Annotated in this window: 63 protein-coding genes (2 of these 63 running past the window's edge); 29 read left to right on the top strand and 34 right to left on the bottom strand. The window is 67.4% G+C overall.

Annotated elements, in window-relative coordinates; translation table 11 throughout:
* The 3 genes in view from nuoL to nuoN are tightly spaced (at most 11 nt apart) and all read left to right on the top strand, a layout consistent with a single transcriptional unit that may run on beyond the window.
* Window positions 1-731, top strand: partial view of an NADH-quinone oxidoreductase subunit L gene (nuoL, locus tag HYG95_RS07380; RefSeq protein ID WP_181697239.1) — the end only. Its footprint begins 1,156 nt before the window's first position; the window shows 731 of its 1,887 coding nt (coding positions 1,157-1,887); the start codon falls outside the window, past its left edge; its stop codon occupies window positions 729-731.
* Complete coding sequence (locus tag HYG95_RS07375; RefSeq protein ID WP_181697238.1) at window positions 728-2,332, top strand: NADH-quinone oxidoreductase subunit M; 1,605 nt, start codon at window positions 728-730, stop codon at window positions 2,330-2,332. Before nuoL ends, HYG95_RS07375 begins: the two co-directional genes overlap by 4 nt.
* A gap of 11 nt (window positions 2,333-2,343) precedes the next feature.
* On the top strand, window positions 2,344-3,951 hold the full coding sequence (gene nuoN / locus HYG95_RS07370) for an NADH-quinone oxidoreductase subunit NuoN (protein WP_370465711.1): 1,608 nt from the start codon (window positions 2,344-2,346) through the stop codon (window positions 3,949-3,951).
* A gap of 41 nt (window positions 3,952-3,992) precedes the next feature.
* Here nuoN and sigJ read toward each other — a convergent pair whose 3' ends face one another.
* Complete coding sequence (gene sigJ, locus HYG95_RS07365; RefSeq protein WP_181697236.1) at window positions 3,993-4,892, bottom strand: RNA polymerase sigma factor SigJ; 900 nt, start codon at window positions 4,890-4,892, stop codon at window positions 3,993-3,995.
* A 175-nt stretch (window positions 4,893-5,067) separates the two neighbouring features.
* On the opposite strand from sigJ, the gene HYG95_RS07360 reads away from it, so the two are divergent.
* From HYG95_RS07360 to HYG95_RS07350, 3 genes are read left to right on the top strand one after another with little or no spacing between them, the layout of a single operon-like run.
* Window positions 5,068-6,189: an amidohydrolase family protein gene (locus HYG95_RS07360; RefSeq protein WP_181697235.1), complete on the top strand. Its 1,122-nt coding sequence runs from the start codon at window positions 5,068-5,070 to the stop codon at window positions 6,187-6,189.
* Window positions 6,186-6,569, top strand: a complete 384-nt coding sequence (locus HYG95_RS07355) for a hypothetical protein (protein WP_181697234.1) — start codon at window positions 6,186-6,188, stop codon at window positions 6,567-6,569. Before HYG95_RS07360 ends, HYG95_RS07355 begins: the two co-directional genes overlap by 4 nt.
* A 33-nt stretch (window positions 6,570-6,602) precedes the next feature.
* Window positions 6,603-7,997: a multicopper oxidase domain-containing protein gene (locus tag HYG95_RS07350; protein WP_181697275.1), complete on the top strand. Its 1,395-nt coding sequence runs from the start codon at window positions 6,603-6,605 to the stop codon at window positions 7,995-7,997.
* Here the strand turns inward: HYG95_RS07350 and HYG95_RS07345 are convergent.
* From HYG95_RS07345 to HYG95_RS07335, 3 genes are all read right to left on the bottom strand, one after another.
* Window positions 7,990-8,325: a YnfA family protein gene (locus HYG95_RS07345; protein WP_181697233.1), complete on the bottom strand. Its 336-nt coding sequence runs from the start codon at window positions 8,323-8,325 to the stop codon at window positions 7,990-7,992. The two genes, HYG95_RS07350 and HYG95_RS07345, sit on opposite strands and share 8 nt — an antisense overlap.
* Before the next feature lie 76 nt (window positions 8,326-8,401).
* Complete coding sequence (locus HYG95_RS07340; RefSeq protein ID WP_181697232.1) at window positions 8,402-8,746, bottom strand: hypothetical protein; 345 nt, start codon at window positions 8,744-8,746, stop codon at window positions 8,402-8,404.
* 61 nt (window positions 8,747-8,807) lie between these two features.
* Window positions 8,808-9,926, bottom strand: a complete 1,119-nt coding sequence (locus tag HYG95_RS07335) for a serine hydrolase (RefSeq protein WP_181697231.1) — start codon at window positions 9,924-9,926, stop codon at window positions 8,808-8,810.
* A 181-nt stretch (window positions 9,927-10,107) separates the two neighbouring features.
* Here HYG95_RS07335 and HYG95_RS07330 point away from each other — a divergent pair, with 181 nt between their 5' ends.
* Window positions 10,108-13,362: a hypothetical protein gene (locus HYG95_RS07330; protein WP_181697230.1), complete on the top strand. Its 3,255-nt coding sequence runs from the start codon at window positions 10,108-10,110 to the stop codon at window positions 13,360-13,362.
* Between the two features lie 36 nt (window positions 13,363-13,398).
* Here the strand turns inward: HYG95_RS07330 and HYG95_RS07325 are convergent, their stop codons facing one another.
* The 6 genes from HYG95_RS07325 to HYG95_RS07300 all read right to left on the bottom strand — a co-directional run bounded on the left by HYG95_RS07325 (window position 13,399) and on the right by HYG95_RS07300 (window position 18,477).
* Window positions 13,399-14,226 carry an alpha/beta fold hydrolase gene (locus HYG95_RS07325; RefSeq protein ID WP_181697229.1) on the bottom strand — a complete coding sequence of 276 codons (828 nt, stop codon included), beginning with the start codon at window positions 14,224-14,226 and terminating at the stop codon, window positions 13,399-13,401.
* A gap of 93 nt (window positions 14,227-14,319) precedes the next feature.
* Window positions 14,320-15,741, bottom strand: coding sequence for a three-helix bundle dimerization domain-containing protein (locus HYG95_RS07320; RefSeq protein ID WP_370465710.1), 1,422 nt, complete (start codon window positions 15,739-15,741; stop codon window positions 14,320-14,322).
* 212 nt (window positions 15,742-15,953) lie between these two features.
* A complete protein-coding gene (locus HYG95_RS07315) occupies window positions 15,954-16,547 on the bottom strand; it encodes a DUF308 domain-containing protein (RefSeq protein WP_181697228.1) in 594 nt (197 codons plus the stop codon).
* A gap of 135 nt (window positions 16,548-16,682) precedes the next feature.
* Complete coding sequence (locus tag HYG95_RS07310; protein ID WP_220139157.1) at window positions 16,683-17,171, bottom strand: hotdog fold domain-containing protein; 489 nt, start codon at window positions 17,169-17,171, stop codon at window positions 16,683-16,685.
* Window positions 17,172-17,185: 14 nt separating this feature from the next.
* Entirely contained in the window at window positions 17,186-17,833 is a 648-nt protein-coding gene (locus HYG95_RS07305; protein ID WP_181697226.1) for an enoyl-CoA hydratase-related protein, read from the bottom strand.
* A gap of 11 nt (window positions 17,834-17,844) precedes the next feature.
* Complete coding sequence (locus tag HYG95_RS07300; RefSeq protein ID WP_181697225.1) at window positions 17,845-18,477, bottom strand: TetR/AcrR family transcriptional regulator; 633 nt, start codon at window positions 18,475-18,477, stop codon at window positions 17,845-17,847.
* Window positions 18,478-18,669: 192 nt separating this feature from the next.
* On the opposite strand from HYG95_RS07300, the gene HYG95_RS07295 reads away from it, so the two are divergent.
* Together HYG95_RS07295 and HYG95_RS07290 are read left to right on the top strand one after the other, a co-directional pair.
* The gene (locus HYG95_RS07295; protein WP_181697224.1) at window positions 18,670-19,263 is read left to right on the top strand and encodes a TetR/AcrR family transcriptional regulator; all 594 of its coding nucleotides are present in this window, start codon (window positions 18,670-18,672) and stop codon (window positions 19,261-19,263) included.
* Window positions 19,260-19,748, top strand: coding sequence for a DUF6640 family protein (locus HYG95_RS07290; RefSeq protein ID WP_181697223.1), 489 nt, complete (start codon window positions 19,260-19,262; stop codon window positions 19,746-19,748). Before HYG95_RS07295 ends, HYG95_RS07290 begins: the two co-directional genes overlap by 4 nt.
* Window positions 19,749-19,752: 4 nt before the next feature.
* On the opposite strand, the gene HYG95_RS07285 is transcribed toward HYG95_RS07290, so the two are convergent.
* The 7 genes from HYG95_RS07285 to HYG95_RS07255 all read right to left on the bottom strand — a co-directional run bounded on the left by HYG95_RS07285 (window position 19,753) and on the right by HYG95_RS07255 (window position 26,106).
* Window positions 19,753-20,958, bottom strand: coding sequence for a GNAT family N-acetyltransferase (locus HYG95_RS07285; protein ID WP_181697222.1), 1,206 nt, complete (start codon window positions 20,956-20,958; stop codon window positions 19,753-19,755).
* A 30-nt stretch (window positions 20,959-20,988) separates the two neighbouring features.
* Entirely contained in the window at window positions 20,989-21,633 is a 645-nt protein-coding gene (locus HYG95_RS07280) for a 1,4-alpha-glucan branching protein (protein ID WP_181697221.1), read from the bottom strand.
* Between the two features lie 8 nt (window positions 21,634-21,641).
* Complete coding sequence (locus HYG95_RS07275) at window positions 21,642-23,084, bottom strand: S8 family peptidase (RefSeq protein WP_181697220.1); 1,443 nt, start codon at window positions 23,082-23,084, stop codon at window positions 21,642-21,644.
* 70 nt (window positions 23,085-23,154) lie between these two features.
* On the bottom strand, window positions 23,155-23,430 hold the full coding sequence (locus tag HYG95_RS07270; protein ID WP_370465709.1) for a hypothetical protein: 276 nt from the start codon (window positions 23,428-23,430) through the stop codon (window positions 23,155-23,157).
* Complete coding sequence (locus HYG95_RS07265) at window positions 23,427-24,968, bottom strand: radical SAM protein (protein ID WP_181697272.1); 1,542 nt, start codon at window positions 24,966-24,968, stop codon at window positions 23,427-23,429. Before HYG95_RS07265 ends, HYG95_RS07270 begins: the two co-directional genes overlap by 4 nt.
* Window positions 24,969-24,973: 5 nt before the next feature.
* Window positions 24,974-25,354 carry a hypothetical protein gene (locus HYG95_RS07260; protein ID WP_181697219.1) on the bottom strand — a complete coding sequence of 127 codons (381 nt, stop codon included), beginning with the start codon at window positions 25,352-25,354 and terminating at the stop codon, window positions 24,974-24,976.
* Window positions 25,351-26,106, bottom strand: coding sequence for a prolipoprotein diacylglyceryl transferase (locus tag HYG95_RS07255; protein WP_181697218.1), 756 nt, complete (start codon window positions 26,104-26,106; stop codon window positions 25,351-25,353). The genes HYG95_RS07260 and HYG95_RS07255 overlap by 4 nt, the downstream gene beginning before the upstream one ends.
* Before the next feature lie 248 nt (window positions 26,107-26,354).
* Between HYG95_RS07255 and HYG95_RS07245 the strand changes: the two genes are divergently transcribed.
* The gene (locus HYG95_RS07245; protein WP_255495037.1) at window positions 26,355-28,064 is read left to right on the top strand and encodes a glycoside hydrolase domain-containing protein; all 1,710 of its coding nucleotides are present in this window, start codon (window positions 26,355-26,357) and stop codon (window positions 28,062-28,064) included.
* 23 nt (window positions 28,065-28,087) lie between these two features.
* Here the strand turns inward: HYG95_RS07245 and HYG95_RS07240 are convergent, their stop codons facing one another.
* Window positions 28,088-28,273: a hypothetical protein gene (locus HYG95_RS07240; RefSeq protein ID WP_067489870.1), complete on the bottom strand. Its 186-nt coding sequence runs from the start codon at window positions 28,271-28,273 to the stop codon at window positions 28,088-28,090.
* A gap of 11 nt (window positions 28,274-28,284) precedes the next feature.
* Window positions 28,285-29,268, bottom strand: coding sequence for a hypothetical protein (locus tag HYG95_RS07235; protein ID WP_370465708.1), 984 nt, complete (start codon window positions 29,266-29,268; stop codon window positions 28,285-28,287).
* Between the two features lie 562 nt (window positions 29,269-29,830).
* On the opposite strand from HYG95_RS07235, the gene HYG95_RS07230 reads away from it, so the two are divergent.
* The 3 genes from HYG95_RS07230 to HYG95_RS07220 are packed head-to-tail and all read left to right on the top strand — an operon-like array spanning window position 29,831 to window position 31,469.
* Entirely contained in the window at window positions 29,831-30,433 is a 603-nt protein-coding gene (locus tag HYG95_RS07230) for a TetR/AcrR family transcriptional regulator (RefSeq protein WP_181697216.1), read from the top strand.
* Complete coding sequence (locus tag HYG95_RS07225) at window positions 30,430-30,786, top strand: DoxX family protein (RefSeq protein WP_181697215.1); 357 nt, start codon at window positions 30,430-30,432, stop codon at window positions 30,784-30,786. The genes HYG95_RS07230 and HYG95_RS07225 overlap by 4 nt, the downstream gene beginning before the upstream one ends.
* 14 nt (window positions 30,787-30,800) lie before the next feature.
* A complete protein-coding gene (locus tag HYG95_RS07220) occupies window positions 30,801-31,469 on the top strand; it encodes a pyridoxamine 5'-phosphate oxidase family protein (protein WP_181697214.1) in 669 nt (222 codons plus the stop codon).
* 88 nt (window positions 31,470-31,557) lie between these two features.
* On the opposite strand, the gene HYG95_RS07215 is transcribed toward HYG95_RS07220, so the two are convergent.
* The gene (locus HYG95_RS07215; RefSeq protein WP_181697213.1) at window positions 31,558-31,701 is read right to left on the bottom strand and encodes a hypothetical protein; all 144 of its coding nucleotides are present in this window, start codon (window positions 31,699-31,701) and stop codon (window positions 31,558-31,560) included.
* 202 nt (window positions 31,702-31,903) lie between these two features.
* Here HYG95_RS07215 and HYG95_RS25115 point away from each other — a divergent pair, with 202 nt between their 5' ends.
* From HYG95_RS25115 to HYG95_RS07200, 3 genes are all read left to right on the top strand, one after another.
* Window positions 31,904-33,202, top strand: coding sequence for an HNH endonuclease (locus HYG95_RS25115; protein ID WP_181697212.1), 1,299 nt, complete (start codon window positions 31,904-31,906; stop codon window positions 33,200-33,202).
* 127 nt (window positions 33,203-33,329) lie between these two features.
* Complete coding sequence (locus tag HYG95_RS07205) at window positions 33,330-34,079, top strand: ferritin-like domain-containing protein (protein WP_181697211.1); 750 nt, start codon at window positions 33,330-33,332, stop codon at window positions 34,077-34,079.
* A 45-nt stretch (window positions 34,080-34,124) separates the two neighbouring features.
* Complete coding sequence (locus HYG95_RS07200; RefSeq protein ID WP_181697210.1) at window positions 34,125-34,994, top strand: alpha/beta fold hydrolase; 870 nt, start codon at window positions 34,125-34,127, stop codon at window positions 34,992-34,994.
* A gap of 13 nt (window positions 34,995-35,007) precedes the next feature.
* Here the strand turns inward: HYG95_RS07200 and HYG95_RS07195 are convergent, their stop codons facing one another.
* The gene (locus HYG95_RS07195) at window positions 35,008-35,571 is read right to left on the bottom strand and encodes a hemerythrin domain-containing protein (protein ID WP_181697209.1); all 564 of its coding nucleotides are present in this window, start codon (window positions 35,569-35,571) and stop codon (window positions 35,008-35,010) included.
* Between the two features lie 174 nt (window positions 35,572-35,745).
* Here HYG95_RS07195 and HYG95_RS07190 point away from each other — a divergent pair, with 174 nt between their 5' ends.
* From HYG95_RS07190 to HYG95_RS07180, 3 genes are read left to right on the top strand one after another with little or no spacing between them, the layout of a single operon-like run.
* Complete coding sequence (locus HYG95_RS07190; RefSeq protein ID WP_181697208.1) at window positions 35,746-36,411, top strand: hypothetical protein; 666 nt, start codon at window positions 35,746-35,748, stop codon at window positions 36,409-36,411.
* Between the two features lies 1 nt (window position 36,412).
* Complete coding sequence (locus tag HYG95_RS07185) at window positions 36,413-37,363, top strand: RNA-binding protein (RefSeq protein ID WP_181697207.1); 951 nt, start codon at window positions 36,413-36,415, stop codon at window positions 37,361-37,363.
* A 9-nt stretch (window positions 37,364-37,372) separates the two neighbouring features.
* A complete protein-coding gene (locus HYG95_RS07180) occupies window positions 37,373-37,939 on the top strand; it encodes a GNAT family N-acetyltransferase (RefSeq protein WP_181697206.1) in 567 nt (188 codons plus the stop codon).
* A 72-nt stretch (window positions 37,940-38,011) separates the two neighbouring features.
* Here the strand turns inward: HYG95_RS07180 and HYG95_RS07175 are convergent, their stop codons facing one another.
* Window positions 38,012-38,626, bottom strand: coding sequence for a transglutaminase family protein (locus HYG95_RS07175; RefSeq protein ID WP_181697204.1), 615 nt, complete (start codon window positions 38,624-38,626; stop codon window positions 38,012-38,014).
* 83 nt (window positions 38,627-38,709) lie between these two features.
* Window positions 38,710-39,729 (bottom strand): aldo/keto reductase, encoded by a 1,020-nt coding sequence (locus HYG95_RS07170; RefSeq protein WP_181697202.1) that lies wholly within the window; start codon window positions 39,727-39,729, stop codon window positions 38,710-38,712.
* 108 nt (window positions 39,730-39,837) lie between these two features.
* Here HYG95_RS07170 and HYG95_RS07165 point away from each other — a divergent pair, with 108 nt between their 5' ends.
* Window positions 39,838-40,422 carry a TetR/AcrR family transcriptional regulator gene (locus tag HYG95_RS07165; RefSeq protein WP_181697201.1) on the top strand — a complete coding sequence of 195 codons (585 nt, stop codon included), beginning with the start codon at window positions 39,838-39,840 and terminating at the stop codon, window positions 40,420-40,422.
* A gap of 70 nt (window positions 40,423-40,492) precedes the next feature.
* Here the strand turns inward: HYG95_RS07165 and HYG95_RS07160 are convergent, their stop codons facing one another.
* Window positions 40,493-41,224: a hypothetical protein gene (locus tag HYG95_RS07160; protein WP_181697200.1), complete on the bottom strand. Its 732-nt coding sequence runs from the start codon at window positions 41,222-41,224 to the stop codon at window positions 40,493-40,495.
* A 141-nt stretch (window positions 41,225-41,365) separates the two neighbouring features.
* Here HYG95_RS07160 and HYG95_RS07155 point away from each other — a divergent pair, with 141 nt between their 5' ends.
* The 5 genes from HYG95_RS07155 (at window position 41,366) to HYG95_RS07135 (ending at window position 44,313) form a co-directional block, all read left to right on the top strand.
* Window positions 41,366-41,944 (top strand): dihydrofolate reductase family protein, encoded by a 579-nt coding sequence (locus HYG95_RS07155; RefSeq protein ID WP_181697199.1) that lies wholly within the window; start codon window positions 41,366-41,368, stop codon window positions 41,942-41,944.
* Between the two features lie 234 nt (window positions 41,945-42,178).
* Window positions 42,179-42,439 carry a hypothetical protein gene (locus HYG95_RS07150; protein WP_370465707.1) on the top strand — a complete coding sequence of 87 codons (261 nt, stop codon included), beginning with the start codon at window positions 42,179-42,181 and terminating at the stop codon, window positions 42,437-42,439.
* Window positions 42,436-43,110 (top strand): HemK2/MTQ2 family protein methyltransferase, encoded by a 675-nt coding sequence (locus HYG95_RS07145; RefSeq protein WP_181697197.1) that lies wholly within the window; start codon window positions 42,436-42,438, stop codon window positions 43,108-43,110. Before HYG95_RS07150 ends, HYG95_RS07145 begins: the two co-directional genes overlap by 4 nt.
* Window positions 43,067-43,306 (top strand): CDGSH iron-sulfur domain-containing protein, encoded by a 240-nt coding sequence (locus HYG95_RS07140; protein ID WP_370465706.1) that lies wholly within the window; start codon window positions 43,067-43,069, stop codon window positions 43,304-43,306. Before HYG95_RS07145 ends, HYG95_RS07140 begins: the two co-directional genes overlap by 44 nt.
* Window positions 43,306-44,313 (top strand): iron-containing redox enzyme family protein, encoded by a 1,008-nt coding sequence (locus HYG95_RS07135; protein ID WP_181697196.1) that lies wholly within the window; start codon window positions 43,306-43,308, stop codon window positions 44,311-44,313. Before HYG95_RS07140 ends, HYG95_RS07135 begins: the two co-directional genes overlap by 1 nt.
* On the opposite strand, the gene HYG95_RS07130 is transcribed toward HYG95_RS07135, so the two are convergent.
* From HYG95_RS07130 to HYG95_RS07105, 6 genes are all read right to left on the bottom strand, one after another.
* The gene (locus HYG95_RS07130; RefSeq protein ID WP_181697195.1) at window positions 44,279-44,716 is read right to left on the bottom strand and encodes an ATP-binding protein; all 438 of its coding nucleotides are present in this window, start codon (window positions 44,714-44,716) and stop codon (window positions 44,279-44,281) included. The two genes, HYG95_RS07135 and HYG95_RS07130, sit on opposite strands and share 35 nt — an antisense overlap.
* A 74-nt stretch (window positions 44,717-44,790) precedes the next feature.
* Window positions 44,791-45,207 carry an STAS domain-containing protein gene (locus HYG95_RS07125; RefSeq protein ID WP_181697194.1) on the bottom strand — a complete coding sequence of 139 codons (417 nt, stop codon included), beginning with the start codon at window positions 45,205-45,207 and terminating at the stop codon, window positions 44,791-44,793.
* Between the two features lie 134 nt (window positions 45,208-45,341).
* On the bottom strand, window positions 45,342-46,178 hold the full coding sequence (locus HYG95_RS07120) for an RNA polymerase sigma factor SigF (protein WP_181697193.1): 837 nt from the start codon (window positions 46,176-46,178) through the stop codon (window positions 45,342-45,344).
* A 92-nt stretch (window positions 46,179-46,270) separates the two neighbouring features.
* Window positions 46,271-46,708, bottom strand: a complete 438-nt coding sequence (locus tag HYG95_RS07115) for an anti-sigma factor (RefSeq protein WP_181697192.1) — start codon at window positions 46,706-46,708, stop codon at window positions 46,271-46,273.
* Between the two features lie 54 nt (window positions 46,709-46,762).
* A complete protein-coding gene (locus HYG95_RS07110; protein ID WP_181697191.1) occupies window positions 46,763-47,461 on the bottom strand; it encodes a PAS and ANTAR domain-containing protein in 699 nt (232 codons plus the stop codon).
* A gap of 74 nt (window positions 47,462-47,535) precedes the next feature.
* Entirely contained in the window at window positions 47,536-47,790 is a 255-nt protein-coding gene (locus HYG95_RS07105; RefSeq protein ID WP_181697190.1) for a hypothetical protein, read from the bottom strand.
* Window positions 47,791-47,897: 107 nt separating this feature from the next.
* Here HYG95_RS07105 and HYG95_RS07100 point away from each other — a divergent pair, with 107 nt between their 5' ends.
* Complete coding sequence (locus HYG95_RS07100) at window positions 47,898-49,361, top strand: aminotransferase class I/II-fold pyridoxal phosphate-dependent enzyme (protein WP_181697189.1); 1,464 nt, start codon at window positions 47,898-47,900, stop codon at window positions 49,359-49,361.
* A 25-nt stretch (window positions 49,362-49,386) separates the two neighbouring features.
* A complete protein-coding gene (locus HYG95_RS07095; RefSeq protein ID WP_356982830.1) occupies window positions 49,387-50,004 on the top strand; it encodes an NAD(P)H-dependent oxidoreductase in 618 nt (205 codons plus the stop codon).
* Window positions 50,005-50,028: 24 nt separating this feature from the next.
* On the opposite strand, the gene HYG95_RS07090 is transcribed toward HYG95_RS07095, so the two are convergent.
* Both HYG95_RS07090 and HYG95_RS07085 read right to left on the bottom strand, forming a co-directional pair.
* Window positions 50,029-50,868 carry an SDR family oxidoreductase gene (locus tag HYG95_RS07090; RefSeq protein ID WP_181697187.1) on the bottom strand — a complete coding sequence of 280 codons (840 nt, stop codon included), beginning with the start codon at window positions 50,866-50,868 and terminating at the stop codon, window positions 50,029-50,031.
* Between the two features lie 69 nt (window positions 50,869-50,937).
* The gene (locus tag HYG95_RS07085; RefSeq protein ID WP_181697186.1) at window positions 50,938-51,240 is read right to left on the bottom strand and encodes a hypothetical protein; all 303 of its coding nucleotides are present in this window, start codon (window positions 51,238-51,240) and stop codon (window positions 50,938-50,940) included.
* Between the two features lie 155 nt (window positions 51,241-51,395).
* On the opposite strand from HYG95_RS07085, the gene HYG95_RS07080 reads away from it, so the two are divergent.
* On the top strand, window positions 51,396-53,546 hold the full coding sequence (locus HYG95_RS07080) for a catalase (RefSeq protein ID WP_181697185.1): 2,151 nt from the start codon (window positions 51,396-51,398) through the stop codon (window positions 53,544-53,546).
* Window positions 53,547-53,589: 43 nt separating this feature from the next.
* Here the strand turns inward: HYG95_RS07080 and HYG95_RS07075 are convergent, their stop codons facing one another.
* Entirely contained in the window at window positions 53,590-53,937 is a 348-nt protein-coding gene (locus tag HYG95_RS07075; RefSeq protein WP_067638546.1) for a DUF6766 family protein, read from the bottom strand.
* 107 nt (window positions 53,938-54,044) lie between these two features.
* Between HYG95_RS07075 and HYG95_RS07070 the strand changes: the two genes are divergently transcribed.
* A complete protein-coding gene (locus HYG95_RS07070; RefSeq protein ID WP_181697269.1) occupies window positions 54,045-54,662 on the top strand; it encodes a LysE family translocator in 618 nt (205 codons plus the stop codon).
* Between the two features lie 9 nt (window positions 54,663-54,671).
* On the opposite strand, the gene HYG95_RS07065 is transcribed toward HYG95_RS07070, so the two are convergent.
* On the bottom strand, window positions 54,672-54,804 hold the 3' end of the coding sequence (locus tag HYG95_RS07065; RefSeq protein WP_181697184.1) for a DUF4334 domain-containing protein. Its footprint extends 401 nt past the window's final position; 133 of the gene's 534 nt are visible here — the last part of the coding sequence; the start codon falls outside the window, past its right edge; its stop codon occupies window positions 54,672-54,674.

The raw sequence follows: 54,804 nt of genomic DNA, 5'->3' as shown, positions 1-54,804 counted from the left end.
TGGCGATCATCGGCGTGCCACCACTGTCGGGCTTCTTCTCCAAGGACAAGATCATCGAGGCCGCCTTCGACCACGGCGGCACCACCGGTGTCCTGCTCGGGGTGGTCACCCTGCTCGGCGCCGGGCTCACCGCGTTCTACATGACCCGCGTCATGCTGATGACGTTCTTCGGTGAACGCCGTTGGAAACCCGACACCCACCCGCACGAATCCCCCGCGGTGATGACCGGGCCGATGATCCTGCTCGCCCTCGGATCCGTGTTCGCCGGTGGACTGTTCGTGTGGGGTTCGTCGCTGGTGCACTGGCTCGAACCCGTCGTCGGCTCGCACCACGCCGAACCCGTCGTCCCGCCCATCGTCGTCACCGGACTCGCGTTGACGGTGGTCGCGATCGGTGTCGCCGTGGCCTACCGCAAGTACGCCGAGTCGGCGGTACCCGAGGTCGCGCCGGAGCCGGTCACCGTGCTCACCCGCGCCGCGCGCAAGGATCTCTACGGTGATGCCGTCAACGAAGCGGCGTTCGAACGTCCCGGCCGCTACCTCACCCGGGCGCTGGTATTCGTCGATGCCAAGGGTGTCGACGGAATCGTCAACGGCACGGCTGCCGCCATCGGCGGGCTGTCGGCCCGAACCCGGTGCGTGCAAACAGGTTTCGTCCGCTCGTATGCCCTGTCCATGTTCACCGGCGCGGCCCTGGTGGCCGCTGCCCTGCTCGCGGTGAGGTTCTGGTGAACTCGTTTCCCTGGCTGACGACGCTCTGGCTCGCCCCCGCGATCGGTGCCGTCGCGGTGCTCGCGGTCCCCGCCGCCCAGCGCACCCTGGCCCGCGCACTCGCCTTCGCGGTGTCGTTCGGTGTGTTCGTGCTCGCCGTCGTACTGACCGCGAAGTTCCAGCCCGGCGGTGAGCAGTACCAATTCGTCGAATCCCACGAGTGGATCCCGGCGTTCGGCGTGGGTTACACCCTCGGCCTCGACGGCATCGCCACCGCCCTGGTACTGCTCACCGCGCTGCTCGTGCCGCTGCTGATCCTGGCGGGCTGGAACGACGACAGCGGCGACGGCCGCAAGAACGCCCACCTGTACATGGCGTTGATGCTGCTGGTCGAGTCGATGGTGCTGATCTCGTTCCTCGCCCTCGACATCCTGCTGTTCTACATCTTCTTCGAAGCCATGCTGATCCCGATGTACTTCCTCATCGGCGGCTTCGGCGCCCGGACCACCGACGCCGCCGTACGCGCGCAACGCTCGCGCGCGGCGGTGAAGTTCCTGCTGTACAACCTGTTCGGTGGGTTGATCATGCTGGCCGCGGTGATCGGGTTGTACGTGCTTACCGCCCGCGCCGGTCTCGGTGAGGGCTCGGCGGGCACCTTCGATCTGCGGGTGGTGGTCGAAGCGGCCAACAACGGCGAGCTCGGCGGTAGTACGGCGGTCTTGAACGCCCTGTTCCTCGGGTTCATGTTCGCCTTCGCGGTGAAGGCTCCCCTGTGGCCGCTGCACACCTGGCTGCCCGATGCCGCCGTGTCGGCCACCCCGTCGAGCGCGGTGCTGATGATGGCGGTGGTCGACAAGGTCGGCACCTTCGGCATGCTGCGCTACTGCCTGCTGCTGTTCCCCCTCGCCTCCGACACCTTCGCCCCGCTCGTCATCACCCTCGCGGTGATCGGTGTGCTCTACGGTGCGCTGCTCGCGATCGGGCAGACCGACGTGATGCGCCTCATCGCCTACACCTCCATCTCGCACTTCGGGTTCATCATCCTCGGCATCTTCGCCATGACCTCCCAGGCCCAGTCCGGTGCCACGCTGTACATGGTGAACCACGGACTGTCCACGGCCGCACTGTTCCTCATCGCCGGATTCCTCGTCAGCAGGCGCGGCAGCCGGATGATCGCCGATTTCGGCGGCGTGCAGAAGGTCGCCCCCGTGCTGGCGGGCACGTTCTTCATCGCCGGACTCGCGACGCTGTCGCTGCCCGGACTCGCTCCGTTCGTCAGCGAATTCCTGGTGCTGGTCGGCACATTCAGCCGATACGAAGTGGCCGCGGTCGTGGCGACCGGTGCGCTTGTCCTTGCCGCGATCTACGTGCTGTGGCTCTACCAGCGACTGATGACCGGCCCGCTGCGGGAGGGCAACGAGAACCTGCGCGATTTGGTGCCACGCGAACTCGCCGTGGTCGTCCCACTGCTCGTTGCCCTGCTGGTGCTCGGCCTGTACCCGAAGCCGATGCTCGATCTGGTGAATCCCGCTGTGGGACAGACCTTGTCGACCATCGGTAAGCAGGATCCGGCGCCGAAGGTCCCCGCTCCCGAAGCAGCACCCACCGGCGGACACAAATGAGGACGGACTCCGTGACCATCAACGAGCTCGCGGCCCCGCTGACCGCGCCGAGCATCGAATACCACCTGCTCGCACCGATGCTGATCGTGTTCGCCGTCGGCGTCGTCGGTGTGCTGGTCGAGGCGTTCGCGCCCCGCGCCTACCGGTACGGCACCCATGTGGTGCTCGGCATCGCCGGTGTGCTCGCCGCACTGGTCGCTGTGGTACTGCTCGCCGGCACCGAGGCCACCGCCGTGGTCGGCGCCGTCGCGATCGACGGCGTCACCTTGTTCCTACAGGGCACCATTCTCGTGATCGGTCTGCTCGGACTGCTGCTGATCGCCGAGCGCGGTGCGGTACGGCGCGTGCGCAGCGGACCGGGCACCTGGAGCCGGGCCGCCGCCGTCCTCGAACGCGGCGTCGACGCCTTCACCCCCCAGGCATCGTCGGTGCCGGGCAGCGCCAACGAACTCGCCGCCGTGCGGGCGGGCGTCTCGACCACCGAGGTCTTCCCGCTGACCATGCTCGCCCTCGGCGGGTTGCTGCTGTTTCCCGCGTCCAACGATCTGCTCACCATGTTCGTCGCGCTCGAGGTGCTGTCGCTGCCGCTGTATCTGCTGTGCGGACTCGCCCGGCGCAGGCGGTTGCTGTCGCAGGAAGCGGCGCTGAAGTACTTCCTGCTCGGCGCCTTCTCCTCCGCGTTCTTCCTCTACGGTGTCGCCCTGCTCTACGGGCAGACCGGCACCGTCTCGCTGCCGGAAATCGGTGCGGCACTGGACAAGCAGGGCGACGATGCCACTCTCGCCCTGCTCGGGATCGCGATGCTGGCCGTTGGTCTGCTGTTCAAGATCGGTGCCGTGCCGTTCCAGGCGTGGGTGCCCGACGTGTATCAGGGCGCGCCGACCCCGATCACCGCGTTCATGGCGGCGGCGACCAAGATCGCCGCGGTCGGGGCGACCATGCGGGTGCTGATGGTGGGAACCGGTGCGCTCAGCGATGATTGGCGGCCCGTGCTCGCCGCCGTCGCGGTGGCGACGATGGTGGTCGGCGCGGTCATGGCGGTCACCCAGACCGATGTGAAGCGGATGCTCGCCTACTCCTCCATCGCGCACGCCGGGTTCCTGCTCGTCGGCATGACCGCCGCCGATTCCGCGGGCCTGGCGGCGGTGATGTTCTATCTGCTGGCCTACGGTCTCGGCACCGTCGGTGCGTTCGCGGTGGTCAGTCTGGTGCGCGACGGTTCCGGCGACGAGGCGACCGCCATGTCGCAGTGGGCCGGTCTCGGTAAGCGGTCCCCCTGGCTGGCCTCGGTTTTCGCGCTGCTGCTGCTGTCGTTCGCCGGTCTTCCGTTGACCAGCGGATTCGTCAGCAAGTTCGCGGTATTCGCCGCCGCTTCCGGTGCCGGTTACATCTTCCTGGTCGTCATCGGTGTCGTGTGCAGCGCCATCGCGGCGTTCTTCTACGTCCGCGTCATCGTGCTGATGTTCTTCACCGATCCGCCCGCCGACGCCCCGACCGCGACGTCGCCGTTCGCGACCGTCCTCGTCGTCGCCTTCACCGCGGGCGCGACCGTGCTGCTCGGCCTGTTCCCCCAGCCCGTTCTCGACCTGGCAGAACGGGCAGCCCACTTCATCCGCTGAGTAGCGGATCGAAGCGTGCTTCACTCGGGAGTGCCGACCTCTCAGCGGGTGAGTTTGTGCAAGTGGGTGAGCTTTTCGGGGTTGGTGACCGAATAGATCCCGATCACGGTGTCGTCGGTGGCGACATCCAGTACCACCACCGCCAGGGGCGCGTCACCGTCGAAGACGACGGCGCACGGGTCACCACTGACCGTGCGCCAACCCACGCGATAGCCGTCGAGCCCGGCCGCGGCGACGGCCATGAAGACCGCGGCGACGGCGGTCTGGCCGTGCACCGGCCGCAAGCTCGTCGCCGGTCCGGTGCCGCCGCCGTCGGTCCACAAGGTGACCTCCGGTGAGAGGATCGCCAGGAGCTCTTCGAGGTCACCGCCCATGGCCGCGGCAACGAAACGTTCGGTGACCGCCCGGCAGACGCGCGGGTCGACCTGGGTTCGGGGACGCCGCGCCCGAACGTGCGCGCGAGCGCGATGAGCGATCTGCCGGACGGCGGCGGGTGAACGGTCGACCATCTCGGCGATCTCGGTGTGCGGATAGGCGAACACCTCGTTGAGGACGAAGACGGCCCGCTCGAGCGGAGTCAGCGATTCCAGGACGACAAGCATCGCCATCGAGAACGCTTCGGTGCGTTCCACGGTTGTCGCCCCGTCGGGCTCACCGTCGAGCAACGGTTCCGGAAGCCATTGCCCCACATAGTCTTCGCGGCGCCGGCTCAGCGTGGCGCGGCGGGCGAGGGCCTGGTTCACCGCCATCCGGGTGAGGTAGGCGCGGGGGTTGTCGACGGGTTCGCTGCTGCCGACCGACCGGGACTGCCAGGCCAACCACACTTCCTGCAGCACGTCCTCGGTGTCGGCGACACTGCCGAGCATGTTGTAGACCACCGAGAACAGCAGTTCGCGGTAGCCGACGAACAGCTCGGTGGCGTTGTCGATGTCAGCGGTCATGGTGTCCTCCGGTCCAACGGAAACAGGTCTTCCCACGAAGAGGTGGCCGGACCGCCGAAGTGTGACAGCCGCCTCGGAATCTGTGATCCATCGCACAGAAATCTGGCGTGCTCGTCACATTCGGCGGCACGGCTGCCTCTTCGTCGGCGAATCCGTTTTCCACCAAGGAGGTTCCATGCGTACTCGAATCAGTGATGTCCGGGTTTTCGACGGCGAGCGGAGCGTCGAGCACACCAGCGTGCTCATCGAGGACGACCGCATCGTGGTCGACGATCACGCCCCGGCCGAGGTGGAGGTCGACGGCACAGGTCGCACCTTGCTTCCGGGTTTGATCGACTGCCACACCCACATCTTCGACGGAGACCTGGCCCGCGCGCTCACCTTCGGAGTGACGACCGAACTCGACATGTTCTGCCTGCCCGAGGTGCTGCTCGCCCAACGCGCGCTGGCCACCACCCGTGACGATGTGGCCGACTTCCTCAGCGCAGGCACACTGGCCACCGCGCCGGGCGGTCACCCCAGTCAGCTGCTCGCCGCGCCCGGTGTCGCCGAACTCGGACTCGCACCGTTCGACACCATCTCCGGCCCCGAACAGGCCGCGGACTTCGTGCGGGCCAGGCTGGCGGAAGGCGCGGACTACCTGAAGATCGTCGTCGACGACGGCGCCGTGCACGGGGCCGAGCTGCCGGTGCTGTCCGCCGCGACCGCGACCGCCCTGACCGAGCAGGCGCATCGGGCGGGTTTGCGGGTCATCGCGCACGCGATCACCGAGGGTGAGGTGCGCATCGCGCTGGACGCGGGCGTCGACGGGCTGGCTCACGTCTGGACCGACATCTCGCCGCACACCGCCGACCTGGTCGAGCGGGTGGCCGCCGAGAACGTCTTCGTGGTGAGCACACTGGTCTACTTCGAAGCCCTCGGCGACCACCACGAGAACGCGGCGGATTGTGCGCGCCCGGGTTCTTTCGAGGACGCTCTGCGGGTGGCCCGGGCGCTGTTTCGCGCAGGTGCGCCGCTTCTCGCGGGCACTGATGCCAATCCGTTCGCGCCCACTCATGGTGCGAGCTTGCATCGGGAACTGGTCTTGCTGAGCGAGATCGGGTTGTCTCCGCTGGAGGTGCTGGCGGCGGCGACCAGCGGACCGGCGGATCGGTTCGGGTTGGCCGATCGTGGTCGGATCGTGCCCGGTTCGCGGGCCGACCTGCTGCTCGTCGAGGGCGACCCGACCACCGATATCACCGCCACCGGCGCCATCGCCGACGTGTGGCGCCGTGGTGTGCGGCAGGTCCGCCGGTGACCGCGGCGATCGCGCACCCCCGGTGGCCGGTGGCGGTGTTTCGGGCGACGGTGACCGTCGCCGCCGCGCTGGTGTTCGCTCAGGCGGCACTGGCCGGCGGGTTTCTGGCCGGGCATTTCGAGGCCTTGGCGATGCACAGCCGCAACGGTGGGCTGGTCGGGGTGGTGTTCCTGGTGCAGGTGGTCGCATCGGTGTTGTTGTGGCGCAAGGGCAGTGGCCCGGCGTGGCCGGTGCGCACCGCGGTGATCCAGTTGCTGATCGCGGCGGCGCTGATCCCGCTCGGTGAGGAACGGGTGCTCGCCGTGCACATTCCCCTCGCCGTCGCCTTGTCGATCGGCACCGCGCTGCAGGTGAGCTGGGCGTGGCGGTGGCGGCGATGAGCATCAGCAGACGCGTTCCGGGCGCGGCTCCCGATTCCCCCGGAACTGGCGCCGATCCGGTCCGACGCGAACACCGACTACTACGAGATCACCCAGCGCACAGCGCAACTCGACATCCTGCCCGGCGTACGCACCGAGGCGTGGACCTATCACGGCAGTTTCCCCGGACCGACGATCCGGGCACGGTCGGGTCGGGCGACCTCGGTGCGGCACCGCAATGAACTGCCGCACCCGACGGTGGTGCACCTGCACGGCGGACACACCCCCGCCGACAGCGACGGGTACCCGATGGATGCGATCCTGCCGGTCGGGGCAACGGCGGCGCCGCGGCACAGCGCCCACGGCCACGGTGCCGCGGCGACCACCGGCAACCTCGCCTACGGGGAACGCACCTACCTGTATCCGAACCGGCAACGCGCCGCGTCGCTGTGGTATCACGATCACCGGCACAGTTTCACCGGTCCCGCCGTGTGGCGGGGCTTGGCCGGTTTCCACCTCGTCGGCGACGAGATAGAGGATTCCTTGCCGCTGCCCCGCGGCGACCGTGACATTCCGCTGTTCATCTGCGACCGTTCCTTCGCCGAAGACGGTTCGTTCGCCTATCCGCTGATCGACCCCGACCTGCACACCCCCGGGGTCACCGATCGCTACATGAACGGTGTGCTCGGCGATGTGGTCCTGGTCAACGGTGCACCGTGGCCACGGCTCGAGGTGTCACCGGTGCGATACCGGTTCCGGCTGCTCAACGGATCGAACGCGCGCCGCTACCGGCTGACACTCGAACCCGGTTCCAGCGCAGAGCCTTTCGTGCAGATCGGCAGCGACGGTGGCCTTCTGGATCGTCCACTGCCGCACGACCACATCGACATCTCCCCCGGCGAACGTTTCGATGTGGTCATCGATTTCGCCGCGTACCCGCCCGGCACGTCGGTGCGTCTCCGCAACACTTTCGGCACCGGCCCGGCCGCCGACATCCTCCGCTTCGACATCACCGGCCCCACGCTGCACGACGACACCGCCGTCCCGGACCGCCTGGCCCCGATCGAACACCTCGACCCGGCGACCGCAGTCGCCGAGCGCACCTTCCTGTTCCAGCTCGGCCCGGGCGGCTGGTCCGTCAACGGCAGGCCGTACGAACCCGGCCGCGCACTGGCGGATCCGCGTCTCGACACCGTCGAGATCTGGCGTTTCATCACCGATGTCCACCATCCCGTCCATGTCCATCTCGACCCGTTCCAGGTCGTCTCCCGTAACAACCGCCCGCCTGGGCCCTTCGATGCGGGCTGGAAGGACACCGTCGACGTCCGTCCCGCCGAAGCCGTGGAAGTCGCGGTCCGCTTCACCGACTATCCGGGCCCGTTCATGCTGCACTGCCACAACCTCGAGCACGAGGACATGGCGATGATGGGAGATTTCGTGGTCAGGTAGGACGCGGGGCGTACATGATGATCGCGACGCCGAGCAGGCAGATTGTCGCCCCGATCATGTCCCAGCGGTCGGGGCGGAAGCCGTCCAATGCCATGCCCCAGAGCAGGGATCCGGCGACGAACACCCCGCCGTAGGCGGCCAGGATCCGCCCGAAATCGGCGTCGGGTTGCAGTGTGGCGACGAAACCGTAGAGGCCGAGGGCGATGACTCCGGCGCCGATCCAGGCCACACCCTTGTGTTCGCGCACGCCCTGCCAGACCAGCCAGGCGCCGCCGATCTCGGCAACGGCGGCCAGGGCGAACAGCAGGATGGAACGCAACACGGTCATGGGCGCACATCCCGAATACCGATCCGCGACGGTGACGAGGTTGCAGCGAATGCGAGTAAGCCGGTCCGCGCAGAGCTCACCCGGCCGCCCCGATCGCGGCCGAGGCGCGTGAGGCGAAGGCGTCGAGTACATCGACGTGGTTCGCCGGAACACCGACTCCCATCATCAAACCCTCCTCCTCGGCAGCGAAGTCGAAGGTGAAGAACGAGCAGCAGCGGCTCTCACGCCCGGCCAGCTCGCGCGCCACCGCCTCGGCACCCGGATCGAGGACCACGTCGAGCCGCGTCCGATCGCGACGTCGGATTGTGCGTGCAGAGCTGCGGAAAAGCTGGTCGAACTCGGCGACCCGGATCGGTTGCTCCGCCGTGGGCAGGGTGCACGCCGGAGACACCCACTCGCCCTGATCTGGTTGAAGCTGCATTCTTCGACGGTAACCCGGTACCGCGGTACCGGAAACAACCTTCGCCGAGCGTTGCGAGTGGTCAGCCGCAGAGCCCGCTGGTGAGCCAGGCGCCCATGCCCGTGGCGGCCGGGGTGCCGGTGTAGGAGTAGGTGAAGGCGCGGCCCGCGGTGGTGGCGCCTGCGAGGGCGCTGAAGCCGCGGACGTTGCCGTTATGGCCGACGAAGCGGGTGCCGCAAGGGAGCTGGGCGTAGCCGATGCCGAGTCCGTAGGACATTCCGTTGCCTTCGCCCATGTCGACGCCGTCGAGCATGTCGCGCAACTGGGCGGGCGGAACCACCTGGCCCGACACCAGTGCGAGGTAGAAGCGGTTCAGGTCGGCGCCGGTACTGACCAGGGCGCCCGAGGCCCACGGCAGGGACGGTTCCATGAGGGTTTCGTCGGTGACGTTTCCGTCGACCGTGGTGTAGCCGGACAGGTGGGGTCGGCGCAGACCGGTTTCGCCGGTGGCGGGCAGGTAGGTGTGCGTCAGGCCGAGCGGGGTGATGATGCGGTCGGCGAGCTCGGTGGCGTACGAGCGACCGGTGACGGCCTCGATCAGCATCCCCGCTACCAGGTAGTTGGTGTTGTTGTACTGGAAGCGGGTGCCGGGGGCCGACTCGGCGGGCGACTGCAGGATGATCGCCATCTCCTCCTCCGGTGTGAAGGTGCGGCCGACGACGGCCGCCTGGTGCTCCGTCAGTTCGAACGAACGCGGAACCGGCAATCCGCTGCGGTGACCGAGGAGCTGACGAACCGTGATCGCCTGCCCGTCCACGCCGTCACCACGAAGCAAACCCGGCAGGTACTTCTCCACCGGCGCATCCAGCACCACCCACCCCTCGGCGACCAACTGCAAGACCACCGCCGCCGTGAACGTCTTGGTGATGCTGCCGACCCGCACGTAATGCGGTCGATCATCAGGAATCGGTGCGCCCTCGACGAGATCGGCGACCCCGGCGCTCATCACCGCCGTCGCACCGTTGTCGGTCAGGGTCGCGACGGCGCCGACGGCTCCGGACTGCACCAATCCGGCAAGGTCTGCCCGCACCGAGTCCAGCCGTGCGGGCGCGACGGCGGGCGCCTCCGCGGAGCTCGTAGTACAGCTCGTCAGCAACAAGGCGATGGTGCAGATCGGCAGGATCAACGTACGTGTCAGCATGAGCAGACAGTAGAAAGCCGTGGCACACAGGCACATTGGACTGCGGTACTACCCTGCTGTCAGACTGCCGTACCCCCGGGGAGGTGTCAGCAGGCGGTATAGACGAAGACCCGTGTTCCCGGCGGATACGGTGGGCGGCATGAAGGGTAAGGGGAGAATCTTGGCGGACGAAGTTGCGGGGATGTCCGTGCGGCAGCGGATGCGGACGTTGGCGGTCGAAGCTCGACGCTCGGCCGGGACCGCCGAGTCGACGAGGCTGCTCGACGAGATGGCGGCGCGGGGTCGTGCCGGGGCGCGGACGGCGAGTCTTCTGGCGGTCGTCGGTGAGCAGCGCGATTATCTTCTGGCACAGCTTGATTCGGCGGATCAGGAGATCGCGTCCCGCGCTCTGACGGGATTGATCCGCCTCGGGGTCGATCCCGCGGTGGTCGTCGACAGATTGCCGGACGCCGCACAACGAACCCGCAAGAGCATCCGCCGGGCGCTCGCGCGCGGTGACCGCCGGGAAATCGCGGATGCGCTGATTCCCACGCTACGGACGTTGTACGGGGACGCGGAGGCGGCACGGGTCCTGCCTTCGTGTTCGCCCGATGTGGTCACCGAATGGCTGCCGACGCTCGCGTATGCGGTAGCGAACCGGACTACCTTGTCCAGCAAGCACATCGGTGTCGTCTTCGATTTCGTCGAGGCACGGTCAGGGCAAGCGGACCGCGCCGAGTGGCGAGAACTGTGGGCATGGGTCACCGCGAGCCCGGTCGCCGCGGCGGATTACGCACCCGACCGATTGCTCGCCCTGGCCGCGGCAGCCATCGATTTCGTCCCGGTGACAACACTGAACCCGGTCGTCGGAAAACTCGCACGCCACGACCCGCGCGCAGTTCATCGACTGATGCTGCATCCGAGCGGGAACGGCCGCGCGCTGGCCGGCCCCGCGTTGTGGCGGGCAATGCGATCGCTGTCCGACGACGAACTGCGCCAGGCATATCTCGGCACCCGGTCGAAGCGCGAATTCCTGCGCGCACTTCCACCGTCGCGACGCGCCGCGATCGCCGGAGCCGACCTCGCGCGGCCGGGCTCGGCGCCCGCAACGGTGGATCTCGCCCTGCTCGACATGATTCCCGGTCCAGCTCGGGCAGCGATCGCCCGCGAACTCCTGTCCCGGCCCGGCGGCACCGACATACCGGATGTCACCGACAGGCTCACCGCACGACTCACCTGGGCGGAAGCCGAACCGCCGCTGACCGCAGCCATCCGGCGCCCGACCGCCGACGAGCGTGCCACCGCCTACCCGCAACTCGTCACGGCGGCGGTGGGAAGTCGCGATCCATCGGTCATCACCGAACTGCTGTCCCTGTTGACGCGGTTGCGCAACGAACAGGATCCGGTCCGAACCAGCGCACTCGGCGCGGTCGCCGACATCCCGATGTCGCTGTTCACCACCGACCACCTGCCAGGCATCGAGCGACTCGCCACCGACGCACTGCAAGCACGCGACCGATCGTGGAATACCTCGAACGCGGTCGGCACCCTCGCGCGCACACTGCTGCTGCACGGCGGTATCACCTCCGAACCGGCGTTCACCGAGGCCGCGCTCCGCATCATGGGCAGGCTCGCCGACCTGTCGATCCACCCGAATCTGTCCGGATTGCACCGCAATCTGCCCCGCGGGGCCGAACAGCGGATTCTCACGACGCTGCTCCCCCGGCTCGAATCCGCTGCGGAGCGGGAACGCTGGGGACTGTGCCTGAGTTTGGCCGACGGGCTCGAACACCGCGCCTTCGACCTGCCCGAACTCCAACGGCTGATCCTGCGCGCCTGTTCCGCGTCCTCGGACACGACTGTCCGCCAGGCTGTTCGGCTCGCACTCGCCGCACCGGCCACCCGCGACACCCACCTCGACGAACTGCTCGCCCGCGATCGTTCCCTGATCACACTGCCGCTGGTCCAGTCGCTGATCGGCGAGCGCCGCACCGATCTGCTCGACACCCTGCTCAACACCAGGACACCTGGCCGGTTCCTGTCGGGGAAAGTGGTGTTCGTGCCGATGTTCGTCACCGGGTTCCACCGGTGGTCACCGCACCACATCGACCGCTACGCCCGACTGCTCTACGACTACGCACGCGGCCGCAAGACCACGCCGTACGAGCGAGCCTCGGCGATCCGCCAACTCGGCCGTCTGCCCGGCAGTCTCGCTCGGGTGACGTGGTTCGTCGACAACGGCGAACTCGTCGATGCCGAGGCCGCGCTCACCGCACTCGGCACCAGCGACGAGCCGGCAGCCGCCATCAGCGTCCTGGCCCGGCATGTGGGCGACGATCGCGCCCGCGTCGCGGTGAGCAGTATCGCCACCTGCGCGAAGTGGATAGCACCGGCTCGGTTGTCGAGAACCGTCGCACCGCTGCTCGAGTCGCCGAAGATCACCGCGCGCAAGGAAGCGATCCGGCTCCTCGCCGAATTGCGGGCCCCTGACGCGTTGCCGATCATCGCCGGGCTCGTTACCCGTCCCGATGCGCACCGCGACGTGCGACGCGCGGCCGTGTTCGCCACCCGTTTCCTCCTCGACCACGACCAGACGTGGGCACTGCTCGACGACGCCGCAGCCGATCTCGAGGTAGCAGGCGCCGTCCTCGACATCGGCCCCGCCTTGCTACCGGTCCCGCAGCGGCAACGGTTCGCGGCGCTCGTACGCGACCTGGCCGCCGCTGACGACCCACGCGTGGCCGCCGCCGCGCTCAACGCACTGGGTTCGTGGCAGCGTTGGTGGGCGCCGGGCACCCGCGAGGTGATCGTCGACCGGCTCACCGACCTCGAATCGATCGGCACCTGGGTAGCCGCGATGCGCGCCCTGTTGGCGGGTGTCCGAACCGACGGCGACCCGGCGGCGGTGATCGAGGCCGTCCGCAGATTGCGCAGCTCCGATTTCAGCGCCGTCGACCGGGATATCGCCGCGCACCAACGTCTTACGAAGTTGCTGCACTGGTTCATGACGGTCGTCCGCAACCACCCCACGAGCCCGCGTGCGTTCTCCGCGCCGGTCGTCGCCGCATTGGCCGACGACCCGATCTGGCACGACCAGGTCATCGAACTGACCGTGGTGGCAATCCGCTGGACCGACCCCGCCGGTGTCCTCACGACCCTCGACGAGGTCGCCCGCTATGCCACCGGAGCCCTGATCACCCGACCGGCCCATCACCTCGGCCAACGGCTCAACTCCGAACTCGACACCACTCCACCGACGACGTTTCTCACGATCAGCACCGAACTCGCCCGCAGCCAAGCACCTTCCACCGCATTGGCCGCACTCGCCATCGTCGACCGCTACGCAGGAAAGTTCGGCTGGTCACCGGAGTGGGCTCGATTGCTGACAGCATTGCGCGCCCACCCCGACCCCGATGTCCGTCGTACCGCCCACACTGTCTTCATGGCTCCGGAGTAGCCACGAAACGAGGCTCATTCGGGTGAGCAACCGTGCTCACGGCTCGTCGAGCACTTCTTGCAGGCGGGCGGCGAAAGTGGCTGGTTCGTTGACGAATCCGGTGTGGTCGCCGGGGAACAGGACCGGGTCGACGCCGAGCGCCGAGGCCAGTTGGCGGGCGGTGCGGTCGCAGAGCTGGCCGGTGGAGTCGGTGCCGATACCGACGATGACGCGGGTGGGGATCGTGCGGAGCAGGGGCGGATCGGGCACCCATGCGGTGGTGTGGCGCAGTTCGTGGATGAGCCAGTAGCGTTCGCTCGCCACCTGGCGCGGGTCGCGCTCGGCGCCGAACATCTGCTCGAGGACCGGGTCGGGAATCGGAATGTCGGCTTGGGCGAAGAACTTCCGCCACGCGCCGAGCACATCGCCGTCGGTGTAGGTGGCGATGATGTCGTCGGTACGGGCCCGCTGAGCGTCGGCGTCGGGGAGCAGTTCGCGCAGCGGGGGTTCGTGGGCGACGACCGTGGTGACCAGGTCGGGGTGATTCTGGGCCAGGGCGAGCGCGGACACGGCGCCGCCGCTGGAACCGAACACCACCGCCGGGCCCGCGTCGAGATGGGTGACGAGCCGGGCCAGGTCGTCGGCGCGGGCCGCGACGGTGGAGTCCTGATCCGGGTCGTTCAGGGAGCTGGCGTTGTGGCCGCGCGGGTCGGTGGTGAGGACCGTGTTGGTGGTGGCGAGCTGCTCGGCCAGCGGGGCGAACGCGGCGGCGTTCATCGGTGCGCCGACGAGCACCATCAGCGGTCCCGACCCCCTGACCTCGTAGTACAAACGGGCATCAGGCACCACGAGGGTGCCGGTGGTGACGGCGGAACTGGCGGTCATGAGCCTCTCCCGGATCTCGGCCTACAGGTAGCACCCATAAAGACGGTGCCCGCCGCCAGAACTCATCGCTGCCCGCGAAAAACTTTTGTGAACTCAGTTGTAGGACTTCGCCACCCCGTCGAGCAGGTTCTCGAGCGTCTCGTACGCGGGCACGTCGACCACGTCGATCAGGTCGGCGGGAACCGGCACCTTGCGCTCGGCGGCCACGGCGGTGAACTGCGCGTTGTCGCCCGTGCGGAAACCGTGTTCGGCGGCGAGACGGCGCAGTTCGGCGTTCTCGGTGAGCAGCTTGCCGATACGGTCGCCGGTATCGGTGAACGGGACCAGCGTGTGGCTCGACAGCACAGTCGGTGTCGGATAGGCGAGAACCATGTCGTCGGTGATGCGTCCCTGCCCCGCGGCCTCGACGAACTGGGCCTCGTAGATGCACACCATCGGCGTCGGCCCCATCCCGTTGGTCAGGTACTGGGTGAAGGGCCCTTCGCTGCTGTTGTCGGTGTAGCCCTGGGCGAGGAACAGTTTCGACAGCGTCGGCAGCACATGCTGTTCGGCGGTGCCGCCGCGCACGATGGTGTGATCGTTGGCCACATAGCCGGCGATCGCCATGTACATCGCGGCGGAGTTCGAGGTACGCGGGTCGGTGGTGGAGACCAGGATGTTCTTGGCCACCGGGTAGGTCGTGTTGCCGGGCAGGTCGTCCCACTGCACACCCTGGGCGGTGAGCTCGAGGTAGCGCTGCATGTCGAAGGTCGCAACGGGGCCGGGCTTGATCACGCCTGCCGCGGTGAGCAGGTCGGCGATCGGCCGGTAGGTGGCGATCGCGATCGGCGAGGAGAACGGCGTGTACCCGGCCGTGACGTTGCGCAACCGCTGAATGCGTTCGGCGGCGGGCTTGCTCGACGGAAACGCGAAATCGAAGCTGTCGAGGTTCACCTCGGTGGCGATCTGCCGCGATCCCGCGGGCTGCACCTCCACCCGGATCCCGTTGTCGGTGAGCACCTGCACGACCCGTTCGTCGGCGAAGAACGACATCTTCTCCGACCCGACCACACCGCGCACCACCGTGACCGCGCCGACCGGTGCGGCGGCCGGGCTTTCGGCGCTGCTCGGCCACAGCGTCATCCCGGCGGCCACGATCGCCACCGCCCCGACCGCACCGACCGACAGCGAAACGAGCTTCCGCCTGCTCACCGACGGCGCCGCGGGCTCCTCCTCGGCGGCGACCGGTTCGGCCGGCTGTTCGGTGGGGGCAGGGCGCGCGGTGGGCGCGGGCACGCGCACGGTCGGGTCGGAATCGGCGAGTTCGTTGCGCACGATCCGCTCCACCAGGATCGGCACGAACTCCCGGATCGGCTTGCCCTCGAAGCGGGTGTGCGCGGCACCGACTGCCGAGGTCACCTGCTCGACGGGCACATTGTCCGACAGATCTTCGACCAGGCTTTCGGTCATGCGCCGCATGGCCTGCTTCTCACGTTCGACGGCATCGGCAGCTACGCCGGGGATTACGCGCGACACCACAATTCTCCTGGTCATACTTCGGGCTGCGGACGCGGCGCGCGGCGACCTGCGCACGCCGCGGGCCACGCTACCGGCGCGCAGCACAGTTACCCCAGCTGTGAACGGCCCGGCACGCAGAGTTCAGCACCCGCTCCGCTTCCGGCAACGTCATGTTGTCCGGATGTTCGTCCACCGCCGCGAAAAGTGCACTGCGGGTGTGGGTTTCGGGGTCAGCGGTCGGCGACGGCCTGTGTGTTCACCGTCGGTGCGGGTGCGGTGGCGGTGTGTGTGGCCCGCACGATACCGGCGGCGAGCAGGTCGAGCACGCCGATCACGATCAGTCCGCCGCCTGCCATCGTCGCCAGGCCGGTGACGGTCTTGAAGGTCATGGCGATGATCGTGATGCCGATCGCGAGGGTGCCGAGCCCGCAGAGCTCGGCGGTCCAGCTGTCGGCGCGATCGTCGTCCCACACCGCGACGAGTGCGAGCACGATCCCCCGCACCGTCCACCCGAGCCCGATCCACAGCGCGAGCAATTCGATGTTCCCACCACTGAACGCCAGCACGGCCAGCACCGACGTGAGGGCGGCACTCACCAGTACCAGCACCCGAAGCAGGAACCCGATCCGCGCCCACAGTGCCAGGAACCCTTGCACGAGCGCGCTGATCACCAGGGCGATCCCGAAGATCAGTGCCAGCGTCGATTCGTCGCGCCCGGGCCACAGCAACGTCACCACCCCGAGCACGAACGACGCCCCGCCCGCGATCACCATCGCCTGCCGGGTCCCCCCGCTGTGCTGCCCCTCCCCGTCGGTCAAGGACATGCCGCCCACCCTATGCCCGTGGAGCCCCGGTGCGGCTCAACCACCGTGGCGTGGCGCCGCCTACGGGCGTCGTGCGTACTGATCCACCAGCGCGGCGCACCGACAACGCCCGCTACCTCGGACCGGCGTCCTGAACTATCGCTTCCTCGAGACGTGCATGGTGATCCTCGCGGTGACGAAGGCGTTGGCGTCGGCATCGAGGACGTCGACCGGGACGACGAGTTCGGTGGGGTCGTCGCCGAATTCGGGGATCGGGTCGAGGTGGGCGACGGCGGTGACGGCTGTGGTGGCCTTGGATTTGTATTCCACGGTCATCCCGACCGGGATCCAGCGGTGGGTGGCCGGGATGGTCGCGTCGGTCATCATGCCGCCGGCGAGTTCGGCCATATTGCAGGACGCGATGGCGTGGTAGGTGCCCAGGTGGTTGTGGACGCTGCGACGGTTGGGTGCGGTGACCCGGCACAGTCCGGGACGCAACTCCTGGATCAGGGGGTGCACGCTGCGGAAGTAGGGCGCTTTGAAACACAGCGCCTGCGTGAACAGCCAGTTGCCGAAAGGCAGGCGTCGCAGCGTGTTCCAGAGCGCGAGGTTGGTACTGGCCGCCTCGGTGGTCATGGTCGGCATCCTCCGGTCTCGTCTCAGCGCAGGGCCGCGGTGACGGCGGCGTACATGGTGTTCTTGATGGCGGCGAGAGTGCCGGGGTTCTTGCCGAGGATCGGGGTGAGCTTGGCGGCGGAGTCGGCGACGAGCTCGGCTTCGGTGGCCGTGGCGTCGACGAGCCCGGCGGCGAGGGCATCCGGACCGGAGAAGCGGTGACCGGTGGTCATCGCCGTGACCGCGGCCTGCGGGCCGAGTTTGGCCTGGATGAGAGCGGCCATGCCGGGGGTGAAGGGGATGTTGATGTCGACCTCGGGGAAGCAGTAGTAGCCGCGGTCCGCACGCATGATCCGGAAGTCGTGGGCGATGGCCAGCATGGCGCCCGCGCCGAAGGCGTGGCCGTTGACGGCGGCGACGGTCGGCAGCGGGAACGTGAGGATGCGGGCGAACAGTTCCTGAACTCGGCCGACGTACCATTCGCCTCGGTCGCCGTTGGCCATCAGCCATTCCAGGTCGAGCCCGTTGGAGTAGAACTTGCCGCTGCCGACGGTGATCAGGCCCTGCGCTTCCTGCTCGATGGTGTCGAGCTGGGCGTTCACGCTGTCGATCCAGTCCGGGGAGAACCGGTTTTCGTTGTCACCGAGGGCGAGCACGGCGATCTTGTCCTCGTAATGCACTGTCGCGGTCATGGTGTTGCCTCTCATTTCGTGGGGGTGGAGTCGTCAAGGGGCAGGGCGAGAACGGCGCGAACGGCGGCGGCAAGGCGTTGGCGCACTGCGGTGTCGGGTTCACGACGGCCACGCAGCAGCAGGGCGGTCGGCAGTTCGACCACGCAATCGCGGACAACGGTCACCGCTTCCCGATCACCTCGCCCGTAGACGCCGCGCGCCAAGTCGACCAGCAGTCCGGTGAGCAGGTCGTCGAGCCGTTGCAGTTCTTCGGCGATGTCGCCGGGGATCTCGCTCGATCCGAGCAGTTCCTGCCTGGACACGGTCAGCAGGAAACGCCCCGACACCGGGTGCTCCAGCAGGAATTCAGCCGGTGTATCGGCGGCCGCAACCACCGCTTCGATCGCATGTTCCGGCGCGGAACTGGTCGCCAACGCCCGGTCGACAGCTCGACGTTGCAGCTCGAGGAACCGTTGCGCGGCGCGCAGCCAGGTGCGGCCCAGCAGCCCGGCGCGCGACCCGAAGGCGTGATAGATCGCCCCGTTCGACACGCCGGTCGCCTCCGACAGCGCCCGCACAGTGACAGCAGCGGGACCGGAGTCGACGGCCATTGCTTCGGCGGCATCCAGCAGGTGATCGAGATCGTGTATCCGGGGGCGCGGCATGAACCGAGATTAACAGAGCATGCGCTCTGTAACAATTCACGAGGCAGGAGCTCCAAAGCTCCTTACATGACGAAGACAAGGGGGTGGATAGAGAGCGATCACTCCGATATGGCCATTATCGACGCCTCGGCGTCGTTCTGATACATTTTGTTTCATAGTTGTGAAACAGCTTGTATCGAAAAACGGAGTCGAATGAGACCACCTGATCCGCGCGTCGAGCGCAGCCGCAGTTCCGCCCTCGCGTCAGCGCGCGAACTGCTGGTCGAACAGGGCCTGGCGGGGCTCACTCACGGCGCGGTCGCGGCCCACAGCGGAGTCAGCCGCGCCACGCTGTACCGGCACTGGCCCGAACCGGCCGATCTCGTCCGCGATGCGGTTGCCGGGCATATCGCGGCGGTGCGGCCCGAACCGACCGGCGACCTACGCGCAGATCTGCTCGCCGTGCTTTCCGTGACGCGCGCGATGCTCCACGAACCGGTGATGGAACAGGCCATGCGCGTCATCATCGAAAGAGCCGGAGTGGATCCGCGTTTCGCGGAGGTCAAGGTGAGGCTGTACCGGTCCGGAACCGGAGCGGTGCGCGCGATCCTGGCCGATGCCATCGCTCGCGCCGAACTACCGGCGGGACTGGACATCGATCTCGCCGTCGATCAATTGCACGGCCCGTTGTTCTTCCGTCGGCTCGTGGCCCATCGAACGTTCGATCTCGATTACGTGCGTCGCGTCGTCGACGAATTCCTGCGTTCTCACCAGCCCCAAAGCCCACGCCTGCAAGGACACTCATGATCCCGCTCGGAAACGCCGCCCGCCTGCTCGCCGGAGTCGTCGCGCTCGCCACGATATTCGGGGCGCTACTCGCTGATTTCCTGATCCCGGCCGGCGCGGCACAACACCTGCGAAACGACGCCTGGCCCCCACACGCGAAGTTCCACGATGCCCAATACATCGTCATGTCGCTGTTGCTCGGCGTCATCGCACTGGTTCTGCTGATGCGACGGGGCGGCGACCGATTTCCCACGCTCGGCTGGGCCTGCGCGGTCCTCGCCGTTCCGTGGCTCGCGCTCCTCGGCGCACTGCTCTTCCCCGGCACGGCCATCCAGGACCCTGAGTTCGACAATCCGTCGGCACTCGGCCTGCACCCCCAGATACTCCTGTCGCTGATCCTGCTGGCCCTCCTGCTTGCTGCCGTTGCGCTCGCCGCCAGGCAACGACCGGGCGCGGCAGCGGAACCGAGGCGTGCTGACTCCGATCGAGGCGAATTCGGGGCGTGAAGATTCAGAAGAACCAGCCCAGTTCGGGCGCGCGCGGTGTCGTGAAGGCTTCGGTGAAAGCGGCTAGGGCGGAGGGGTTTTCGGAGTGTAGGCGATGGGCGGTGGCGTAGGCGGTGGCTCGGTGGGCGCCGAAGTAGAGGCCGGCGAGAACGTTGATGTCGCACGTCAGGACGGGGCGGCGCGTGGTCGGGGCGCATTCGGCGTGACCGTCGCGGATGTGCAGGGCGAAGGTGCCGCCCGCGTCGCGGAAAGGATCGTGGACCGCGATGACCGTGTCGAGGTCGTGGCGGTAGGTGCGCGCGGTGAGGGCGGCGGGAATGTCCATGAGGCGGGCCCACAGGGAATCGCCACGGTTGGTCAGCTGGACGGCGCGCGGGTTCGTCAGGAAATAGGGCAGCGGGTCGTCGTCGGCGACGTTGGCTTCGACGGTGTCGACAAGATCCATGCCGAGCAGGACCCGCCACAGTGCGATGTGGGCCTCCGTAGTGACGGCGCGCCATTCGGCTACGACGACGGCCGATTTGCCGTCGTCGTAGCGGCGGCGATACAGGACGTAACCGTCGGCGTGGAGCAGCACGAACAGGGAGGTGGCGTGCCCGCGATGGCGTTGCGGATCGGTGAAGACGAGGTCCCATTTCGCGTCGGGACGCCGCTGGGCACCGGGTGTGCGGGCTTGCCATCGGTCGTAGACGGCACGGATGTGGTCGGCGGCCTCGGCGAGGGTGCTGAGCACGACGCCACCGGGATCCGGTGTGCCGGGGCGGAACTCCGCCTTGTGCCGATCCACGACCACCGTGTTGTCGAAAATCGCCGTCTCGTACCCGAACCGGCCGTAGATCGAGCCTTCACTGGCCGTGAAGATCGTCAGCGGCAGCCCGTCCGCCTCGGTGCGTTCGTGTTGCGCCGCATACAGGGCGCGCAGGATGCCGCGCCGCCGATGCGTCGGCGCCACCGCCACGCCCGACACGCCGCAAGCCCGCACGCTGCGCTCCCCCGGCACCGTGACGCTCATGGTGATGTCGACCGTGTGCCCGACGATCCGATCGCCGTCGACCGCCACCAACGACCTTTCCGCCGGGAAGATCCGCAGCTTGTGCTCGAGCTCGGCCTCCTCGTACCGCATCCCGAACCCGGTCTCCTGCAACAGCACGATCGCCTCCGCGTCCGCGCGAGTAGCTTCCCGTATCCGAATCGTCTGCACCGAAGTCATGCACCGCACCCTCCCACGCCGGGGCGCCGATCACACCTGATTTTCCTCCGGCGCCGTTGCGCGCGTCCGCACGCTGACGACTTCCACCACCGAGCGACGCACGCCGGCAAGCACATACGGTGCGGCGACCGCACCCACCGCATCGGGCAGCGGGTCAACGGGGAGGCGATGGACGCGTAGCGTCAGGTCGGATGACACCGGCAGATCGGTGTGGGTGTCGGTGTCGATCGGCTGTACCGAGTTGTCCGGCAAGTCGACCCGACGCACCTGCACCGCGGAGTCGACGGTATCGCTGTAGTTCTGGGCCTGAGCGGTCGCCCGACCGGCGAGGAGGTCGACGACGGCGTTCACCGCCACCGGATCCCGGGTGGCGTCGTAAGCCCATCGCCGCCCGAGGACACCGTGTTCCATGGTGCCGACCAAGGCTTCGTCGGCGCCGTGCAGTGGCGCACCTCGGTACGTCAGCGGGACATGGTAGAGCTGCGGGCCGGTGGCCGAGTCGTCGATCAGGAGCAGGAATTCGATGCCGACCACGCCGTCGGGATCGTCGAGCCGGAAACCGCCCGCCTTGCTCAGGCGCGGGGTGGTGCCGCGATACCACCGTCGTGTCGGCAACCATGCTTCGAGCAGCTCGAGCTTGCTCGGGGTCAGGGTGGTCTGATGAACGATCGCCATATCGCAGGCTACATCCGAGCCGTCATCGCGCGCAGGTCCGGCAGCGAGCCGATGCGCTGGGTGACAGGACGGCCGGGGGCCGCGGCCTGGGGTGAGCCGGTCGTGCGCAGCAGGGTGCGCACCGATTCCGGGGTGGCGCGGCCGGGGCCTGCGGACCGGATGCCCTGGTAGGCGGCGATCGCGCCGACGACGATCGGTGACGCGCTCGAGGTGCCGCTGAACTCGTCGGTGTACCAGAGGTCTTCGTCGTCACCGCCCTGCAGGTCCCCGTAGCCGGTGGTGGTCACCTCACGCCCCCAGCCCTGCACGTCGAGTCTAGCGCCGTAGTTGGAGAAGCCCAGGCGGGAGCGCGCCGGGCCGTGGTCGCGGCCGTGCAGTCCGGGCGGTGGTGCGCCGGCACCGACGATGATCGCGCCGGAATCATTGTTACGGAACGGGTTTCGCCAATCGGCGGGAAAGTCGGCCGGTCGGGTGTCGTAGATCGGTGCGTCCAGGTCCTCCGCACCGTTGCCCGCCGCTTCCACCACGATCACGCCGCGCCCGACCGCGTAGTGAATGGCGGCGAAATCGTCGGGCCACCACTCGACGGCGATGTAGCCGCGCTGATCGGGGGTTGCCCGGTAGTCGAATCGGGGCCCGGGCCAGTGCAGTTCGATGAGCAGCACGTCACCGGGGTCGAGTGCGTCGGCGGCGGAACGGATGGCCGTCGCCGAACCGATCCCGAAGATCGAGATCGCCCGGATGTGCGCCTCGGGCGCGATACCGGTGATGCCGAACGGATTCAGATCGCCGCTGATCTCTCCTGCCACCGCCGTGCCGTGGTCGCGCCAACCCCGGTCCGTCGACGCCGTTCCGCCGATGATCCCGCCCTGGTTGTGGCGCAGATCCTCGTGGGTGAATCGCCACGCGCCCTCGATGTCGATGACCCGCACGCCGGTGCCGAGACCACCGGGGCGGGTATGCGCCCAGGTCGCGTCGATCCCGTTCGGCGCCGCGTCCAGGTACGCCTGTCTGCTGCGGAAGTCCGGGGTCACCGATGGTGCCTCCGTGGCGCGGGCGACGGTTGCGCCGGGTGCGAGCGGCGGTTCGGCAGCGGGTTTGACATACGCCGCGGTGACGGTGTCTTCGGCGCGCAACCGGTCGGCCACCTCGGTCCAATCCCCGACCGCACCGACGACCCGGTGATAGCCGAGGTAGGAACCGGCCTGCGCGGCCTGCGGTGTATCGGCGAGTTTGCCCGCGAGCCGGTTGCCCGGCCCGAAGATCGGTACCAGATGCGCGTCGCCGGGCAGCAGGCCGTCGACGTGACCGCGTACCGCACTGGTCTCACGCAGGGCGGCCGGTGTCAGATCGGGCCCGGTCGGGGTGGTGACGACGATCAGTTCCGCAGGCGACACGGCGGGCGCGGGTGTCCCCGAGTTCCGCTGCCTGCTGGATCGGGTGGAGGCCATGGCTACCAGTGAACAGGGCGTGCGCGCACACCGCCACCGTTGTGCCGCATCAGCTTTCGCGACACGCCGATCACATGACCACGGCCACCGCTCCGGCCACCGCGATCGCACCCACATACAGCAGCACCAGGCGGGTATCGCGCAACCAGCACCGGCTGCGCCGCAGTCCGGCCCGCCATGCCCGCCAGTAACCGGCGAACGCCAGCGCACCGAACGCGGCGACCGCCCAGGGGCCGAACAACCAGGTGAGCAGTGCGGCGGTCGCCACCACACACAGGGTCAGCGGGTCGTGCGGTTGACGCGCGCGCACCGCCTCGTCGTAGTAGACGCCACGCGACGAGCTCACCGCACCTCCATCGGCAGCAGTTTGCGCCCGGCCGGGGCCGCCACCGGCAACCGCTGACGGGACAGCGCAGGCCATGCCTGCACCGCGCAGAACGGGGCGCACTGGTCGGCATCGGAACGGGTGCCGACGTGCACACAGCACTGGGTGAGCCGTTCCTCGATCATCGTCGAGATGTCCATGAACGGTTTCACCGTCACCCGCACGACCCGCTCCCCCAACAGCTTCCGCAGCCGTGCGCGCCGACCGGGCAGCGCCGAGGACGCCAGCGTCAGCAACGTCGACATCCCCAGGTCGCAGTGCTGGCAGATGTTCTCCCACACCTTCCCGATCTCCGGATGCGACAGCGACGACTGCTCCGACAACAGCCCGAGCAGCGACTCACGCACCGCTACCCGCAGCTCGGCGGGCAGATCCGTATCGGCGATGCGGTTCGACACCAGTCCCAGTTGCGACTTCAACCTGTCGTGGCCGATCAGCGACACCAGCGAGCGCCACTGTCCGGCGTCGTCGCGCAGCAGGTAGCCGACCGAGCAGCAGTGCGGGTGCGAACACGGCAGGGCGGTGAGGTCGCGCCAGGTGACCTGACCGCCGGTTTGCGGACCGAGCCTGCGCAACACACCGGTATGGGTGAGGCGGCGCAGCGGGTCGATGTCTCCGGAACGGCCGGAACCGAATTGCGGTTGGATCGACACGCCACCGACGAACGGGGTGTCCATCGCCGTGCGCAGGACCGCACCGATCTCGTCGTCGTTCACGTCGAGCGCCACAGTCATCACCAGGGTCGTGAATACTCCTGCTTCCGAAAGTCGCTGCAGTGCCTGCTGTTTCCGCAGCCGCAGATCACCACCGCGATGATGACGTGAAGCCTGCGCCGAATCGCCGTCGTACTGCAGGTACACCTCGACCCGGTCGCGATGCGCACCGACCAGGGCGAGCAGCTCGTCGTCGACGGCGAGGCGAACGCCGTTGGTATTGAGCAGGATCCGGGTGATCGGCCGGGCGGTCAGCTCGGCGAACAACCGGGGCAGCTCGGGATGCAGGGTGGGTTCGCCGCCGCTGAGCATCAGGACGTCCAGGCGCCCGTCTTCCCTGGCCAACCGCTGGTCGACATTGGCGAGCACGTCCTCGACCGCGACGACTCCGCGCAGTTCCGGCGACGAATCGGCGAAACAGGTCGGGCAGCGCAGGTTGCAGCTGTCGATGATGTCCTCGAGCAGGATGCAGGTGTGCTGGGTCTGCATCTCGGGCAGACCGCGCAGATACGCCGCGGGCACCGGGTCGAAATTGCCCGGCACATCGGGACGGTGGGCCTTGGTCGGTGCGGTCCACTCCTCGAGGTAGGCCAGGATCTCGGGATCTTCGTCGTAGAGTGTGCGCACCATGCCGTGACGCGGGCAGCCTCGTTCCAGCCACACCTGGCCGTCGCGTTCGGCCAACCACCCCGACAACCGTGCGACCTCCGCCAGCGGACGGTCGTCGTGGCAGTGCGGGCAGAACGCGGTGACGTAGCGCAGGATGCGGTCGCCGCGCAGCGGCATCCCGGTCACGGCGCCATCCCGAACGTGTCGGTGTACAGGTAGGGATTGACCGCGGTGCAGAACCCGGCGGTGCACACCGTCGTCAACGCCCAGCCGATCATCAGGCCGAGACCGAAGCCTTTCCACACGGGCTTACGCAACCGGATCAGCGCCCACCCGCCGCCGAACGCCGCCCCGGCACTCACCAGGGCGGCGAGGCCGAACAGCACGCGGGCGGCGGTGGCGTCGGCGGTCGAGGCGGCCAGCATCAGCACGACGAAGCCCGCCATGGCGTTGACACCGATGAACGACAGCGCACCGGCGGCAGCCATCGCCGCGACCTGGCCACCCTGCCCCGGCGGATTCGCCCCGGGCGGTGGCGGTGGTGGTGCGGGCGGATAGTTCATACCGCGACCTTTCGTCGGAGAACGCCCTCGTAGTACCCGCGCCGACAGCCGATGCTCAGACGCACCGCGACCAGGACGAGACCAGGGAGCAGAAACCATTGCGGGCGAGTCAGATCCAGCCACACCGTATCGTTGGCGCGGGTGAACTCGACGAGGAACCGGAAGACGGCATACGCGCCCACATAGAGGGTGAACAGCTCACCGGGCGTGGTGATGCGGTCGCGTAGCCACCACAGCGTCACGAACGCGGTGAGCTGGAACAGGATTTCGTAGACGAAGCTCGGATGCATCGCCACGCCGGCGGCGCAGCCGGGACATTGCGGCACGGTGCCCGGAGCGTGGATGCCCCACGGCAATCGGGTCGGGCGACCGGGTGCCTCGGTGAGCAGGCAGCCCACGCGCCCGACGGCCATCCCGAGCGCCACAGCGGGGGCGAACAGGTCTCCGGTGCGTTCGCGGTAGCCGATGATCCGTTTGGCGACGAGCACACCCACATAGGCGCCGAGCAGGCCACCGAGCACACTGCGCGCACCGAAGAGCCAGCTCTCGAGTGGATCGAGGGTTTCGGCCAGACTCGACAACCGCATGCCGATCGCCCCACCGACGAGCGCACCGGTCACCGCCACCAGTGATTCCTCGCGCAGCGCGTCACGGCGTCGGCATTCGGCGACGAAAACCACGGCCGCGACAGCGACGCCGAGCGCGACGAAGAACCCGTGCGTCGGGATCCCCCAGTACAGCTGTGGCACCATGGCGAAAGGTTAGCCGTCCGGTAGCGCGGCGTGGATGAGTGAAACTACGCGCGTCTAATCGGACCCGGATCTGGGTACTCCCCCGGCATCGGTGAATGAGGATGCCGCAGTGAGTGTTTCGATTAGAATCATTCCAGGGTGAGTTCCTCGGTCACCCCGTGCCGGTTGTCGGTACAAGCGTGAATCATCTCGGTAGTTCCACCATTTCCCGGAATTCCATCGGATACGCAGTCATGCAGGGGGTCATCATGTCTACCGCTGTCGATTTCGCGGCGCGGCTCATCAACCCGACGGCCATCGCCGAAGCAGGTCATTCGGCTGTGCTCGCCTACGTGTCGCCGAGCAGATCCGGTGCGAATTTCGGGGCCAAACCGATCACCGCCGACTACGCCCGGGCCCTCGCGGCGGCGGGACTCGACATCGTGTCGATCTGGCAGTACGGCAAACCGGGTGACCCGACCCCCTCGGACTGGACCACCGGGTTCGACGGTGGCAGGCGCATGGCCGAACAGGCCCTTGCCACCCATCTGAGTCTCGGCGCACCACGCGAGGCACCGATCTTCTTCGCCGTCGACGAGGACATCTCGCTGGCGCAGTGGAACAACACCGCCGTCGAATTCTTCCGCGGGGTCAACGCGGTGCTCGGCGTGGCGTGGACCGGAATCTACGGGCACTCGCGGGTGTGCGCGTGGGCCGTCGAGGACGGGGTGATCGGCACCCGCGGCGAATTCAGCTGGGCCTGGCAGACGCGGGCGTGGTCGGGAACCGAACGCGAACCACGCGCGGTGCTGTACCAGCGGGTGATCGACACCCCGAGCAATCCCGGGCCGCTCATCGACGGCACCCACGTCGACGTCAACGACATTCTCGCCCCCGATTTCGGCCAGTGGAGTAAGGACCGTTCCGTGACGATTCCGCAGTTCACCGAGCTCGACCGCCTCGGCCCGTCGCACTCACCGCGCGACGGCGCACGCATCACCAACTTCCTGCTGCACACCCAGGAAGGCAACGGCACCGCCGAATCCCTTGCCGCCTATCTCAACAACCCGTCCAACGGGGTGTCGTACCACTACACGCTGCGCGACGGTGTGGTGGCGCGAGTGGTGCCCGAGGAGCTGGCCGCGTGGTCGGTGTTGTCGGCCAATCCGTTCACGGTGAACCTGTGTTTCGCGGGGAGCCGCGTCGCCTGGTCGCGCGAGCAGTGGCTGGCCATCGACGGCGACCTGCGGATCGCGGCCTACCTCGCCGTTCGCAGCGCCCACCGGCACGGGTACTCCACCCAGGTGATCGCACCGCCGTACCACGTGGCCGAGGGCATCAGCGACCACAACTATGTGACGAGGGCCCTCGGCATCGGCTCGCACACCGATGTGGGGCCGAACTTTCCGTGGGACGTCTTCGCCTCGCACGTGGCGGGTTTCGCGGGGGCGCGCCCCAATGCCATCGATGATCGAGCGGCGGCCTCGCCGTGGCTGGGTGCCCGGCGCACCGACGGCGAGATCGCCACACCGGACGGGCTCGGCCGCTTCGCGGAGTTCGAACACGGCTACGTGTACTGGCACCCGTCCACCGGCGCCTTCGCCATCCCGACCGCGATCATGACCAAATACGCCGAATCAGGCTGGGAGGCCGGGGTGCTCGGTTACCCGATCGCCGAACACGCTCAGTTGCCCGATCCGCGTGGCACGGGACCCGCTGTGGCACAGGCATTTCAGGGCGGCGCGATCTACCGGCGCGCCGGGCAGCCCGCCTACCGGGTGCACGGCGCGATCGGTGAACGCTGGCGGGCATCGGGTTTCGAGAACGGTGAGCTCGGCTGGCCGGCGTCCGACGAGGTCGCCCACGACGACGGCCGGTATCAGGAGTTCGAGTTCGGGCGCATCTATTGGGCGCCGCAGCAGATCATCGCGCTGCGGCACTCGGGGGATCCGGACACGCCGCTGGACCGGCCCGCGTAGCGCGGGCCGAGGTGTCGGCGGGGTCAGGCCAGAAGTAGCGCGAGGGTGGTGGCCGCGGCGCCGAGCAGTAGGGCCGCGACCACCACGATCGCGATGATTCTGGTGCGGGACGACGGTCCGGTGTAGGTGTCGTCGTCGTTCAACATGTCGGCGAGGTCGACGGCCGCGAATTCGCGCGTCGTCTCCAAGGGTCCGGGCTGCTCGGTCATGTGCGCTGACGCTAGTCGAGTGTGCTGATCGCCGCTGCCGATACCCCGGCCGTATCCGTGGACCGGGTGGCGGCGAGGAGTTCGTCGAGTTGGCGTTCGGCGCGTTCGGCGCGGGCCAGGGTTTGCGCGCGGGCGTCGTCGAGGGCGGCGAGGCGTTCGGCGGTTTCGGCTCTGACCCGCTCGAGTGCCGCTTCCGATTCGACGCGGCGAGCCTCGGCCTCGGTGGCGGTGGTGCGCCGCAGCTCCGCCAATTCGCTTCGGGTGCGGTCGAGTTCGGTGCGGGTCGTCTCCAATTCCGCGCGGGCTCGGCGCCACTCCTCACGGGCCTCGTTGGCGGCTTCGACCCGTTCGGCGGCGGCGAGTTCGGCCCGCTGGGTCGCCCGGTCGGCATCGGCGGCCCGCTGCACGGCGAGGTCGCGTTCGGCATGGGCGGCGTTGATGCGGGCTTCGGCGTCGCGGCGCACCTGGGTGATCTCGGTGTCGGCGCGTTGCTCGGCGCGTGCCACCTCTTCGGCAGCTTCTTCGCGGATGCGTTCGATTCTTTCGGCAGCCTCGCGTTCGGCCTGACGCACCTGTGCTTCGGCGGCGCTGCGGGCGGCGAACACGTCGTCGGCGGCCTGCTTGGTGAGACGCTCCAACTCGGCCAGCGCTTCGTCGCGAGCGTTCTGTGCGGCGGTGATGAGCTGCTCGGCTTGTTCGGCCACACTTGCCGCGTCCTCGGCGGCCGATTCCGCAGATGCCCGCGCTTCCTCCGCCTCCCGCCGCGCCTGTTCGGCGGCAACCACTTTCACGTCCGCCTCGGCGATCCGCTGCGCGGCATCCGCCTGCACTGCCTGGACCTGCGCCTCGGCGACCGACGGATCACCGATCGTCGCCAGTTCCGCAACCGCGGCGTTCAGCGTGGTTCCCAGTTGCTCGGCCAACCCACGGAACTGTCCGAGCAACTCATCGGCCCGCAACCGCGCGACGGTCACCGGCCCCTGCGCAGCCGTCACAGTGACGGTTTCTCCCCCACCCATCGACTCTTGTTGCTGTCGTTGCCTTTCCCGCCACGCACGCCACCGGGTGTGGTCGGGGTGGTCGCAGTATTCCGACGGTCGGCCGGGGCCACCGTTGCGGGTGATGGGGCGGGCACATCCTGGGTAGTTGCAGACGCTCGACACGAGAGAATCGTAGCGTTTGTTTCGTTGTCTCGTTACGTATTGCACGAAACGGAAACCGTGTCGTCCCTGGAAGATTCCATTCTTCTGGCCACCGTTCTAACCACCGATAAGTGAACATTATCGGTGGTCAGCCATCCGGTCCGCCCCTCGCGAGCTCGACTTTATTCCGTTTACGTTTGGTAGCAGTTGACGATACGTAATTGTGACGAAAGCGGCCGAAAACTGTGCACGGTTGTACGGAGGTACCAATCGCGGCCATGTGCGGCGATTCTGGCGGCTCGGCATTTGAAGTGGCACACCGGTGGCGAGTTTCCGCCGACTGTCGAAAGCCTCGCGGATCGGCCGACCAGATTGTGGTTGCGCCTGCGGGCCATCACGATATAAGGTGCTGAACATGTTCAGTGAACATGTTCAGTCGCGGTCGGCGCAACAAGCAGCGACGCGTCAGAAGGTCTTGGCGGCAGCCGAACGGCTGTTCCGCGCCCAGGGCTTCAAGGCAACCACCATCCGACAGATCGCCGCCGAGGCGAACGTCAGTACCGGGACCGTTATGGCGGCCGGTGAAAAGGACGCGCTGCTCGTCTCGATCTTCGAGAACTGGATCACCTCGGTGCACACCAGCAGGCACACCGAACCCGCCCCCTCACCGACGACCGCGACCACCGAGGACGTGCTGAGGCTCTTCGAGCCCTTCGTCGGATACTTCGCGCTCGATTCCGAGCTCTCACGCGAGTATCTGGCGATCCTCGTCCGCGGAACCCACGAGTCGGTGATCTTCCGGGACCTCGCGCTGGCTCTGCTGGGTGAACTCGAAACCGTGCTCGCTCGGTCGGCGCTGCCCAGCAGCCAGGTCGGTCAGGGTGCCCGGACCATCTACCTCGCCTACCTCGGGTTGCTGATGACCGCTGCCAGCGGTGCCATCGCGATGCCAGAGGCGGCCGAGCAACTACGACAGACCATCGAATTCGTCATCACACACCCGCAAGGAAACCGATGATCCACGCTCCCCAACCATGGTGGCTACCAGCACTACTCGCGCTATCCCTGTTCTCGGACGCGCTCATGTCCGTGCGTCCACCGATGTTCATCCAGCGATGCCTCGACGGCGTCCGCTTTCCCCGCGACTGGTGGTGGACGCTGATCACCATCAAGCTCGCGGCCACAGCAGGGCTCCTTGTCGGATCGAAGTATCCCGGTGCCGGGTTCGCCACCGCGGTCGCCGTGGTCGGCTATTTCGTGTGCGCCGCAATCGCCCACTACCGGGCCAGGTTCCTCGGATCCGAGTTCTGGATCAACTGCCTCGGCATGCTGGCCTTGTCGGTGGCGGCGGCGGTCACATACGTGGTGTGAGGTGAAATCGAGGGATGAACAACCCCACCCGTTACGGCGCCATCGCGTTTTCCGAGGCGAGCGCGCAACGCCAAAGTGCTACCGGCAGTATCAATTGGTACCGGGACCAGATGGCCGTCGGTGACAACACGGGCGAGCCCGAGGAATTGGACGGGCCGACGGCTGCGCTGATCCGGTCCACCGACTCGCTGTTCATCGCGACCGTCACGCCGTCGGACTGGCCTTACCTGCAGCACCGCGGTGGCCCGCCCGGTTTCGTGAAGGTTCTCGATTCGTGGACGATCGCCTTGGGCGACTACTCCGGTAATCAGCAGTTCGTCACCCTCGGCAATCTCGATCACGACGACCGGGTGGCGCTGTTCTTCATCGACTACCCGACCCGCACCCGGGTGAAGGTGTTCGGTCGTGCCGAAATCATCGAGCGGGCCGACGATCCCGGGTTCATCGAACAGATGCTCACCACCGACGAGGGCGTCATCCGCACACGCTGTGACCGGGCGTTCCGGATCCGCGTCGAAGCCCTCGACCGCAACTGCATCAAGAACATCCCGGTGAAATACAGCAGTGAACGCATGGCCGAATCACTTCGCCTCGCCCGCGCACCACTCACCGAGGAGATCGAGCAGCTACGTCGGCGAAACCAGGAACTCGAGGACGAGATCGCACGCCTGCGCGGGCAATAACAGGGTCCAGAACAGAAGCCGCACCGCCACCTTCGTCCGCGCGCCGGTGTCACCGCAGCGGGCGTGTAACGCCTGTGAGCGTTCGCCGCTACAGCTTGGCGTTTCGCCCCTTCCACAGGGAATAGAGCGCCATTGTTGCCGAGGCCACCGGCACCAATGCCGTGGCCCCGGCGACCAGGTAGATCACCGAGAAGCCGATCATGATCGACATCAGCGCACCAAGGTCCAACATATGCGCTCCGTTTCCGAATCGGTTGCGGCGCTGCCGGATCGAGGATGCTGGGGACCTTCCCGGCCGGTTCGAACTCATGATCGACACAATGCCACCAGCTCTTCGATATGACCACCAAATTGAACGAGATTGAACACCACTGCAGAACCGGTTAGCCTGTGCATCAGCCTCCATCCGGGGCAGCGCAAAGCGAGGAGCGGCAGTGGCCCGAACACCCCATCCAGCTCTCCAGCAGTTCAGCAGAGAGGTGAAGGAACGGTGGATCGAGGCGGGCAGTCCGGCCTATGCGCGGATCGCCAAGCTCACAGCCGAAGACGGAACCGCCATCTCCCAAGGCAGCATCAGTAACCTTCTGAGCGGCAAGAGCCGGCCGCGATGGGACACCGTCAGAGTTTTCGTACGCGCACTATCGCGATACGAGAACCCGCACTGCAATCCGGCGTTGCTCATGGCGGTGGTCCAGCGGTGGCGTACGCGGTGGGCGCAGTTGCAGAACGAACTGGCCAGCACTGTCGATCACCAACCCACCCACCCGACCCCGCCCACACGTCCCACCGACGAGCGGGCGCGCGATGGGAATTCGGTGATCGACCGAACTGACTCCGCTGATGCGGTCAGTATCGAAGCGGCTCTGCGGCAGAAGATCTTCCGCCGTCTAAGGGAAGCAGTTGACCAGCGGGGCGCTCTGAATCGGGCCGACTTGATAAATTTCACCATCGACGGCACTTCGCTCCCCCTCGTCGACCGTAATCGTGGAATCCGCAATCCACGCGGAATGCTCGCCACCCTGTCGGTGATGTCCCGCGGGGACCGAGACTCCAGCGACGAGGAGTATGGCGACTCGGGGTTCGGTTACGCCTATCGGTCCGGAACGATCCACGGCGACAACCAGAAGCTGCGCAAGGCACTGGAACTGAAACTTCCGTTGATCCTGTTCCGGATGATCGGCCACGGGGCCTACGTGCCGATCTTTCCCGTCTATGTCGTCGCCGACGACATAGAACGTCGTCGATTCATGCTCGCCATCGACAACGACCTGCCGGATCAGATCGGTGCGCGGCTCCCCGACCGTGCCGAGTACACCCGAAATCGCGTTCACTCGGCCGAGTTCCGCGCGCGGTTGCTCCACGCGTACGGCATCCGTTGTGCCGTATGCGGTCTCGGTGTCGCACAACTGCTCGATGCCGTCCACATCGTCGGTGACGCACAGTCCGTTGACGACGGATCCGGTAGGAACCGCACCACATCGAGCCTCGAGAACGGACTGCTTCTCTGCAGCAACCACCACCGCGCTTTCGCTGCGAAACTCTTCGGAATCACTCCGGACTACACGATCCGCGTCGCCGATCGGCTGATGGCAGAAGGCGACGACGGGGCGCTGGGACAACTTCGCGGTTTGAACGGACGCTCGTTGCTTCTACCGGACAATCGCGAAAGTCGGCCTTCCCCCGATCTGCTCGCCGTGGCGTTTGCGGCCTTTATCCGTGACGGCGCGGGCTAGTCGCGGATAGTCGAGATCGGTGGCATCCTCGCTGCCCTTGGGGTAGGAGTGGAGGTGAACAGAGGGGGAAGCCGTGGGGGAACGGATCAGTTCGTCGGAGGCACGTTCGCGGGTAGGCACGCGCCGGGTGCGATCGAGCCGGGAGTGGTTGGACCACTTCCACAGCAATGCCGCCAGGCAGCGGACGATTCCGTGGCAGGAGAACGGTATCGGTGCCGATGCTGCCGAGCTCGCGCCGATTCGCCGCTCATTACAGGGCTGGCAGCTCGGCGAGACTTCCGACGGTCGGCATCTGGCCGCGGCGGCCGATCGATTCGCCACCGAGACCGACGACCCTGACTACCGTGAGGTCATCGCGCTGTTCATCCGTGAAGAGCAACGTCACGGCGCACTGCTCGGGCGCATCCTCGACGACGCGGGAATCCCTCGCCGACAGGCCGACTGGGGCGACAGCCTGTTTCGTCGCCTGCGGTACAGCATCACGAATATCGAGGTGTGGACGACACCGGTCGTCATGGTCGAAACCCTCGCGATGATCTACTACAACGCGATCCGGCGGGCTACCACGTCACCGGTTATCCGCGCGGTGTGCGCCCAGATCCTGGCCGACGAGGTGCCCCACGTCCAACTGCAATGCGAACGCCTGGCCATTTTGCTGGTCGAGCGCTCACGCACCCGGTTCCACCTCACCATGATCGGCCACCGCATCCTGTTCGCCGTCGTCATGGCGCTGGTGTGGGCCGGTCATCACCGCGCGCTGCGGGCCGGTGGATTCACCTGGAACCACTACCGCAAGGCGGCCTACGCCAAAATGAACCGCGCCTGGCATCGCATGGACCCCGAGCACTACGCATGGCCTGGGGAGACGCGGCCGTGAACCCGTCACCGATGAGTACGCGGCTCCCGTGTCGTCAATACCGACATGACGACACACAAGCTCGAACTCCCCGATGCAACACTCACCTACGACGTCCAGGGTCCACTGCCCACCGCTGATGGGCGGCCGCCGCTGCTGATGACCGGTCTCCCGATGGCCGCCGACGGTTTCACCGCGCTCGCCGCGCACTTCCCCGATCGCACGGTCGTCACCTACGACCCGCGCGGGCTGGGGCGCAGTGTGCGGTCCGACGGTGAGGTCGACAATGTGCCTACCGTGCATGCCGAGGACGTGCACGCCGTGATCGAGGCGCTCGGTGCCGGGCCGGTCGAGCTCTTCGCCAGCAGTGGCGGCGCGATCGTCGCGTTGGCGCTGGTGACCGCGCATCCCGAGGACGTGACCACTTTGATTGCGCACGAACCGCCGCTGCTGACCGTGCTGCCCGATGCCGCGGCTGCCGGACGTGCGGCCGACGGGTATCGCGCTGCCTACGGGGCGAAAGGGTTCGGTGCGGGCATGGCGACCTTCATCGCGATGACCTCCTGGGAGGGCGAATTCACCGACGACTATTTCGCCGCGCCGGAGGCCGATCCCGCGATGTTCGGCCTGCCGGTCGAGGACGACGGTGCCCGCGACCACCCGCTGTTGTCGGAGCGTTCCCGGCCGACCCTCGCCTACCGCGCCGATATCGCCGCGCTCACCGCGGCACCGACCCGCATCGTCATCGGCTACGGCGAGGAATCGTCGGGCACGGTCACCGAACGCACCTCGTCGGCGCTGGCCGACCGGCTCGGTGTGCAGCCGGTTGTCTTCCCCAGTCATCACGGCGGTTTCACCGGCCCCGAGTCCGGCTATCCGGGCCAGCCGGAGCCTTTCGCCCGAATCCTCAGGGAAGTCATCGACCCGCTCGGCTGAGCGGCGACGTGACTCACCGCAGCGGGCCGATACCCAACGACCCCTTCGACCAGGTCGCCGACTGTCCCTCCACCGCCTCCACATAACCTTCGGGGTCCTTGTCGACGGGGCGCACGCCCGCATAGTGGCGCGCCTCGTACGCGGCGAATTCGACGGCGAGCCGGTGACGTTCGCCGAGGCCGGCGAGGCGGCGGAAATCGGTGAGTCCCTCGCGTTCCTCCTCGGCCATGTGGTCGCCGTTCGCGGTGTTCGCCGCAGCGACAGCGGCGAACCACTCGGGTGATCCGACCTTGTGACGTGCCACCTCCCCCACCGCATCGCGGATGTCGTTGTGGTCACCGATCGCGTCGAGCGTCTCGTCCTCCACCCGGCGGGTGCGGCGTGCGGAAATTCCGACCCGCAGCAGTTCCGGGTAGAAGATCTCCTCCTCGGCTTGGGCATGTAGTTCGAGGAAGGCCGCGAGCCGTTCCCAGATCGCCGCGAGAACATCGACCTCTTTCGGGTCGATCTGCTCGAGAATCGCGAACAACCGTCGTTGCTCACGATGGTCGTCGAGGATCAATTCGGTGATATCCACGCATTCCTCCTGGCTCGAATCAGGCAGTCATCGCAGGTCACTGAGCTATCGAACGCGGAGGCGGTCAAGGACCGCCGCTGTCGCCAACAATAGCCAGGTTGTCTGCGTTCGGTGTCGGATAGCGTGGCAGCGACCGTCCGGCGCGGACGTGCGCGATTTCTGGAGAGCTGTGCTGTGGTGTCCTTTTCCTTGCTCGTGGTCGCGGGTATCGAATTGCTGTGCGTCGGACTGCTGTGGATGCGGGCTGCGCGACGAATGCGCGTGCTCGTACTCGGCGTGGTCGGTGTCGGAATCGCTTATGATTCGACCGTTTTCGGGCTCGGTGTGCTGATCGGTGAAGGAGCGGTGCTGCACGGGCTGAGTGTCGGCCGGTTCATCGGTCACGCGCTGCTCACGCCGCTGCTGGTGTTGTGGGCCGTCGACCGGGTGGGTGCCGGGGGCTGGTGGCGACGTGCCGCGTTCGTCCTCACCGGAGTACTGGTGGTGTGGGGTGTGTTCGGTGAGTTGGCTCATGTGCGGCTCGTGCCACGGACATTCGCCGACACCCTGCGCTACGGCTCGGAACAACCGGCGATACCGATCCCCGCGCTCCTGGTCTCCGCCGTGCTGTTCGCCGCGACGGTGTCGTTGTGGCGCGACGAGCGGTTGCGTTTCCCCCTGATCGGCATCGTCTTGCTGGTCGCGGCTTCCGGCGCGGCCGCGGCATATCCCCCGCTGGGGAACCTCGGCGAGGCGATCATGATCGCGGCACTGACCGGGGCCGAGTTGGTGCTGGTCGGCAGGGCAGTCGCCGACAGTCGGGCCATCGGCGGGTCGGCCCCGGTTCGGGCTGGGCGGTGAAGTGTTCTACACCTACCGGGTCAGCAAGTACGACCCCGACGATAGAGACGAGCACGGCCGCTATCTCGGCGCCGAGGACACGGACAGCGACCACGATGTGGTCGAATCCGCCTATCTGCGGGCAGTAGCCGCCTTCGCCGAGGATGCCGGTGTCGACCAGCTGGCGATCCGGGAACCGCAGATCGCCGCTGTCGACGGCCATGGTCTGGCCGGGCTCTTCCCACCCGACCTCGCCGGATTCCACGACGGCGCGGAGGTGTCGATAGCAGTCGGCCTGGAGTTGGTTCGCGCGATGCTTCGCGAGAACGGCGCCTGGTGCCGCTTGGAAGTGGAAGACGTGTTCACGGTCCACGTCGGGTGGGACCAGTACGTATACATCGGAGCCGATCACGCCTGTGAAAGGGCGCTGTCGCATACACACACACTCGGGCTGTTCGCCGAGCGGCTCACGGCGTCGCCCTACGATGCGGTTCTCGACGACGAACCCGGTGAGCAGCGACCGGCCGACGACACTTTCTGGACCCAGCTTCGTCGGCATCTGGCCACGGATAGGGCTTCCATCCTGGAAGAGGGATACGTCGTCGGCGCGTCCCGTTGGCACCGCATCACCGACGGCACGATCGACGCGGTGCGCGCCGAACTCACCCCGCGTTCTCGACTCACCGTCTGGCCGGACCTGTCCGGCAATGTCGAGGAAGTCCTCGTGGGCCTCCCTGCAGAAGGTCTGATCGAATTGATCTGGGAGGACGAACACGGACGAATCAGCAGCACGATCGCCGACGACACCGGGTTCGCCGAGCTCGCAGCCCGGGTCGCCCGCGCACGGGCGGCGACCGCGCTGTCCGTGGACATGGACGAGCGATTCCCCTTGTTCGCCGCCGTCCTGCCGGACAGCGACGGCGTACTGCGCGCCCGGTGGCGAACCGAAGCCGCACGTGGCGACTCCGGGTAGGGAGCCTTCATGACGTTGGCAGGCGCGGACGAGCCGAATGCCCCTGAGCGAGAGTACCGCTGCGCAGATCAGGGCGAATGGGCCATCGAAACTGCCGAACCTCGATCGCCCGAAGGGGCTGCTCTGCTTCGCCAGTTTCTGGCCGAAATGATCACGCGGTACTACCGGCGACCCACCGACGACGCGGAAATCGACAGGCACCTCGCGCAGGGCCACGACAGCGACGACCTGCGACCACCGACGGGATTGCTGCTTCTCGCACGCCGACGTGGTGAGCCCGCCGGTTGTGTCGGCTTGCGGTGCCTCGATACCCGCACGATGGAGCTCACGCGGATGTTCGTGCGCCCGGATGCGCGCGGAGAGGGCGCTGCCGAGGACACTGCTCGCCGTCTCGGCGCGCACAGGATCCGGCTCAATACGCGTGAAGATCTGGTCGAGGCCCGCAGGCTGTATGCCGCGCGCGGATACGCCGAAATTGCGGCTTATGGCGACGATCCGCTGGCGGACCACTGGTTCGAGAAGCGAATCCGAATAGATCCGCCAGGGTTGACGAACACCGGCATTGTGCTTCCCTGAGATCGAACCGGGACGGTGGCGGCCTTCTTGCACTGGATGCATCGATGCGCGCAGTGCGGGCCGCCACCGGGGTCAGTGAATGGACTGATCCTCCAAGGAGGTCGGCAGGGTGACGTCGAGGATCGACTCCTGCTTCGCCTCGCCCAGGGTTTTCACCACGGATGGCACAGGACTGACGAACACCTGCGGGTAGTCGATCTCGCCGAGCGTCGGATCGACGGGCCAGGCCAGTCGTTCCTCGGTGAGGGAGAACTCGGCGGTGATGCCCTCCTTGTTGCCCCGGGGGTCCTGACGGTGCCAACCACCCTCGAGGTAGACGGCGACCAGGCCGTGGAGAACGTGGCCGTCGTTGTCCGCGAGCTTTTGGTAGCACAGCCCGGTGGGGATGCCCCCGCTGCGCAGGATGGCGGTGAGGAGGTGGGATTTCGCGTAGCAGAGGCCGACTCGTTCGCGGGCGACCTCCCCGGCGGTCAGGGTCACCCGGGGGTCCTGGACGTCGTAGGAGTGGTCGACTTCGTCGCGGACCCAGTCGAAGGCCGCGCGGGCGAAGTCGACGTCGTCGGGGGCGTTTCGCCGCAGGTCGCGCACGATGGCAGTCACCGCATCGTCGTCGAGTTGGATGATGGAGTCGCCGTCGAGGTAGGCCTGCGGGTTCTGCGCCTCAGGAACCCAGGTTTGTTGTGTCACAGCGGAAATCTACTGCCCGCCGTTGTCTGTCGGCACCCCCATTTCGCTGCGGCGGGGATGGCGGTCGAGGTCGAGCGGGGTGGTCAGCGACGCCGCAGGGTGGCGTCGAGGATCGACGGTGGCGTGTCGTACTTCTCCTCGGCCGCGAGATCGACTCCCGGAGACACGATTTCGTCGATCTCGTCGAGGACTTCGGCCGGCAGGACGGTATCGGCGGCAGCGAGCTGCGAATGCAGGTGCTCCATGGTTCGCGGGCCGATGATCGCGCTGGTCACCGCCCGGTGGGCGGTGACGAATCCGAGCGCCAGTTGAATCATGGTCAACCCGGCCCGGTCGGCGACCTTCGCCAGCTGCTCGACAGCCTCGAGTTTGGCCCGGTTGGCGGGCACATCGAGATCGAAACGATGGGGCATGAAACCGGAACGGTTGGTGGTTATCTCGCGGCCGGCGCGGATGGCGCCCGACAACCAACCCGAGGCCAGCGGGCTCCAGGCGAGCACACCGAGGCCGTATTCCTCGGTCACCGGAAGCACATGGGATTCGATACCGCGTTGCAGGATCGAATAGCAGGGTTGTTCGGTGACGTAGCGGCTGAGGTGATGCTCGCGGGCAGACCATTGTGCCTGCACAATGCGGTAGGCGGGGAAGGTCGAGGAGCCGAAATAGCGGATCTTCCCGGCCCGCTGCAGGTCGGTGAGTGCCGAGAGCGTCTCCTCGTCGCTGGTGTTCGGATCCCACCGGTGGATCTGATAGAGGTCCACGTGATCGACGTCGAGGCGGCGCAGGCTGTCTTCCAGCGCGGTCACCAGCCAGCGGCGTGAGCTTCCCCGACGGTTGGGGTCCTCGCCCATGGGCAGGTAGGCCTTGGTCGCGATGACCAGGTCGTCGCGGCGACCGGCGATGGCCTTACCGACCATTTCCTCGGATCGGCCGTCGCTGTAGGCGTCGGCGGTGTCGATCAGGTTGATCCCGGCCTCGATCGCGGCATCGATGATCGCGGTGGCCTCGTCCTGGCCGGTGTTGCCGATCCGGCCGAAGTTCATTGCGCCGAGCGCCAGGGTGCTGACCTGCACGCCGGTGCGGCCCAAGGTGCGGTACTGCATGGGTTTTCCTCTCCCGGAGGTATCCTGCAAGAAGCGGAACACTGTTCCGATAACCAACATACGGAACAGTGTTCCGTTTTTCAAGCGATTCGATGGAGGGAACGCCAAGTGGCAGGCAAGGACACCGGAACGGCGAAGACTCCGCGCAAGCGCGCCGATGCCGAGCGGAACGAACGATCCCTGCTCGACGCGGCCGCCGCGACCTTCGTCGCCTCCGGAGTCGACGCCCCGGTGCGCGAGATCGCCGCCGCGGCCGGGGTCGGGGTCGGCACGATCTATCGGCACTTCCCGACCCGAGCCGACCTCATCGTCGCGGTCTATCGACATCAGGTCGAGGCCTGCGCACAGGCCGCACCGCAGCTGCTGGCGAACACCGAGCCCTATGACGCGTTGACCAGGTGGATCGAGCTGTTCACCGACTTCCTCGTCACCAAGCACGGTCTCGCCGCGGCATTGCAGTCCGACGACCCGACCTTCCAGGCCCTGCACGCCAATTTCCTCGACCGGCTGCTGCCCGCGTGCGGCGAGTTGCTCGATGCCGCCGCGGCGGCCGGTGAGATCCGCACCGACATCGACCCCTACCTGTTGCTGCGCGGCATCGGCAATGTGTGCATCGGCGCCGAAAACGACCAGCGCTATGACGCGCGGCGCGTCGTCGAGCTCATCGTCGCCGGATTGCGCCAGCGCGAGTGAACCCGTTGCCCCGGGCAGCCGCGAGACATGACAAAGCCCGTGTGGGCCGCCGCACACGGGCTTCGAGCAACTAGCGCGACAACGCGACTCGGTGCGCCTCACCCATCAGGGTGGCCAGCTCGGCACTCTCGGCCTCGGTGAGGACCGCGAAGAACGGGGAAACCAGTTCGTCGGTGAGCTTCTCGGCCGCCGCCCAGCGCTGCCGCATGTCGTCGGTGATCGGCTCGAAGGGTTCGGTCCAGCCGAGCCGCTGCGCATGAGTGGGGCCGTCGGCGATCGGGGAACCGGCGATCAGGACGGCCTGCAGCGGGGTGAGGCCCTGGGCGAGGACGGCGACCAGGTGCAGGCCGCCCCGCAGTTCACGCAGGACGTGGGTGAGCTGCAGGACCGCCGCGCGACCGTCGTCGGGCAGTGGCATGGCCCGCCAGCCCGCGAACAGGGGAACGGCAGTGGGCTCGGCCGCATCGGCGACCTTGCCGAGCAGTTCGGCGAGACGTTCGGATCGGTCGAAGCCGGCGAGTCTGCGGCGGCCGAATTCGTGGCAGGCGGCGAGATAGCCGGTGGCCGCTTCTGCAGCGGGCAGGGGAACGGATTTCCATGCGGCACGGATACATTCGGGTTCGAAGAAGCCGAACGCGCCGATCACGACATCGGCGTCGACCTCCCCGAGCACCCCGCCGCGGCCGCGCGTGTAGGGGCCGTGGAATCCGGGCACCCCGACATCGGTCCCGAACTGGCGCGCCTCGCGCGACATCATGAACGCCCCACCGAGTTCGAGGACCTGCTGCTTGACTGCCGACATGATCTGACACCTTCCGCTGTTTCTGCTATCGCAGCAGACTTTAGTCTGCAATAGTCAGCGAGGGAAGGGATTTCGTGCGATGAGTTCGGCGTCCGGCTGCCGTCTGCATTGATAAAGCCGACACGACCCGAGGAGCCCACCATGAGCGCCACCTACACCTACGACGTGTTCTCCACCCTGGACGGCTTCGCCTCCACCAACGGCGACTGGGGCGGATACTGGGGCAAACAGGGCCCAGAACTGCTCGATCACCGCCTCGACCTCTACCGCGACGAGCAGCGGATGATCTTCGGCGCCAACACCTATCGCGAGTTCACCGAACTGGTGGCCGGGGCCTCGGAGAACCCGGAGATCTTCGACCCGTGGGTCGTCCGGATGATGAACATGCCGCTGACCGTGGTGTCGAGCACGCTGCGCGAACCTCTCGACTGGCACGACGCGAACGTCGCCGCGGGCGATGCCGTCGATATCGTCGCCCGGCTCAAAGCCGAATCCGACATCCCGCTGCGCTCGCACGGCAGCCTCTCGCTGAACCGGACGCTGATGGCAGCGGGCTTGGTCGACCGGGTGCAGGTGACGGTGTTCCCGGTCATCACCGGCAAGACCGGGCAGCGACCCATCTTCCAGAACGCCGCCGACTTCGACCTCGAACTGCTCGAGAGCCGCACCCTCGACGGCAACACCCAGGAACTCGTCTACGCGCCGACCCTGCACTCCTGAGCGGTGCACGACACCGCTCCCCCCGCAGCCGCTCGGCGCCGCCGATCGCACCGGCGTCCGGTGACGAGTTTGCCCGAATCGCGGTGCGAAGCGGCCGTGCGCTTCATGATCGAAGTCATCATCTCGTAGTTCGGCGGCCGATGTGAGCAGGCCCTCATCGGTTGCTGATTGGTTCCCTGCCGACGGGGCATTCGGCCCTCAGGACTGTGTTGTCCCTGCGAAAGGATGCGCTCGATGAACCAGCCAGACCACGAGTTCCCGGATGACTCACGCACCATCAGGCCGCACGCGGGCGAATCTATCGAGGACACGAGGAACTGGCCTGGCCTGATCTTGATCGGGGTCGGATTGGCACTGCTCGGCATCACCCTCACCGCCGCCGGCTACGGATTCGGCGGTTGGGCGATCATCGGCGGCGTGGCCTGCGCGGCCTGCCTGCTCGCGGGGACCACGCTGGTCGTGGCCGAGCACCGGCGGGTGAAGGCGCAGAAATGATGATTCTCCGGGCGCCGGGTGTGTACCGACCCCAGGCCGATACATGGATGCTTGCCGAGGCGCTGCGCGCGGTCCCCCACCTGCGCAACGGCCGGGTACTCGAACTGTGCGCGGGCACCGGCGTCGTCACGCTGGCCGCGGCGAAAGCGGGGGCCGCGAGTGTGACGGCCGTCGACCTGTCGCGACGGGCGCTGATCTCGACCTGGCTGAACTGCCGCTTGCGCGGCGTGGCCGTGCAGTTGCTGCACGGTGACTTCTCGGCCGCGGCGCGACTGCCGCGCTTCGACGTGGTGCTGGCGAACCCACCGTACGTGCCCGCCGAGCGCGAAGTCGGCCGCGGCCGGGCGCTGGCCTGGGACGCGGGCCCCACCGGGCGCAGCGTGCTGGACCGGCTGTGCACGACGCTGCCTGATCTGCTCACCGACAACGGGGTCGGCCTGATCGTGCACTCGGCGATCAGCGACCCCGACCGCAGCCTGGACCAGTTGCGGGCGGGCGGCGCCGAGGCGCAGGTGGTGGCCGTGGACAAGGTGCCGTTCGGACCGGTGTTGCGGTCGCGGGCGCGGCGGTTGGCGGCGCGTGGCTTGATCGCGAAGGACCAGCGTGACGAGGAATTGGTGGTGATCCGTGTCGAACGAAACTACTGCCCCGCCGTCGGGGAGCCCGCCTGACCGCAGGCGGGTAGTCCTCACCGACGGGCCGGCCCTGATCGAAGGCCCGGTCGACCTGGTGACCCGTGAGGGAACAGTGCTGCACTGTGACCGTTTCCAGGTCGCGCTGTGCCTGTGCAAGCGCTCGGCCACCTACCCGCTGTGCGATACCAGCCACCGGCGCCGCCGCCGACGTAACAACGAAAGCAGCACCTGATGACCAGCACTGTCACCCTCGGGCGCGCCCTGCCTGCGCCCCGCGGCGAATTGTCGGCCGCCCTGGTCGAAACGCTCACGCACGCACCGGGTTCGGCTGTTCCGCCGGACCCCGGCACCGATCCCTACGGTGAGGACGCCGCGCTGGCGTTGCACACCTGCTACGAACTGCACTACCAAGGTTTCGCCGGTGTGGACGAGGACTGGGAGTGGGATCCGGGGCTGTTGGGCCTGCGCCGAGGTCTCGAACAGCGGTTCCTCGCTGCCATGCGGGCCGATGTGCCCGGCGGCGACGACGTGGACGCCGAACTCGACCGGTTGCTCGAGCCGTCGGCGCCCGGCGGTATCGCGGCCTACCTCGCCGAGCAGGGCACTGCCGAGCAGTTGCGCGAGTACTTCGTGCACCGCTCGATCTATCACCACATCGAGGCCGACCCCTACGCCTGGGTGATCCCACGCCTGCGTGGGCAGGCGAAAGCCGCGCTGGTCGCTGTCGAATTCGACGAATACGGTAGCGGCCACGGCGACCGTGTGCACGCGCGCCTCTACGCGGATCTGCTCGCGGGCGCCGGTCTGGAACCCGGCTATCTGCACTATCTCGACGAGGTGCCCGCTCCCATGCTGGTGCTGGTGAACATGATGTCGCTGTTCGGTCTGCACCGTGGTCTGCGTGCCGCGTCGGTCGGCCATTTCGCGGCCAACGAGATCACGTCCTCACCGGCGTCGGCCCGCCTGGCCGAGCTGGCCCGCACCCTGCTCCCCCACCCCGCCTGCATCGGCTTCTACACCGAGCACGTCGAAGCCGACGCCGTACACGAGCAGGTGATGCGGCGCGATGTGATCGCCGAATTGCTGCGCACCGAACCCGATTCGGCGGCGAGCATCGTTTTCGGGATCCAGGCCACCGACCTGCTCGAAGACCGTTTCGCCGATCAGGTGCTCGAGTGCTGGCGAGCCGGGCGCAGTTCACTGCTCAGTGAATTGCGGGCACCCGCCGTACCCGGGTGAAGGTGATGGTGACCGGGAACCCGTCGAGCTCACCGCGATCGCGGTCCGAGCCGGTGCTCAGGTGATCGGTGATGCTGTGTAGCACGTTCCAGCCGAAGGCGTTCTCGTCGACCGGGTCGGGCTCCCCGCACAGTGCCTGCACGGCGATCCGCAGGCGGAAACCGTCGGCGTTGACATCGCAGTGCAGGCGGGTGTCGGGCACGGCGGCGAGGATCAGGCTGGTCGCCGCTTCGTCGACCGCGACCCGGATATCGGCGATTTCGTCGGGCGTGAACCCGGCCAGGTGGGCGGCCGTCTCGGCGACGGCCCGCACCATGACCAGTTGTCCGAGGTCGGCGTCGATCCGCAGGTGGGTCGAGGTCGCGTGGGCCGAATCCGCGACGGTCCGCTCGCTCGAAGCCACGACGTAGCCTCCTCACCGATGTCGGGTGGTAACGGGTGGGTCGATCCCACTGCGCCTACCCGCCGGTCGGCCGGTCAAACATCGACGGGGTGGTCGGAGGCATCGTCGACACAGCTGTAGTGACGGAACAACGGCCGCACGCCCGCCAGCTCGAGCGCGCGTTCCACCTCCAGCCCACCGACGAGCAGTCGCAGCTCGACCCCGTGTTTCCAGGCATTGGCTTTCGCCGGTCCGAGCAGCGCGGCCAGCCGGATACTGAGGAAATCGGTGCCGCGCAGGTCGAGCACCACCACTCGGGCTCCCGATCGCACCGCCCGGTCGAGCAGTGCGCAGAATTGCGGCTGCCGGGCCGCGTCCAGTTCGCTGCCCGCCCGCAGTACCCAGCAGCCTTGTCTGCCGGGATCGACGCGAAGCAGGGCTTCGTCGTGCGCCGCGGAGCCGCGGTACCAACGCAACCTGCTCGAGCGTCGCGGATCCGTGACGACAGACATAGAACCTCCTGGACGACAGGGGATTCCGGTTTCATGCCACCGCGCAACCGACGTTCCGGGTGTGGATAGCACAAAGACCGGGGTCGGCTGGAAGTCTCAACCTAAGGCAATTCTGGCACGCTCGGCCGCTGCTGTCACGGCACAGGTGTCTGCTCCGTGAGCGCCTGTTCGCGCAGCGAGCTCAAGGTGCGCGACAGGATGCGAGACACCTGCATCTGGGAGACGCCGAGGTGCTCGGCGATCTGGTTCTGGGTCTTGCACTCGAAGAACCGCATGATGAGCACGTCGCGTTCTTCCTCGGGCAGAGCCGCGATCAGCGGGCGCACCGCCATCGCGTCCTCGGTGAGCTCGTAGCAGTGTTCCTCGGCGCCGAGGGTCTCGGTGATCGGCTGCGAGGAGTTGTCGCGGTCGTCCTGGGTGACCCCGTCGATGGAGTTGGTCTGGTAGCCGTTGCCCGCGACCAGCGCGCGGGTGACCTCGACCAGTTCGACCTCGAGTTCGTCGGCGAGCTCGCGGGCGTTGGGCACGCGGCCCAGTCGCTGCGACAGTTCCTCGGTGGCCGGACCGATCCGCAGCTGGATCTCCTTGAGCCTGCGCGGGACGCGCACCGCCCAGGTGTGGTCGCGGAAATGCCTGCGAACCTCGCCCATGATGGTGGGGATCGCGAAGGAAAGGAACGAGGAGCCGCGGCTGACGTCATAACGGTCGACCGCGAGCACCAGCCCTACGCGGGCGGTCTGCTCGAGGTCGTCGAAGAGTTCACCGCGCCCGGCGAATTTGCGGGCGATATGGTCGGCCAGGGGAAGGCACAGCCTGATCACCTCTTCGCGGAGGGGTTCACGCTGGGGGTCGTTCGGGGAAAGTGCCTGCAGCTTCTCGAACCACGGTTCGATGTTGTCGTAGCTGTCACCTTTTGAGTGGGAGCGTCGGACGGTCGAGTCGTTGGCTGTTGTCGCTTGAGCAGTCGTCATCACATGTGCCTCCGATTCCGTGGGGTCGGATGCTTCTGGATTACCCGATCTGTATGCGAAATAAGCCTACGCTTTCGATCCCGGTGTCCGCATCACCCCCCGACCGGCCCGTGCGAGCGGCGGATCCAGCCGAATTCGACGGTGGTCGGATAGCCGTTGCGGGCCGCGTCGAACGGGCCGTATTCGGTGCGCAGCGCGTCGGTGAGGGTGGCCACGACATGCCAGCCGAAGGCATCCTCGTCGATCGCTTCGTCGCTGCGCGCGACGGTCGAGACCCGCGCTCCGAGTGCCCCGCCGCCACCGGTGAACGCGCAATCGATCAGGGCCTCCGGTGCGGCGGCGAGGACGAGGGCGGTCACCACCTCGTCGAGCGCCAGCAGCAGATCAGTGACCTCGTCGAGCGCGAAACCGCCTACCAGCAGGACTGTTTCGGCCAGCGCGTGGACCATGGTGAGCTGCTCGAGCTCCGCCGGTACCTGAAACCCGACCGTTGTCGACCGGGGCGCGGTCTCGCGATCCTCCGCTCGCATGCCGCCTCCCTGTGTTGCCTGTCGTGGTCGCAGGTTACCCGACCGTGACGTCGTCTAGTCCGTGCCCTTCTCGCGCTGTTCGGCCCGTTCGTGGACGGTGAGCAGCAGATGATCGAAGCGGGTGCGCAGAACGCCGGACACATCGGTGAGCGAACCGAGTTCGGCGACCAGGCGCCCGGCCAGCGCACGGAGCTTGGTGTTGGTCTCCTGTGAGCGCCAGGTGAGTACGTCGAATGCCTGCTCGGCGCTGATCCCGTAGACGAGCATCACCGCGCCCTTGGCCTGTTCGATCACGGCTCGGGCGGCGTAGAGACTCGGCAGTTCGTCGTCGAGGGTTTCCTTGCGGCGCCGCTCGAGGGTGTCGGTGACATCGATGTAGTAGCCGGTGGTGCCGATGACGCTGCCCGCGTCGTCGACCATCTGATCGGCCACGACGATCACGTCGTGCACGACGCCTGCGGTGTCGAGGATGCGGTGGGTACTGCAGAACGGTTCGCCCTCGGTGACCGACTTCTCGATCATGGTGGCGACGTGGGCGCGGTCGTCGGGGTGCTTGTGCGACAACAACAGTGCGGTCGTGGGGTGGACGGTGCCCGGCTCGTATCCGTGGATGCGGGCGACCTCGTCGGACCACTCCCAGCGCTGGTCGGCGAACCAGAACTTGAATCCGCCCGCGTCCTGCGCCCTGCCCTCGCCGAGCACGCGCCGCAGTGACTGCGCACCGCCCGTCGATAGACCCTCACTGTGCTTCATCCCTGAAGTATCTCGCGACCGGGACCCGGGTACGCACACAGTGCCCGATCGCGTCCGCTCACCCGGCGCGGCGCTCAACACGGCGCCGCCGCGCCCGGTTCGGGCAGTGGCTCCCCCGGTGTCGGAATCGGGGGAAACGGGTCGGGAACATCCGGGGGTGGTGGCTGTCCGGGGCCCGGTCCGGGTGGTGGGTCACCGGGCAGCGGGTGGCCCGGCTCCGGTGGCGGCGGCGGTCGACCGGGATCCGGCGGTGGTGCCGGATCGGGGGTGGGCGGAATCGGGTCTCGCGGTTCGGGAATGGGTGGGCTGGTCCACATCGGGGTGGTCATCGCAGCCTCCTCACGGGGTCGGAAACGCCGGTCGTCGGGCAGGTACCCCGTGCCGGGGCACCTACACAGCGTCGTTTCGGCCGCAACCGATCGGCTATTACCCCGGCATGGACCACAGCACAGCCCCGCTCGTCGCCGCGGTCGCCGACTACCGCAACAAACACCGGTACGGGTTCACCCCGCCCGGGCACCGACAGGGTCGCGGGGTGGACGACCGGGTTCTCGCGGCGCTCGGTGCCGATGCCTTCGCCGCCGATCTGCTGGCCAACGGCGGACTCGACGACCGGCTCGCACGCAACGGCTACCTCACCGAGGCCGAGGACCTGATGGCCGACGCCGTCGGCGCCGAGACGGCGTTCTTCTCCACCTGCGGCAGCTCGCTGTCGGTCAAGGCCGCGATGATGGCGGTGGCGGGCGGCAACGACGGCGGCCTGCTGGTGGCGCGCGACAGCCACAAGTCGATCGTCGCCGGCCTGATCTTCTCCGGCGTCCAGCCGCATTGGATCAGCCCGCGCTGGGATGCCGAACGCCACTTCTCCCATCCGCCGTCACCGGAGCAGGTGGAACAGGCGTGGCAGGAGCATCCGGACGCGGCGGGCGCGGTGATCGTGTGCCCGAGTCCGTATGGCACCTGCGCGGATCTGCGTGGCATCACCGAGGTGTGCCATGCGCGCGGCAAACCGGTCATCGTCGACGAGGCTTGGGGCGCGCACCTACCGTTCCATCCCGAATTGCCCACGTGGGCGATGGATGTGGGCGCCGATGTGTGCGTGGTGAGCGTGCACAAGATGGGCATGGGTTTCGAACAGGGTTCGGTGTTCCACCTGCAGGGCGATCTCGTGGATCCCGGCCGTTTGCGCCGCTGCGCGGATCTGCTGATGACCACCAGCCCGAACGTCTTGATCTACGCCGCGCTCGACGGATGGCGAAGGCAGATGGTCGAATTCGGGCACGACCTACTGGGGCAGGCACTCGACCTGGCCAAACGCACCCGCGCCGAGATCGACCGGATCAGCGGCCTGACGGTGATGCACGACGAGCTGCTCGGCGTGGAGGCCTCGCACGATCTGGATCTGCTGCAGGTGCTCGTCGATGTCTCCGAGACCGGCGCCACCGGGTACGAGGCGGCGGACTGGTTGCGCGAGCATCACCACCTCGATGTGGGCCTCAGCGATCACCGCCGGATTCTGGCGACGATGTCGATGGCCGACGACGACACCTCCGCGGAGGCACTCATCGACGCGCTCGCGCTGTGGCGCCGGGCCGGTCTGAACCCCGCACCGCACCACATCACGCTGCCGTCCCCGCAGGATCTGCAGCTCGACACGGTGATGCTGCCGCGTGATGCCTTCTTCGCCCCCACCGAGATGGTGCCCATCGACAAGGCGCCGGGCCGGATCGCGGCCGAACAGCTCACGCCGTACCCGCCGGGCATTCCCGCGATCGTGCCGGGTGAGCGGATCGGTGACACGGTCGTGGAGTACCTGCGTTCCGGTGTCGAGGCGGGGATGAATGTGCCCGATGCCAGCGATCCGCAGCTGCACAACATCCGGGTTGTCCGCCAGTCCTGATCATCGAGCGAGAGGAAGTGTTGTCGTGGCCGCCGAACAGTTGCGCGCAGTGGCGCTGGTCTGCACGTTGAAGCCGTCGCCCGCCGAATCCAGCAGTCAGCTCATGGCCGACCAGGTGCTGGCCGAGCTGGCCGCCAACGATGTGGCCGGGTCGACGGTGCGTATCGCCGATTTCGAGGTGCGACCGGGGGTGAGTGCCGACGAGGGCGAGGGCGACGAGTGGCCGCAGATCCGGCGCCGCATCATCGACGCCGATATCGTGCTGATCGCGACGCCCACCTGGTTGGGTCATCTGTCCTCGGTGGCCCAGCGCGCGCTGGAACGTCTGGATGCCGAGCTGTCCGACACCGACGACGCGGGCAGGCCCGTCATGCTGGGCAAGGTCGGGATCGCGGCCGTCGTCGGGAACGAGGACGGTGCGCACAAGATCGTGGCCGACACCTTCCAGGCTCTCGACGACATCGGATTCACCATTCCGGCGCAGGGCTGCACCTACTGGAACGGGGAAGCGATGGGCGGCACCGACTTCAAGGATCTGCCCGACACCCCGGAGGCGGTGCGCACGACCACGGCGGCGATGGCGCGTAATGCCGCGCATCTGGCCCGATTGTTGCGAGCGAACCAGTACCCGGCCTACCAGTGAGCCACCGGTAGGCCGGGCGAGGGGTCAGAGGATCGGGCGTCCGCCGGTGACAGCGAGGCGGGCGCCGGAGATGTAGCTGCCGTCGTCGGCGGCGAGCAGCACATAGGCGGGGGCCAGCTCCGCGGGTTGGCCGGCCCGGCCGAGTGGGGTGTCGTCACCGAACTTGCTCACCTTCTCCGTGGGGAAGGTCGACGGGATCAGCGGTGTCCAGATCGGGCCCGGAGCCACGCTGTTGACCCGGATTCCCTTCTCCCCCAGCATCTGCGCCAGGCTGGCCGAGAAATTCGCGATGGCGGCCTTGGTGGCGGCATACGGTGCCAGCGTCGGGGAGGGCATGTCGGAGTTCACCGACGAGCTGCCGATGATCGACGAACCGGGACCCATATGGGGCAGCGCCGCCTTCACCAGGTGGAAGTAGGCACCGACATTGAGGGCGAACGTGTAGGCGAATTCCTCGTCGCTGATCTCGGTGATGTCGTCGTGCGACATCTGGAAGGCGGCATTGCTCACCAACACATCGACTCGACCGAATTCCTCGACGGCCTTGTCGATCACCGCACGGCAGTGCGCGGCGTCCGACAGGTCACCGGCCATCAGCACGGCACGGCGGCCGGCCTTGGTCACCAGGTCGGCTACTTCTTTCGCGTCGTCGTGTTCGTCGAGATAGGAAATGAGGACATCGGCGCCTTCACGGGCGTACGCGATGGCGACCGCACGGCCGATTCCGCTGTCGGCACCGGTGACGACAGCGGCTTTGCCCGTCAATTTGCCCGATCCCTGGTAACTGTTCTCCCCACAATCGGGCACGGGGTCCATTTTCGATTGGATGCCGGGAACCTGCTGCTGCTGTTCGGGAAATCCCATGATCGAAGTCCTCCTCGCCGGGAACGGGGTCTCCGATCGGACTACCTCCCATCGGCATCGGCAAACAGGTCAGTGCCCGCACGGGTCGCGTAATCGCAACCCTTCGTGGGCTTTGATCCGGCGGTGTTCGGCGAGCACGATACCCACGCCGCCGAGCAGGCACACCACGCACAGAATTCCGGCGATCACGGCCCAACCTTCGAAGCCGTATCCGGCTGCGGTGAGGGTGAGCGCCAACAACACGACGCCGACGCCGATCAGGATCAACCCGGGCCAGTTCCAAGCGTCTTCGATGGATTCGCCGACATGCGAGCGGGTAGTGCGTTCGGTGTCGGGAAATTTGTGATGATGAGGGAGAGCGGCATCGTTCATGGCCGGGCCGTCCTTTCGATGGGATCCGCTGGTCTGCGCGTACCCCCGATCCGACAGCCCAATCGTGTGGTTTGCCGACTCCTCGAGGCGGTATCCGCCAGTAGGTGTTTTCCCGATGCGAGCACGTCGATCCAGGACAGAAGGGTTGCGCATAGATGACAGAGCAGCAGCACATTCCCCCGGAGTTCACGCGCCCGCCGGTGCCGCCGGACGAAGACGGCGGGCAGTGCGAGCCGCCCGGTCCGAAACCGGACCAACAGGGGCCGGAGCTGCGCAGTCCCACCGGCGCACCCATTGCGGGTGAGGCGAATATCCGGGCCCAGCAGGGTGACGCGCTCACCACTCCGCAAGGGCTGCGCCAAGCCGATACCGATCATCAGCTCAAAGCCGGACCTCGTGGTCCGGTGCTGCTGCAGGATTTCCACCTGCGCGAGAAGATCACCCATTTCGACCACGAACGCATTCCGGAGCGGGCCGTGCACGCGCGTGGTGTCGGTGCGCACGGTGTCTTCGTGTCCAACGGTGCCGCCGCCTCGCTGACCCGGGCCAAATTCCTCGCCGCCGACGTTCGCACGCCGGTGTTCGTGCGATTCTCCACGGTGCTCGGTTCGCGCGGTTCGGCCGACACCGTGCGCGATACGCGCGGTTTCGCGACGAAGTTCTACACCGAGGAAGGCGTATACGACCTCGTCGGCAACAACATTCCGGTGTTCTTCATCCAGGAGGCGATCAAGTTTCCCGATGTGGTGCACGCGGCCAAACCGCATCCGGACCGGGAGATCCCGCAGGCACAATCCGCGCACGACACATTCTGGGATTTCGTCTCCCTGCACACCGAGGCCACCGCGCACACCTTCTGGAATATGTCCGACCGTGGGTTGCCGCGGTCGCTGCGGATGATGGAGGGATTCGGTGTCCACACCTTCCGGTTGGTCGCCGCCGACGGTGCCACGAGCCTGGTGAAGTTCCATTGGAAGCCGCGCCTGGGTGTGCATTCGATGCTGTGGGAGGAAACGCAGCTCACCGCCGGATTCGACCCCGATTTCCATCGCCGCGATCTGGCGGACGCCATCGAGGCGGGCTATTTCCCGGAGTGGGATCTGGGTGTCCAGGTCTTTCCCGACACCCCCGAGCAGGTGTTCGAGGATATCGATCTGCTCGATCCGACCAAGCTCGTGCCGGAGGAATTGGTGCCGGTGCAGGTGATCGGCACCTTGCGGCTGACGGCGAATCCGGTGAATTTCTTCGCCGAGACCGAACAGGTGGCGTTCTGCCCGAGTCATCTGGTGCCCGGTATCGAGGTCACCGACGACCCGCTGTTGCAGGGCCGGTTGTTCTCCTACCTCGACACCCAGCTCAGCAGGCTCGGCGGACCGAATTTCGCGCAGTTGCCGATCAATACCCCCCACACCGCTGTCAACGACATGTTCCGCGACGGCATGCACCAGACCGCGGTGCACACCGGCCTGGCACCCTACAAACCGAATTCGCTCGACGGCGGGTGCCCGTACGCGGCCAGTTTCGCCGGTGAGGCGTATGTCGAATCGCCGACCCCGATTCCGCCGCCGCAGGCGAAGCTGCGCACCTCGGCGAACACCGACAAGGCGCAGGTGTCGTTCGCCGATCATTTCTCCCAGCCGCGCATGTTCTATCGCAGCCTCACCGCCGGTGAGCAGCACCGCCTGGCCGATGCCTTCTCGTTCGAACTGGGCAAGTGCACGTCGGTGACGGTGCGCGAGCGCGCGGTGCAGATGCTGGTCAATGTCGACGAACAGCTGGCCGGGTATGTGGCGAATCAGCTCGGTGTCGATGTGCCCGCGCCGACGGCCAACACCGTCGATCTGGCGCCGAGTCCGGCGTTGTCGCAGAAGCGCGGGGCGTTCCCGGTCGACGGGCGGACCGTGGCGGTGCTGGTGGACGAGACCAGTGCCGGTGGGGCGGTGCAGCAGGTGTGCGCCGATCTGGAACAGGCCAAGGTGCGGCCGTTGCTGGTCGCCGCACACGGCGGCGAGGTGGAGGGCCGCAAGGTCGACCGCACGTTCGCCACGATGCGCTCGATCGAGTTCGACGGGTTGATCGCGTTGGGCGCGCCGATCGATCCGAGGGTGGATGTGCTGGTCAACGAGATGTGGCGGCACGGGAAGGCGATCGCGGCCGTCGGTGCGGCGGCGAGTCTGCTCCAGCGCAACGGTGTCGATGCCGACGCGCCGGGTGTCGCGGTGGCCGAGGCGCCGCAGACCGTGACGCAGGTGGTCACCGATCTGGGTGAGCACCGCGCCTGGGATCGGATCGAACCGCGCGGATGAACCTGTCGTGCCCGGTCCGCGGTGCGGGCCGGGCACGCTGGTGTCAGTCTCCGGGCACCTCGGTCTGCCGCTCGGGCGGGACGAGATAGGCGCGCAGATCGTCGATCTTGGATTCGATGCGTTCGGCGTTCTCGGCGTCGACGCGGAATATCCAATGTTTGGCCCCGAGCAGCAGCACGGCCTGGAAGACCAGTTGGAACCATTCGCTCTGCCAGTTCTCGAAGGTGCTGGCCAGGAACTCCGGCCAATACCCCGACCACTGGAATGGTTGCCCCTGCTGTTGCTGAGTGTTGCGGTACTCGATGAGCTGGAACACGAACTGCGCGCCCCACGAGCCGATGAACAGCAACATCAGCAGGTAGACAGCTCCCCAGCGACGAAAATGTGCCATGAACGGCAGATACCCGGCAAACCGGTAGCGACACAACCAGGCCGTCCGCCCCCGGATGTCGTTCCCGATCCGCGCCGTCAGGGACTGCGCGCTGTTAGGTTCGGATGATGGTGCCGATCCCCCATGTGATCGCCTTCGCCGGTGCGGCGTTGCTCATCATCGTGATCCCCGGCCCGAATGTGCTGTTCGCGATCGGGCGCGCGCTGACGCTGGGGCGCAGACAGGCACTGCTGTCGGTTCTCGGCTCGGTCGCCGGTTCCGTCATCCCCCTGGCCGTCGTGGCGCTCGGGCTCGGCGCTGTGCTGATGACCTCGACGATCCTGTTCACGGCGGTCAAGGTGATCGGCGCGCTCTATCTGATCTACCTGGGCGTCACGGCGATTCGTGACCGCAAGAAGCTGGTGCTCACCGCAAGCACCGACAGCGGTGGGAGATCTATGCGGCAGGGGTTCATCGTCGGTGCCACCAACCCGAAGACTGCGGTGTTCTTCGGCGCGGTCCTGCCGCAGTTCACCGCCCCCGAGGCGGGACCGCTGCCGGTGCAGATGCTGATTCTCGGCGCGATCTTCCTGCTCATCCAGATGACCTGCGACGGTGTGTGGGCCGTCGCCGCGGCGACCGCGCGGGGATGGTTCGCGCGGTCACCGCGACGGCTCGAGGCTGTGGGCGGTGTCGGTGGGGCGATGGTCGTCGGTGTCGGCGCCGGTGTCGCGTTCGCGCGCTGACCTGCGCGGTCAGTCGCGGGTGAGGATGAAGAAGTAGGGGTCGGGGAGGCGCCGGTAGTCCATGATGCCAAGGACCGTGGTGGGGTCGACACGTCGGAAGGTGTCGATGATGGGCAGATGGTCGTAGATCATCGCGGTGGTG

The sequence above is a fragment of the Nocardia sp. GTS18 genome (assembly GCF_013839555.1).
Taxonomy (GTDB): Bacteria; Actinomycetota; Actinomycetes; order Mycobacteriales; family Mycobacteriaceae; genus Nocardia; species Nocardia rosealba.
This window is presented reverse-complemented; position numbering and strand designations above follow the sequence as displayed.

Coding starts and splice junctions, on each gene's coding strand:
- HYG95_RS07340 (WP_181697232.1), bottom strand. CDS start 8,746: ATGCAGCTTCAACCAGATCAGGGCGAGTGGGTGTCTCCGGCGTGCACC.
- HYG95_RS07225 (WP_181697215.1), top strand. CDS start 30,430: ATGATCCACGCTCCCCAACCATGGTGGCTACCAGCACTACTCGCGCTA.
- HYG95_RS07295 (WP_181697224.1), top strand. CDS start 18,670: ATGAGACCACCTGATCCGCGCGTCGAGCGCAGCCGCAGTTCCGCCCTC.
- HYG95_RS07160 (WP_181697200.1), bottom strand. CDS start 41,224: ATGTCGGCAGTCAAGCAGCAGGTCCTCGAACTCGGTGGGGCGTTCATG.
- HYG95_RS07110 (WP_181697191.1), bottom strand. CDS start 47,461: ATGAAGCACAGTGAGGGTCTATCGACGGGCGGTGCGCAGTCACTGCGG.
- HYG95_RS07125 (WP_181697194.1), bottom strand. CDS start 45,207: ATGTCTGTCGTCACGGATCCGCGACGCTCGAGCAGGTTGCGTTGGTAC.
- HYG95_RS07080 (WP_181697185.1), top strand. CDS start 51,396: ATGACAGAGCAGCAGCACATTCCCCCGGAGTTCACGCGCCCGCCGGTG.
- HYG95_RS07360 (WP_181697235.1), top strand. CDS start 5,068: ATGCGTACTCGAATCAGTGATGTCCGGGTTTTCGACGGCGAGCGGAGC.
- HYG95_RS07170 (WP_181697202.1), bottom strand. CDS start 39,729: ATGCAGTACCGCACCTTGGGCCGCACCGGCGTGCAGGTCAGCACCCTG.
- HYG95_RS07240 (WP_067489870.1), bottom strand. CDS start 28,273: ATGACCGAGCAGCCCGGACCCTTGGAGACGACGCGCGAATTCGCGGCC.
- HYG95_RS07305 (WP_181697226.1), bottom strand. CDS start 17,833: ATGACCGCGACAGTGCATTACGAGGACAAGATCGCCGTGCTCGCCCTC.
- HYG95_RS07180 (WP_181697206.1), top strand. CDS start 37,373: ATGACGTTGGCAGGCGCGGACGAGCCGAATGCCCCTGAGCGAGAGTAC.
- HYG95_RS07275 (WP_181697220.1), bottom strand. CDS start 23,084: ATGGCCTCCACCCGATCCAGCAGGCAGCGGAACTCGGGGACACCCGCG.
- HYG95_RS07135 (WP_181697196.1), top strand. CDS start 43,306: ATGACCAGCACTGTCACCCTCGGGCGCGCCCTGCCTGCGCCCCGCGGC.
- HYG95_RS07085 (WP_181697186.1), bottom strand. CDS start 51,240: ATGAACGATGCCGCTCTCCCTCATCATCACAAATTTCCCGACACCGAA.
- HYG95_RS07075 (WP_067638546.1), bottom strand. CDS start 53,937: ATGGCACATTTTCGTCGCTGGGGAGCTGTCTACCTGCTGATGTTGCTG.
- HYG95_RS07280 (WP_181697221.1), bottom strand. CDS start 21,633: ATGGCGATCGTTCATCAGACCACCCTGACCCCGAGCAAGCTCGAGCTG.
- HYG95_RS07220 (WP_181697214.1), top strand. CDS start 30,801: ATGAACAACCCCACCCGTTACGGCGCCATCGCGTTTTCCGAGGCGAGC.
- HYG95_RS07335 (WP_181697231.1), bottom strand. CDS start 9,926: ATGCTGACACGTACGTTGATCCTGCCGATCTGCACCATCGCCTTGTTG.
- HYG95_RS07300 (WP_181697225.1), bottom strand. CDS start 18,477: ATGCCGCGCCCCCGGATACACGATCTCGATCACCTGCTGGATGCCGCC.
- HYG95_RS07290 (WP_181697223.1), top strand. CDS start 19,260: ATGATCCCGCTCGGAAACGCCGCCCGCCTGCTCGCCGGAGTCGTCGCG.
- HYG95_RS07325 (WP_181697229.1), bottom strand. CDS start 14,226: ATGACCGCCAGTTCCGCCGTCACCACCGGCACCCTCGTGGTGCCTGAT.
- HYG95_RS07150 (WP_370465707.1), top strand. CDS start 42,179: ATGAACCAGCCAGACCACGAGTTCCCGGATGACTCACGCACCATCAGG.
- HYG95_RS07245 (WP_255495037.1), top strand. CDS start 26,355: ATGTCTACCGCTGTCGATTTCGCGGCGCGGCTCATCAACCCGACGGCC.
- HYG95_RS07145 (WP_181697197.1), top strand. CDS start 42,436: ATGATGATTCTCCGGGCGCCGGGTGTGTACCGACCCCAGGCCGATACA.
- HYG95_RS07070 (WP_181697269.1), top strand. CDS start 54,045: ATGGTGCCGATCCCCCATGTGATCGCCTTCGCCGGTGCGGCGTTGCTC.
- HYG95_RS07120 (WP_181697193.1), bottom strand. CDS start 46,178: ATGACGACTGCTCAAGCGACAACAGCCAACGACTCGACCGTCCGACGC.
- HYG95_RS07200 (WP_181697210.1), top strand. CDS start 34,125: ATGACGACACACAAGCTCGAACTCCCCGATGCAACACTCACCTACGAC.
- HYG95_RS07310 (WP_220139157.1), bottom strand. CDS start 17,171: ATGCCGACCATGACCACCGAGGCGGCCAGTACCAACCTCGCGCTCTGG.
- HYG95_RS07255 (WP_181697218.1), bottom strand. CDS start 26,106: ATGGTGCCACAGCTGTACTGGGGGATCCCGACGCACGGGTTCTTCGTC.
- HYG95_RS07215 (WP_181697213.1), bottom strand. CDS start 31,701: ATGTTGGACCTTGGTGCGCTGATGTCGATCATGATCGGCTTCTCGGTG.
- HYG95_RS07265 (WP_181697272.1), bottom strand. CDS start 24,968: ATGCCGCTGCGCGGCGACCGCATCCTGCGCTACGTCACCGCGTTCTGC.
- HYG95_RS07105 (WP_181697190.1), bottom strand. CDS start 47,790: ATGACCACCCCGATGTGGACCAGCCCACCCATTCCCGAACCGCGAGAC.
- HYG95_RS07090 (WP_181697187.1), bottom strand. CDS start 50,868: ATGGGATTTCCCGAACAGCAGCAGCAGGTTCCCGGCATCCAATCGAAA.
- HYG95_RS07330 (WP_181697230.1), top strand. CDS start 10,108: ATGTCCGTGCGGCAGCGGATGCGGACGTTGGCGGTCGAAGCTCGACGC.
- HYG95_RS07315 (WP_181697228.1), bottom strand. CDS start 16,547: ATGTCCTTGACCGACGGGGAGGGGCAGCACAGCGGGGGGACCCGGCAG.
- sigJ (WP_181697236.1), bottom strand. CDS start 4,892: ATGACCGCTGACATCGACAACGCCACCGAGCTGTTCGTCGGCTACCGC.
- HYG95_RS07345 (WP_181697233.1), bottom strand. CDS start 8,325: ATGACCGTGTTGCGTTCCATCCTGCTGTTCGCCCTGGCCGCCGTTGCC.
- HYG95_RS07100 (WP_181697189.1), top strand. CDS start 47,898: ATGGACCACAGCACAGCCCCGCTCGTCGCCGCGGTCGCCGACTACCGC.
- HYG95_RS07230 (WP_181697216.1), top strand. CDS start 29,831: ATGTTCAGTGAACATGTTCAGTCGCGGTCGGCGCAACAAGCAGCGACG.
- HYG95_RS07115 (WP_181697192.1), bottom strand. CDS start 46,708: ATGCGAGCGGAGGATCGCGAGACCGCGCCCCGGTCGACAACGGTCGGG.
- HYG95_RS07260 (WP_181697219.1), bottom strand. CDS start 25,354: ATGAACTATCCGCCCGCACCACCACCGCCACCGCCCGGGGCGAATCCG.
- HYG95_RS07285 (WP_181697222.1), bottom strand. CDS start 20,958: ATGACTTCGGTGCAGACGATTCGGATACGGGAAGCTACTCGCGCGGAC.
- HYG95_RS07155 (WP_181697199.1), top strand. CDS start 41,366: ATGAGCGCCACCTACACCTACGACGTGTTCTCCACCCTGGACGGCTTC.